This window comes from Sphingomonas carotinifaciens (genome assembly GCF_009789535.1).
GTDB lineage: Bacteria > Pseudomonadota > Alphaproteobacteria > Sphingomonadales > Sphingomonadaceae > Sphingomonas > Sphingomonas carotinifaciens.
This window is the reverse complement of sequence record NZ_WSUT01000005.1, coordinates 2,735,519-2,793,189: the sequence shown is the minus strand read 5'-3', so window position 1 is coordinate 2,793,189 and position 57,671 is coordinate 2,735,519. Positions and strand designations below refer to the sequence as shown.

Here is a 57,671-nt window from a genome sequence, read left to right as displayed (position 1 = left end):
TCGGGCTGGGGGCGCCGCTCTGGTGGCTGGTGGGGCAGGCCCTGGCGCTGTTGCTGGCGCTGGCGCATCTGGTGGCGGGGTGGCCCGGCGCAGTGGCGGCGGTGCCCGTGATGCCCGACGGCGCCTTTGCGTTGATCGTCGGCGGCGGCCTGTGGCTGGCCCTGTGGCGGACGCGGGTGCGACGGGGCGGGCTGGTGCCGATCGCGATCGGGTTGGGCTGGGCGCTGTTGACGCCGGCGCCGGACGTGATCGTGACCGGGGACGGGCGGCATGTCGCGGTGCGGACGGCGGCGGGGCTAGCGCTGCTGCGCGACCGGACGGGGGATTATGTCAGCGACGTGATGGCCGGGGCGGGCGGGGTCGACGGCGTGCCGCTGATGCTGTCCGAACAGCCCGATGCGCGGTGCAGTCGCGACCTGTGCCTGGTCGATGTGGCGGGACGGCGGGTGCTGGCGACGCGCAGCGCCTACCGCGTGCCCTGGGCCGAATTGGTCGCGGCGTGCAGGGCGGCGGATATCGTGGTGAGCGAGCGCGCCCTGCCGCGAGGATGCCGGCCGCGCTGGTTGCGGCTGGATCGGGCAACGCTGCGCGAAACGGGCGGGGTGGCGGTGGCGCTGGGCGACGGGTCGCTTCGCACCGTCCGCCGACCGGGCGACCGGCATCCGTGGAGGATGGCCGGCCGCTAAAGGCGTGTCAGGCGTCGACGCGTTCGCGGTGATTGGGTTCGAAACCGTCGGTCGCCAGCGCGACGATGCGGGCGGCGACGGTTTCCGGCGGCTTGACGGACGCAGGGTCCTCACCCGGATAGGCGCGGGCGCGCATCTTGGTACGGGTGGCGCCAGGGTCGACGATGGCGACACGAACCTGGCTGATCTCCGCCATTTCGTCACCATAGGCGCCGAGCAGCGTGTCGAACGCCGCCTTCGATGCGCCGTAAGCGCCCCAATAGGCGCGCGGGTTGCGGCCCACCGACGAAGTGACGCCGATGACGCGCGCGGCCTTGGACCGGCGCAGCATCGGATCGAAGGCGGCGATCATCGCGGCCTGCGCGCTGACGTTGAGGGTCAGCACCTGCGCCAGTTCGCGCGGATCGATGGCGGGCACCGCGGCGAGCGATCCCAGCGTGCCGGCGTTCAGCACCAGCGTGTCGAGCGCCTGCCAGCGGTCACCGATCGCCCCGGCAAGCCGGGCGATGGCGTCCGTTTCGGTCATGTCGAGCGGAGCGATGGTGGCGGAGCCGCCGGCGTTGAAGATCGTTTCCTCGACCTCCTCCAGCCCCTTGGCGGTGCGGGCGGTGAGCACGACATGCGCGCCTTGCGCCCCCAGGGCGATCGCGGTGGCGGCACCGATGCCGCGGCTGGCGCCGGTGACCAGCGCCAGCGTGCCGGAAAGCGGACCCGGCATCAGACGACGCGCTCCGCAAGCATCTGGAACTGATCGACGGTGGCGCTTTCGTCATAATCGGTCAGCGTCGTCGGATAGGCGCCGGTGAAGCAGGCATCGCAATATTTCGGGCGGATATCGGCGCGGCGCGCCTCGCCCAATGCCTTGTAGAGACCGTCGATCGACACAAAGGCCAGGCTGTCGGCATGGATGAAGTCGGTCATGCCGCCAAGATCGTGCTGTGCCGCCAGCAGCTTGGCGCGCTCCGGCGTGTCGACGCCGTAGAAGCAGCTATGCCGGGTCGGCGGGCTGGCGATGCGCATGTGCACCTCCGCCGCGCCCGCTTCGCGCATCATCTGCACGATCTTCAGGCTGGTGGTGCCGCGCACGATCGAGTCGTCGATCAGCACGATGCGCTTGCCCTGGATCAGCGCGCGATTGGCATTGTGCTTCAGCTTGACGCCGAGGTGGCGCACCTTGTCGCCCGGCTGGATGAAGGTGCGACCCACATAATGCGAGCGGATGATGCCGAGTTCGAACGGGATGCCGGACTGCTGCGCATAGCCGATCGCGGCGGGCACGCCCGAATCGGGGACCGGGATGACCAGATCAGCCTCCACCGGCGCTTCGATCGCGAGTTGCGCGCCGATGCCCTTGCGCACCGAATAGATCGAATGATCGTCGACGATGGAATCGGGGCGCGAGAAATAGACCCATTCGAAGATGCAAGGGCGCGGCGCCACCGCCTGGAACGGGCGGATCGAGCGGATCTCTGTGCCCTGGACGATGACCAGCTCGCCCGGATCGACTGCGCGCTCGAAGGTCGCGCCGCACACGTCGAGCGCGACCGTCTCGGAGGCGAAGATCACCGCATCGTCCAGCCGGCCCATGACGAGCGGGCGGATGCCGAGCGGATCGCGGCAGGCGATCATCCCCTCGGGCGTGGTGACGATCAGCGAGTAAGCACCCTCCACCTGCTTCAGCGCGTCGATGAAGCGATCGAGCAGCGTGCGGTAGTTGGAGGTGGCGACGAGGTGGATGATCGTCTCGGTATCGCTGGTCGACTGAAAGATCGAACCGCGGCGGACGAGTTCGCGACGCAGCTTCATCGCGTTGGAGATATTGCCGTTATGCGCGACCGCGAAACCGCCGGTCGACAGATCGGCATAAAGCGGCTGGACATTGCGCAGCGCGGTCTCGCCCGTGGTCGAATAGCGGACATGGCCGACCGCCACGTCACCGGGCAGCGCGCGGATCACGTCGTCGCGGTCAAAATTGCCGGCGACATGGCCCATCGCGCGGTGCGTATGGAACAGATGGCCGTCGAAGCTGGTGATGCCGGCGGCCTCCTGGCCGCGGTGCTGGAGCGCGTGCAGGCCGAGCGCGACCAGCGCGGCGGCGCCGGAACTGCCGGACACGCCGAAGATGCCGCACTCCTCGCGGAGTTTGTCGTCGTCGAAGGGATGGGTGGTCAGCATGGAAGGGGAGGCTCACACGTTGCTGGCGGGGCTGGCGGGCATATAGGAGCGGCGATCGGGTTTGTCGCCTGTTTGTCATGTCGGGGCTGGAGCATTTTACCGCTTCGGGCGTTTCGGGCGCCTGACGGGAGGGTCAAAGGCATGGCGCGCGATCACGGCAAGCAGATCAAGGACGACACGCTTTACGAGGACCTGCGCAAGGGCGGGGCGTCCAAGGAGAAGGCGGCGCGGATCGCCAATGCCAAGGCCAAGGGCTCGCTGGAGCATCGCGGCACGCAGCTCGAGGACCGAAGCAAGGCCGACCTGCTGGCGGAGGCACGCAAGATCGGGATCGAGGGGCGATCCAAGATGGACAAGGCCGGGCTGGTGAAGGCGATCCGCGACCACGGCTGACCGGCGGCGTTTTCGCGAACGCCGTGACCTGCTAGACGGCGCGCCATGGCTGATCCACGCGACACCGGGCTGACGCTCGACCCCAAATATGACGCCAACGGATTGTTGACCGCGGTGGTGACCGATGCCGCCTCGGGCGGGTTGCTGATGGTGGCCCATATGAACGCCGAAGCCTTTGCCGCGACGCAGGCGACGGGTGAGGCGCATTTCTGGTCGCGCAGTCGCGGGCGGCTGTGGAAGAAGGGCGAAACGTCGGGGCACGTGCTGCGCGTGACCGAGATGCGGATCGATTGCGATCAGGACGCGCTGTGGCTGATCTGCGAGCCGGCGGGACCGGTATGCCATACGGGGGCGACGAGTTGCTTCTACCGCCGCGTCGAGGGAGACCGGCTGGCGCCCGCCGCATGAGGTGGATCGCCGGTGCGGCGCTGTTGCTGGCAAGTTGCGGATCGCCGGGTGCCGGGAACAAGGGCGGCGACGACGACCCTGCGGGCGCGCGGCTGGAAAAGGCGGCGATCGCGGCGGGGCTGGTGATCGATCCGGAAAGCACCTCGCTTCAGGGAAGCTGGGCGCGCGACGACGACCGGATGTGCATCGTGCCGGGCGAGGAGGCCGAGGCGGATCGGATCGGCATCCTGCTGGATTATGGACCGGGCAACGGGTGCAGCGCGGCCGGCACCGTGCGCCGGCGACGAAGCGGCGATCTGGCGGTGACGCTCGGGACTTGCCGGTTCGATGCGCAGTTCGATGGCGAGCGGATCGTCTTTCCCGCCGAACTGCCCGAGCCTTGCGCCGCCTTGTGCACCGGACGGGCGACATTGGCGGCGATGTCGGTGGAGCGGCTGAGCGCGTCGGTGGCGGAGGCGCGGACGCTGCGCGCCGCCGATCAGGCGCCACTCTGCGGTGCTGATGGTTGACGTTGACGTAAAGGGCAGGTAGCGTCGCCGGCATGTCCAGTGCCGCCTATGCCCTGATCCCGTCGCCCAGCGACCGGGAGCATCACACCATATCCGACCTGTCGGACGAGTTCGGGGTGACCGCGCGGGCGCTGCGTTTCTACGAGGACGAAGGACTGATCGCGCCGGAGCGACGCGGCACCCAGCGCATCTATTCGCACCGGGATCGCGCGCGGCTGGCGTGGATCCTGCGCGGCAAGCGGGTCGGGTTCAGCCTGGCGGAAATCCGCGAGATGATCGACCTGTACGATCTGGGCGACGGGCGGCGGGTGCAGCGGCAGGTGTCGATCGAGCGGTGCCTGGGGCGGATCGACCTGCTGGAAGCGCAGAAGCGCGACATCGACGCGGCGATCGCGGAGTTGAGAGACTTTGTCGCGGTGGTCGAGGCAGCTCAGGTCCACGACAGCAACGACAACGAAAAACAAGCCTGAAGGAGCAAGAGGATGCCCCAGTACACGCCACCCGTGCGCGATACGCGCTTCGTGCTCGACCATGTGATCGGGCTGCAACAACATGCCAATCTGCCGGGGTTCGAGACGGCGTCGCCCGATGTGGTGGAGGCGGTGCTGGAGGAAGGCGGCCGCTTCGTGGCGGAGGTGCTTTTCCCGCTGAACCAGGTCGGCGACCGGCAGGGCTGCACGCGTCATGACGACGGATCGGTGACGACGCCGGAAGGCTTCAAGGACGCGTATCGCCAATATGTCGAGAGCGGCTGGGCGACGCTGGGCAATCAGCCCGAACATGGCGGGCAGGGGATGCCGCACAGCATTTCCGTGGCGTTCCAAGAATATCTGATCTCCGCCAACATGGCGTTCGCCATGTATCCGGGGCTGACCCACGGGGCGATCGCGGCGCTGGTCGCCAAGGGAAGCCCCGAGCAGCAGGCGATGTACGTGCCCAAGATGGTGTCGGGCGAATGGTCCGGCACGATGAACCTGACCGAGCCGCAATGCGGCACCGACCTGGGGCTGATCCGCACGCGCGCCGAGCCGAATGCGGATGGCTCCTATGCGATCACCGGCACCAAGATCTTCATCTCGGCGGGCGAGCATGACCTGACCGACAACATCATCCATCTGGTGCTGGCCAAGACGCCGGGCGCGCCGGACAGCTCCAAGGGCATCTCGCTGTTCGTGGTGCCCAAGGTGCTGGTGAACGACGACGGATCGCTGGGCGCCCGCAACGCCGTCACCTGCGGCTCGATCGAGCACAAGATGGGCATCCACGGCAATTCGACCTGCGTGATGAACTATGACGGGGCGACGGGCTGGCTGGTCGGCGAGGAGAATAAGGGGCTGGCCGCGATGTTCATCATGATGAATGCGGCACGGCTGGGCGTGGGGTTGCAGGGGCTGGGCGTGGCCGAGGTCGCGTATCAGAACGCGGTGCATTATGCGCGCGACCGGCGGCAGGGGCGCGCGTTGACCGGCGCGGCCGAGCCGGACGAAAAGGCCGATACGCTGTTCGTCCATCCCGACGTGCGCCGCATGCTGATGGAGGGCAAGGCATGGACCGAGGGGCTGCGCGCGCTGTGCCTGTGGGCCGCGCTGCAAGCCGATCTGGAGCATGCCGCGCCCGACGAGGCGGACCGCGAGCGCGCGGCGGACCTGATCGGGCTGCTCACTCCGGTGATCAAGGGGGTGGGCACCGACAAGGGCTATGAGGTCGCGACCAACGCGCAGCAGGTCTACGGCGGACATGGCTACATCGCCGAATGGGGGATGGAGCAATATGTGCGCGATGCCCGGATCGCGATGATCTACGAGGGCACCAACGGCGTACAGGCGATGGACTTGGTCGGTCGCAAGCTGGCGCAGAAGAATGGCCGCGCGGTGCAGGCGTTCTTCCAGATGGTGGCAACCGAGGTCGCGGAGGCCAAAGGCGACGCGGCGGCGGCGGATCTGGCCGGGCGGCTGGAGAAGGCGCTGGGCGAGTTGCAGGCGGCGACGATGTGGTTCGTCGGACACGGCCTGAAGAACCCCAATCATGTCGGGGCGGGCGCGGTCGCCTATATGCACCTGATGGGGCTGGTCGCGGTCGGCCTGATGTGGCTGCGCATGGCGCGCGCCGCCGCGCGGTTGAAGGCGGCGGGCGAAGGGGACGCAGGCTTTCTGGAGGCCAAGCTGGTGACGGCGCGGTTCTTTGGCGAGCGGATGCTGCCCGATGCGGGCGCGCTGCGCCGCAAGATCGAGGGCGGGGCGGACAGCCTGATGGCGTTGCCCGAGGACGCGTTCCTGGCGGCGTAGATCAGGGCTGGCGGGGCGGTTCGGCCGGGGGGGCGGTGACGCTGCGCCGGCGGACGCCGTCCAGTTCGGCGACCGGCGACGGGGTGGGCGAGGCGACCGGTTCCGCGCGCAAGGTCTGGCGCTTCATGCAGTCGGACGGTTTCCAGCGGGGGAAGACCGCGCAGTTCCAGAGCTGGCGCTCGATGCCGCTGTCGGGATCGCGCAGATAGCTGAACGCCATGGCGGCGACCTGAGCCATGTCGAGCGGCAGGGTGCGGGGGGTGGCGGCCGCGTCGCTCCAGGCCATGACCTTGCAGGCCTTGCGATCGCCGCAGGTGCGCTGCGCAAGAGCCGGCAGGGCGTCGGAGGTCACACCCTTTGGCAAGGTGAGCAGGAAGCTGTTGGGCTCGCCGGGGACGGGGGCGATGGCGGCGGGGACGGCGCCATCGGTCGCGACGCCGGCTTCGACCATGGCGGCGTCGGCGGCGACCAGCGCTTCACCCATGCGGTGCGCGTCGGAGCGGTCGGCGAGCTTGGCGATCACCGGCTCGCCACCGGTCCAGTGGCGGTTGAAGGCGGGCGGCGTGCCCCACCAGCCCGACCAGCGGAAGAACAGGTGGCTGCCGACGCCTGCCACCTTGTCGAGGCTGGACTGCCAATAGGGGACGACCCAGTCGGTATGATAATGGGTCGCATGGCCGACCGGGCGATAGACCGCGCCGTTCAGCGCCAGTTCCGCCACCTGCCGCGCCCGGCGCCAGGCGATGTCGGAGGGGTGCCAGCGATCCAGCGCACCGTCGCAGGTGAAGGTGAACTGGCAACCGGTGGTGCGTTCCTGCCCCTCGAACACGACGCCGCAGACGGTCTTGGGGAAAGCGGGGTGGCGCAGGCGGTTGAGGATGACTTGTGCCACGGCGCGTTCGCCAACCGAGTCGTCGCCCGCCTCGTAAACCACCGCGGTCGCCAGACAGTCCAGCGCCCGCGCGCGGTCTTCGGCCGAGCCAACGATACGGAAGGGCCGGGCGGCGGGATTGGGGGCGGTGGAGAAGGGGATGCCGGCATTATAGGCGCGCGCCTCGTCGGGGGCGAGGTCGACAAAGGCGACGGGTTCGACCGGCGGTACCTCCGCCTTGGGGACGACGCGCTGTGGCGGTGCCTTGACGTGCGCGCGGGGCCGCACCGGCGTGGCCGGCGCGTGGGTGACGACCAGGGTCGGCGCGATCACCGCCGTGGCAGCGATCGCGCAAAGGATAGCGCGCAAGGGTCCTCTTACGCGCTGTTCAGGGATGGGCGTCACTGTTCGGGCAGGAAGTCCGGCACGGAGAGGTAGCGTTCGCCTGTGTCGTAGTTGAAGCCGAGGACGCGGACGCCGTCGGGGAGGTCGGGGAGCTTCTGGAGGATGGCAGCGAGGGTGGCGCCCGACGAGATGCCGACCAGGATGCCCTCTTCGGTGGCGGAGCGGCGGGCCATGTCCTTGGCGACGGAGGCGTCGACCTCGATGACGCCGTCGATGGCGGCGGTGTGGAGGTTGGCGGGGATGAAGCCGGCGCCGATGCCCTGTATCGGGTGCGGTCCGGGCTGGCCGCCGGCGATGACCGGCGAGGCCGCGGGTTCGACCGCGAAGACCTTGAGCTCCGGCCATTCCTTCTTCAGCGTTTCGGCGACGCCGGTGATGTGGCCGCCGGTGCCGACGCCGGTGATGAGCACGTCGATCGGCGCGTCCCGGAAGTCGTTCAGGATCTCCAGCGCAGTCGTGCGGACGTGCACGTCGATATTGGCCGGGTTCTCGAACTGTTGCGGCATCCACGCGCCCGGCGTTTCGCGGACCAGCTCCAGCGCCCGTTCGATCGCGCCCTTCATGCCCTTCTCGCGCGGCGTGAGGTCAAAGGTCGCACCATAAGCGAGCATCAGGCGGCGACGCTCGATCGACATCGACTCTGGCATCACGAGGATCAGCTTGTAGCCCTTCACCGCCGCGACCATGGCGAGGCCGACACCGGTATTGCCGCTGGTCGGCTCGACGATGGTGCCGCCGGGTTGCAGGCTGCCGTCCGCTTCCGCCGCCTCGATCATGGCGAGGGCGATGCGGTCCTTGATCGATCCGCCGGGATTGGACCGTTCGGATTTGATCCACACCTCGGATTGCGGGAACAGGCGCTGGATCTTGATGTGCGGCGTGTTGCCGATCGTATCCAGGATCGTGTTGGCCTTCATGGCTTCGCTTCTCCGTGCTGAGGTTCAACCTGTAACATATCGGGGGGATCGAAGGTCCGTGCGCGCTTCAACTCAGGGAAGAGGCGCGCCCAGGCGAGCGTGACGACGATCGCGGCGCAACCCCCCGCCACCACCGCGCCGACGGGGCCGAGCAGCGAGGCGAGCAGGCCGCTTTCCGCCTCGCCCAGTTCGTTGGAGGCGGAGATGGTGAGCTGCGACACGGCCGAGACCCGCCCGCGCATCTCGTCGGGCGTGTGCAACTGGATCAGCGACTGGCGGACATAGACCGAGACCATGTCGGCGCCGCCCGCGACGATCAGCGCGGCGACGCTGAGCGGGAAGGAGGTGGAGATGCCGAAGGTCAGGATGGCGACCGCAAAGACGATCACGGCGATCAGCATCTTCACGCCGACATTGCTCTTCATCGGGCGGAAGGAGAACCAGATCGCGGTGGTCGCCGCACCGATGCCCATGCCCGCGGCCAGCAGCCCCAGTCCTTGCGCGCCGACATGCAGGATGTCGCGCGCATAGATGGGCAGCAGCGCGGTCGCGCCGGCGAGCAGCACGACGAACAGATCGAGCGTGATCGCCGCCAGCACCAGCCGGTTGCGGCGGACATAAGAAAAGCCCTCCAGGATGCGGACGAGCGGCCGCCGGTCCTTTTGCGCGGGCGGCTGCGGCACCGGGCCGATGGTGAGCATGGTCAGGAGGGCGACCACGAACAGGCCGGTGACGGTCGCATAGGCGACATCGGGGTGGATGGCATAAAGCAGCCCGCCGACGCTGGGCCCGGCGATCGAGCCGACCTGCCATGCGATCGAGGATATCGCGATGGCGGTGGGCAGGCTTTCGCGCGGCACGAGATTGGGGGCGAGCGCCGAATAGGCCGGGCCGGTAAAGGCACGCGCGATACCGATCAGCACCGCCGCGCAGAACAGCGCCGGCAGGGTCAATGCCTCGGCCCAGGTGAGGAAGCCGAGCCCGGCGGACACCAGCATGATGAGCGCGGTCGTGGCGCGTACGATCCAGCGCCGGTCGACACTGTCGGCGACGAGTCCGGTGATCGGGGTCAGCAGGAACAGCGGCACGAACTGCGCCGCGCCGATCATGCCGAGCAGAAAGGCGGCGTCGCGCACGTCCATGGTCTGCCGCGCCAGGCCATAGACCTGCCAGCCGATGACGATGGCCAGCGCGGTCTGTGCGATGGTGCCCGACAACCGCGACAGCCAATAGGCGCGGAAGTTGGCGATGCGGAACGGATGCAGGGGTTTGTCCATGATATTGGTGGGTCTTTAAGCGGGCCTGCGGCAAACTGGCAACCATGGCAACGCTTCTGCCATGCGAAGCTGAGGTCGTGCTGCACTGCACCATCGAAGGGGTTTGAGTTTCGCGCGAAATCGCGCTTATAGGCGGGCATCCTCCCCTACGGAAACAAAGGTGTTCCCGACTGTGGCCAAAGCCCCAAGCCGTTCGACCGAACCGCCCGTCCCTAACCGGGAGCGCCCCGCCGAACCGCAGCCATACCAGGCGACGCGCGAGGAGTTGCTCGACTTCTACAAGCACATGCTGCTCATCCGCCGCTTCGAGGAGAAGGCCGGTCAGCTCTACGGCCTGGGCCTGATCGGTGGTTTCTGCCACCTGTATATCGGCCAGGAAGCGGTGGCCGTCGGCCTGCAATCCGCGCTGGACGGCGACAAGGATTCGGTGATCACCGGATACCGCGACCATGGCCACATGCTGGCCTATGGCATCGATCCCAAGGTCATCATGGCCGAGCTCACCGGGCGTGCCGCCGGCATCTCCAAGGGCAAGGGCGGGTCGATGCACATGTTCTCGACCGAGCATAAATTCTATGGCGGCCACGGCATCGTCGGCGCGCAGGTGTCGCTGGGCACCGGCCTCGCCTTCGGTCACAAGTACAGCAACGACGGTGGCGTGTGCCTTGCCTATTTCGGCGACGGCGCGGCCAACCAGGGCCAGGTGTACGAGAGCTTCAACATGGCCGAGCTGTGGAAGCTGCCGATCATCTTCGTGATCGAGAACAACCAGTACGCCATGGGCACCAGCGTCAATCGCGCCTCGTCCGAGGACCAGCTCTACAAGCGGGGCGAAAGCTTCCGCATTCCGGGCATCCAGGTGGACGGCATGGACGTGCTGGCCTGTCGCGGGGCCGCCGAGGAGGCGCTGGCCTGGGTCCGTGCGGGCAAGGGCCCGGTGATCCTGGAAATGAAGACGTACCGCTATCGCGGCCACTCCATGTCCGACCCGGCCAAGTATCGCAGCCGCGAGGAAGTGCAGGGCGTGCGCGACAAGTCCGACCCGATCGACCACGTCAAGCGGCTGCTGGAAGAGCAGGGCGTGAAGGAGGACGAGCTGAAGACGATCGAGCAGCAGATCCGCAAGGAAGTGAACGCCGCCGCCGACTTCGCGGAACAGACCCCCGAGCCGGATCCGGCCGAACTTTACACTGAAGTGCTGGTGGAGCGTTACTGAGATGGCGATCGAGATCAAGATGCCGGCCCTGTCGCCCACGATGGAAGAGGGCACGCTGGCCAAGTGGCTGGTGAAGGAAGGCGACACGGTCAAGTCCGGCGACATCATGGCCGAGATCGAGACCGACAAGGCGACGATGGAATTCGAAGCGGTCGATGAGGGCGTGATCGCCAAGATCATCGTCGCCGAGGGCACCGACAACGTAAAGGTCGGCACCGCTATCGCGCTGATCGCCGAAGAGGGCGAGGACGTCTCGGCCGCGGCGGCAGGTGCAGGCAGCGCCACCAAGGACGACAGCCCCGAGGGCCAGGCCAAGGCCGACGAGAACAAGCCGGCTGACACGGTCGAGGATTCGGCCCACCCGGCACAGGAAAAGGTCGAGACCGGCACGCGCCAGATGTTCGAGGCGGCCGCGCATGAGGGCGAGGTCGCCGATCCGGAGATCCCGGCGGGCACCGAGATGGTCAAGACCACGGTGCGCGAAGCGCTGCGCGACGCGATGGCCGAGGAAATGCGGGCCGACGACCGCGTGTTCGTGATGGGCGAGGAAGTCGCGCAGTATCAGGGCGCGTACAAGGTGACGCAGGGGCTGCTCGACGAGTTCGGCGACCGTCGCGTGATCGACACGCCGATCACCGAATATGGCTTTGCCGGCGTCGGCACCGGTGCCGCGATGGGCGGCCTGCGCCCGGTGATCGAGTTCATGACGTTCAACTTCGCCATGCAGGCGATCGACCACATCATCAACTCGGCCGCCAAGACCAACTACATGTCCGGTGGCCAGATGCGCTGCCCGATCGTGTTCCGCGGCCCCAACGGCGCGGCGAGCCGCGTCGGTGCGCAGCACTCGCAGAATTATGGCCCGTGGTATGCCAGCGTCCCCGGCTTGATCGTGATCGCGCCCTATGACGCGGCCGATGCCAAGGGCCTGTTGAAGGCGGCGATCCGTTCGGAAGATCCGGTCGTGTTCCTGGAAAACGAGCTGATGTACGGCCGCTCGTTCGACGTGCCCAAGCTCGACGACTTCGTGCTGCCGATCGGCAAGGCGCGGATCATGCGGCCGGGCAAGGACGTGACGATCGTGTCCTATTCGATCGGCGTCGGCGTCTCGCTGGAAGCCGCCGACAAGCTGGCCGAAGAGGGCATCGATGCGGAGGTCATCGACCTGCGCACGCTGCGTCCGCTCGACACCAAGACCGTGCTGAAATCGCTCGCCAAGACCAACCGCCTAGTGGTGGTGGAAGAGGGCTGGCCGACCTGCTCGATCGCCTCGGAAATCGCTGCGGTGGTGATGGAGCAGGGCTTTGACGATCTGGACGCGCCGGTGCTGCGCGTGACCAACGAGGACGTGCCGCTTCCCTATGCCGCCAACCTGGAAAAGCTGGCGCTGGTCGATGCGGCCCGCGTGGTGAAGGCGGTGAAGAAGGTGACGTACAAGTAGGATGCGCTCGGGGGGAGCGGCCGCGGTCGGCCGTTCCCCCGTCAGCAGGTGGAGACGGGTGCCGCCTGCACGTTGTTGATGCCCGACAGGTCGCGCCGCTCGCGCACCGCCATCGAGGCGATCTCGGTGATCTCCGTCGCCGGCGCCAGCCGCGCGCTGACGAGCGGCGGATAGACATAATAGACCTCCACGAACATCGTCGCGCTGTTGGGGAGCGCGGTTGCCTGCCGGCCTGCGGGGCCGATGCCGGTCATGTTGTTCGTGCCCGCGGTGCCATAGCTGGAGGCGCGCGCGACCTTTTGTCCGTAGCAGCGCTGCCAGACGATGCGGAAGCGGCCGGCATTGGCCGGGTCCTGCTCCAGATCGGACAGGATCGCACGGCCGTTCGTGCGCAGGTCCAGCCCGCCCGATTGCAGGTTAGCGCCGACGAACAGGTCGTTGATGTCGGTTTCGGTGATGATCTTGGCCGCGAGCGGCGAGCCGGCCCCCATGCGCGCGGCATTGTCCGCCAGTTGCAGCGCGAGCTGGCTGACCCGCATCTTGGTGATGATGAAGTTGGTGATCTCCGCGCCCGTCAGGCACAGGGTGAGCAGGATCGGGAAGATCAGGGCGAATTCCACCAGCGCGATCCCGCGGCGGTCACGGCGCAGGCGGAGCCACTGCATCACGCGCAACGCCCCGTTGCCGTCGAACTGGTGGTGGTCTGGTCCGCATAGGGCTGGTTCTGGAGGACGGTGGTGGCGGACACGGTGGTCGTCGCGCTGCCGCCGATGAACTTGTGGATCGGCAGCATGCGGGGATAGCTGAGCGTGACGGTGTAGACGACGCGGTCCTTGGCACCACCGACGCCGGCCGATCCGCCGTCCGCGTCCCAGGTGCCGTTGCCGTTGCTGTCGACATAGACCTCCTGCGCGTCGCAGCGGCCGTTGCCGTTGGTGTCGACCCAGACCTCCGGGACCTTGGCGGCGGCCTGCGCATAGGTGGTGAAATAGCGGCGCGAGAAGCTGGGGGTGATGCCGTTGTAAAGCTCGCGGACCTGCGCGGTGATCGCGGCGTCGATCTCGGCCTGGCGGGTGGCGGTGGTCGAGCTTTCCAGCGTCGAATCCCGGCCGGTCTTCTGGACGATGCCCTGCAGGACCGAGCGCATGTAGAGGGTATGGGCGACGTCGAATGCGCCGGCCAGGAACAGGCACAGAATCGGCGCGACCAGAGCGAATTCGACGATGGTCGCGCCGCGTGTGTCGCGCAGAAGGGGTGGCCGGCGAGTCACTTGGTCAGCCGGAGTTGCGAAATCTGGGTCGCGATGCTGTTGAACGCGGTCTGGAGTGCCGCGGAGTCCGCCGCCTTGAAATAATAGGTGCCCGACGAGGCGCAGCGTTGCAGGCGGCTTTCGGTATCGGCGTTGCTGCCGTTGCCGAACGAAATCACCCATAAGGTGATGTTCTTGTTCTTGACCGCGGTGCACAGCGCCTCGAACCGGGCATTCACCTCGTCGTTGAAGCTGGCGGTAGGCGATGATGGATTGGCCACATTGCGGCGGTCGAACCACGCCACGCCATAGGCGGTATAGTCGGACGCGCGGGTAACCGTGTCGCCATCGGTCATGAAGATCATGTGGCGTTCGATGTCGCCCCCCGACGGCGTCTTGGCATTGTCGGCCGCGAAGATACCCGTCGGCGACATCAGCCGGGCGCCCCACAGGATGCCGATGTCGTGATAGGTATTTCCCTCCGGCGTCAAGCTGTCGACATAGCTGCCGAACGTCGAAGGATTGTCCCATGTCTGCAGGCGGCGGGCCGCTTGAGGGCAGGCGAAATAGGAGCCGTTGCCGTAGTTCTCGGTGGTGCTGACGGCGTCCCGGTTCCAGTTGCTCGTGTTGTTCTCCACCGCCCGGCGTGTGAAGATCAGGTCGGGAAGCGCGGGACCCCATTGCGTGCCTAGATCAGCGGGGTTCGGTACGGCATCGATGTTGAGATCGGTCGCGCCAGCCGGAATGGGGCTGAAGCTGGTGCCGGATACCGTGGGGCGGCGTTCCTCGATACAACCGCGCCATTCGATTGTGGCCGGGCTGCCGCCCGGACCGATCGGCAGGGTGAAGCTGGTGTTCCAGGTCGACCCGTTCTTCAGGCCGCTGACGTTTTGCGAGATTTCGCCGTAATTCCACGTGACCGTCTGCACCGCGTCGCTGACGTAATAGGTGCAGGTCGTGTTGATGAGGAAGATCAGGAAGTAGTTCGGCGTCCGCTGCACTGTGAACCGACGCGTGGGTGTCGAGGCCGGCGGTGCCGGACAGGGATCATTGTAGTTCACCGTCACCGACTGGCCGTACTGGACCGGGTTGGTCCATGTGGTTCCGGATGCTCCGATCTCGCGCGACTGATAGGTCCAGCGGTTGGCGATCGCGCTGGTCGGCAGCAGGTAGCCGACGTTCACGTTGGTCGCATAGGGAACGAATCCGAAGCGGATCTGTACGCCCGAGGTGCCGCCGGTCGGCTTGCTGCTGGTGCAGAAACCATCGGTCGGCAGCTTTGCCAGGATTTCATAAAAGCATTTTACCGCGTTACGCAGGCCCTGGATCTTGGTCTGGCTATCGGTGGACACCGCCCGGTCCGCCATCGAGCCCGTCGTATCGAGCACGAACATCACGTCGGTATTGGGCAGGCGCATGTCGGCGTCGCAGGCGACCGTCACCGGCTTGTCGCCCGCGCCCAGCACGCGCATCAGCGTCATCGGCAGGGTGGCGGTGACGGCGCCGGAAACCTTGCCGCCGCTTTCGGTAAAGCTGGTGGTCAACGCGGTGCTGCCATAGGCGCCGGGGGGATAGTTGGCGTTGAAGAACTGGTTTGCGGCGGCGAGCGAGGCGGCGTTCCAGGTGCCGCCGCCCATCGTCCGGCGCCCGGCCAGGACCGCCGCGTCGCAGGCATGCTGCATCCGCGTCTTGGTGAGATACAGACGGCTGACGTCGAGCGCGCCGCCCATCATGCCGATCAGCGGGATCATCGCCGCCGCGCCGATCGCCAGCGTGTTGCCGCCGATATCGCGCAGCAGCCAGCCAAGGAACGCGGCAAGGCGCCCGCGTCGCGACGCCGACTTGCCCCCGATCCGCTTCGCCGTCATGACCCGCGCTACGCTCCGCATTTCCAGCCAATTCAACGTCTTGGCCTACGGGGGCGATGGATAAATTCATGGTAATGCAGGTGGTTAACAGCATGGTAGCACCCGAGTCGGCCCCCGATCCGCGCGCGGCGGAACGCACGCTGGTGCTGAGCTACGCGCCCGTTGACGCGCGTGGGGCGGTGGAGGCGCTGTTCGCGCTGGACGACACGCTGGCCGCCATCCTGCGCACGACGACCGAACCGATGATCGGGCAGATGCGGCTGACATGGTGGCATGAGGCGCTGAGCGCGCTGGGGAACGCGTCGCCGCCCGCGCATCCGCTGTTGCGGGCGCTGGCCGGGACGGACGTGCCGGGGGCGGAATTGGCCGGGATGATCGATGGGTGGGATGTATTGCTGGAGGAGCCTTTGGACGGGGACGCCATGTTGCGCCATGCGCAGGCGCGCGGCGGCGGGCTGTTCCGGCTGGTGGCGGATCTGTCGGGCTTTGCCGATGCGCGGGTCGCGCAATGGGGGGAGGGTTGGGCGCTCGCCGATCTGTCCCGGCATCTGAGCGACGCGCAACAGGCGGAACGGGCGAGGAAAGAAGCCGGGGCACGGCTGGACGACCGCTTTGCCCCGTCGGTGGCGGCGCAGGGGCGGGTGCTGGGCGCGCTGGTCACGGCGGCGCGGATGGATCTGGGGGGACGCGCGGCCGGATCGCCGGGGCGGGTGGCGCGGCTTGCCTGGCATCGGCTGACAGGGCGGTAAGCGGGGCTTGCCGCCGGGGGTCGGGACCGCCTAGCCTGATGGCGGCGGGTTCGTTGGGAGGCGGCGATGTGGCGATATCTGGTGGGGGGCGTGGGCGCATTGGCGCTGGTGGGTGGCGGCGTGCTGATCCTTGGGGGGCGGACGCCGGCCGGCACGGTGCTGGCCCAGGCGCCAAAGGCGGTTCCCGCGACGCCCGAGCCCCTGCCCGAACGAGCGCCCGAGGCGACGGTCAAGACGCGGGAGGAAAAGCGCTTCGGCCGCTACGACAAGGATCGTGACGGGCGGATCACGCGTGACGAATATCTGGCGTCGCGGCGCAAGGCCTATGCGAAGCTGGACAGCGACGGCGACGGGCGGCTGTCGTTCGAGGAATGGTCGGCAAAGACGGCGGCGAAATTCACCGGCGCCGACCGTGACCGGTCGGGCGCGATGGACGCCGCCGAATTTGCCACCACCGCGGTCAAGCGGAAGCCGGCTCGCGCGAAATGTCCGCCGGGAGCGCCCCGACAGGAGCCGCCGGAAGAGAGCTGAGCCAGGGGGACAGGGCGGCGCGGGCGCGGTCGGTATACATGCGCTTGCGATCCGCCTTTTTCGTACGGCCCTCGATCGGCGGGAACAGGCCGAAATTGACGTTCATCGGCTGATAGGTCTCCGCCTCCGCCGCGCCGGTGATGTGGCCGAGCAGCGCGCCGAGCGCGGTTTCGACCGGGGGCGGGGCAAGTTCATGGCCGAGCAGCTCGGCCGCGGCGAAACGGCCGGCGATGAGGCCGATCGCGGCGCTTTCGATATAGCCCTCGCATCCGGTGATCTGGCCGGCGAAGCGGATATTGGGCCGCGACTTCAGCCGCAGCGTCGGATCGAGCAACTCGGGCGAGCGGATGAAGGTGTTGCGATGCAGGCCGCCCAGCCGCGCAAATTCGGCATTTTGCAGGCCGGGGATGGTGCGGAACAGGCGGACCTGCTCGGCATGTTTCAGCTTGGTCTGAAAGCCGACGATATTCCACAGCGTGCCGGCGGCATTGTCCTGACGCAACTGCACCACGGCATAGGGCCAGCGTCCGGTGCGCGGATCGTCGAGGCCGACGGGCTTCATCGGGCCGAAGCGCAGCGTGTCGACGCCGCGTTCCGCCATCACCTCGATCGGCATGCAGCCCTCGAAATAGGGCGTATCGCGCTCCCAGTCGCGGAACGGCGTCTTCTCGCCATCGACGAGGCCCTGATGGAAGGCGAGATACTGCTCCTTGTCGAGGGGGCAGTTGATATAGTCTTTGCCAGCATCCGGTGAAGACAGCCCCCGGCTGTCTTCAGTCTGTCCGGGGGACAGACGGCCGGATGCTCCCTTGTTCCAGCGGCTCTGGAACCAGGCAGTGTCCATGTCGATGGAGTCGCGGTGGACGATGGGGGCGATGGCGTCGAAGAAGGCGAGCGCGTCGCTGCCGGTCGCGGCGCCGATCTGGTCGGCGAGGCCGGTGGCGGTCAGCGGTCCGGTGGCGATGATCGCAGGGCCGTCAGGCAATGTGTCGATGCGCTCGCGCACCACCGTGATGTTGGGATGCCCCTCCAGCATGGCGGTGACGCCGGCGGAAAAGCCGTCGCGATCCACCGCAAGTGCGGAGCCGGCGGGGACGCGATGCCGGTCGCCCTCAGCCATGATGAGCGAGCCGAGCGTGCGCATCTCCTGATGCAGCAGGCCCACCGCGTTGCTGTCGGCATCGTCCGAGCGGAAGGAATTCGAGCAGACGAGTTCGGCGAGGCTGTCGGTGTGATGGGCAGGCGTGGCATCGCCGCCGCCGCGCATTTCGGAGAGGCGGACGCGGATGCCGGCCTGCGCCAATTGCCATGCGGCCTCCGAGCCGGCGAGGCCGCCGCCGACGATATGGATCTGATGGGTCATGTCCTGCCCCCTAATCCATTGCGGCGGGTTCGTCCAAGCGGGGGTTCAGGCGGCGATGACGGTGACGAAGGCTTGTGCACGCTCCCGAAGCATGGCGACGGTGGCGGACAGCGTATCGGAGAGGGCGAGCAGCGCGTTCGCATCCTGGCCCACCTGGCCGGCGGCATCGTCCGCCAGCCGGGCCTGCGCATCGATGCTGGCGGCGGCATCGACCGATTGTTCGACATTGGCGGCCATGGCGGTGAGTGCGAGCCGCTGTTCGTCCACCGCGGAGGCGATGGTCGCAGCGCTGCCGGCGATGGAGGCGATCGTCTCGCCGATCCGATCATGTTCGGCGACGAGGTCTTGGACGGCGCCGTGCACCGACTGGACGCTGGCCGCCGCATCCTGCGCCGCGCCGCCGGTCTGCATCGCAAGCGTCTTCACCTCCTGCGCGACGACGCCGAAACCCTGTCCGGCGGGGCCGGCACGCGCGGCCTCGATCCCGGCGTTCAGGGCGAGGAGGTTGGTCTGGCGGGCGACGGTGTGGATCAGCACCAGCATGCGGTCGATTGCGGCGGCATTGTCGGCCAGCGCCCGGGACTGTGCGCCGGCGTCGCCGACCCGCGCGTCGATCTGGCTGCGCAGGCGCTGCGACGCCGCGAGTTCGGCGGCGATGGTGACAAAGGCATCGGCCAGGCCGCGGCTGCGCGCGGCGATCTCGCCCAGCGCGGTGCCCGTCTGGCCGGCGGCGGTGGCGACGATCGCGGCGCTGCGCCGTGCCTCGCCGACATGGTCGGACAGCGTTCGCGCCGTGGTGGCGCCCTGTTCGGCGGCGCGGGTCAGCCCGTCGGCGAGCGCGGCGATGTCGGCCAGGAAGCCCCGCGTCGCAGCCTCGACCGCATCGGCGCGCGCGAGACGGGTGCGTGTCTGCTCCAGTTGCAGGTCCGCCGACTGACGCAGCAGGGTGCGGGCATCGACCAGCGTGTCGAAGCGACCGGCGCGGGTCAGGATCAACCCCTCGGGCGCGCCGGCGGCGGCATGGACCGCGAGCCTTTCCGCCAACGGCCGGTCGCCCTCGCATACCGGGCAGGGCTGAACGAGGTCGATGAGGCGCGAGCAGAAATCGGGGTTCTGGAGGAGCGCATGACCATAGGGGCTGAACAGCAGGTCGCGCAGATCGGCCTCGTAGATGGCGCCGAGCGGCCGCCGGGCGTCGTCCAGAACGGGAAGAACGCGCAGGTCGGGATGGGCGCGGAACAGGCCAATGGCTTGGGCAACGGGGGCGTCGGCGGCGATCGAGGGGGTCGGTGCGGTCATCGGCAGCGTGAGCGACGGATCGGCGAACATGTCCCTCATCTAGCGCACGTTAGTAAACGGCAGATGCCGGTTTCATGACGGTGATGTGACAGCGATGCGATCGGAACGGCGGCGGCCGTCGATCAGCATCCGGTGATGAAAGGTCGGCAGGCCCGTGGGCGGCGCGGCATCGGCAAGCGCGAGCCAGGCCAGCGCCTCGGCGACGCGGGTCGCGGGTTCGCGAGCGATACGAGCAAGGTCCGCGTCGAGGCCTATAAAGGCGACGGGTTCGCCCAGCCATTCGGCCATGCGCGCGGCCATGACGTCGGGCGCGACATGGCGGTCGTGAAGGGCGAGGTCCGCCAATGCCCGCGCCGTGCGGAAGAGCAGCCAGTGCACATGGCCGAGTTCGACGCGAGGGTCCGCCCCCAGCCAGCCGCCGTTCCAGGCAAGTCCTTCCGCATAGGTGGCCCAGCCTTCGGCGAAGCCGGGGGCGTAGCGCAGGCGCAAGGGGTGGGGGTCGGCGGCGACCTCCAGGGGGAGCTGGATCATGTGGCCGGGCAGGAGTTCGTGGGCGACGACCGAGGGGAGCGACCAGGCGGGGCGGCGGCGGATGGCGCGCAGGTCGACGACATAGGCGCCGGGAAGGCCGGGGCGGGGGAGCGTCCGGTAGCCGCCCTTGCCGCCCGCCTCCTCGGCGGCGGTCATGCGGGCGGGGTGGACGTTCAGGCACCATGGCGGAACGGGGCCGATGATGGGGGCGAGATGGGCGCGGCAGCGATCCAGCGTCGCACGCATGTCCGCAATCGCCCTGTTTCGGCCGGCTTCGCTGTCGGGGTAGAGGAAGCGTTCGTCCGTCCAGAGCCTGTGATACCGCTCGCCGACGGAGCCGCTCCTGTCGCCCAAAGTGTCGAACAGGTGGTCGGCGCGGGCGAGCAGGCGGGTATGTTCGTGGGTCAGGCGGTCGCGGGCGGTGGCGGGCGTGACCGTGTCGCCGATGATGCGGCGGAGTTGCCAGAGATAGGACGGGGTGGCGGCCAGCCTGATCTCTGCGGCAAGACCAGCGCGCGCGGTGTCGAGATCGAGACGGTCGCGCGGCGTGGTCGCTTCGAAGGGGGCGAGCAGCGCCAGTGCGTCCGCCGGGGGCAGGGTGGCGGCCCGATCGAGCGCGACGCGGATGCCTTGCCCGCGGCTGGCCTGCGCGCGGATGGGGGACGCCGCCAGCGCGATGGCACCGCCCAGCACCGTGCGGCGGCTCCAGCACGTCATTGCGGCAGCGGCACGCGGTTGTTGAGCCGGGTCACCTCGGCTGCGTCGCCAGCAAGCGCAACCTCGACCGTCGCGGCGCCGGGGCGGCGGGGCAGTCGCAGCCTTGTGGTGCGCGGGCGCAGGTCCGTGGGAGCCGCCATGGCCGGGATCACGGCGGTGGCGAGCACGCGGCCGTCCGCGGCGAGCAGGCGGGCCTCGCCACCCGGTACGGGGCGCGCGCCCAGGCTGTGCACGGTGAGCGCGATGCCGCGGCCGTTTGCGACCACATCGTCGGTGCCGATGCCGAGATCGGCGCGATCCTCCACCGGCGTGCCGGGTTCGGCGAGCGCGAAATCGTAGACGGTGGTGGTGCGGGGCGCGAAGACGACCTGCGTCCCCAGGCTGCGTTCGAGCGGCACGGTGGCGGCGGGGCCGTCGGGGACCAGCGTGCGTGCATCGTCCGGACTGGTGGCGCGCTGCACGGTCCAGCGGCCGGCATCGATCGACCAGCCGGTCATCGTCGCGACCTGCGGCCGATCGGTGGTGTTGTAGGCGATCACGCGGAACCGGGTACGGGTGGCACCCGGCATCAGGATGGCGACGCGCTCTGCCGCGCCGTCCTCGGCGAAGCGCCAGCTGACGGTGTTGCCGGGCCAGCTCTGGTTCCGTTTCAGCGCGACGCCGCCGAGACGTTCGCGTTGCAGAAGGTCGGTGGGCATGTCGACCCGGTCGCTCCACCAGTGACCCACGGTCAGCATGTCCATGCGCTGCATCTTTTCGGTCGCCGCCTCGGCATGGAGGGTGGCAAGCGGGGTGGTGTCGCCCGACATCTGCCAGCGGGCATAGCGGCCGATATCGCTGCTGCCCGTGCCGGTGCCGGCCTTTGCCAGCAATTCGGCGCCGCCGGGGATCAGGGCGGGCGCCTCATTGAACTCGGCGAGCGCGGACGCGCCCGCCTTGGCCAGCCGTGCCTCGACCGGGCGCAGGTAGCGCGCGTCGCCGGTGAAGCGCCATGCCGCCCAGGCGCCCTGCAACGGCACGGTGGCGCCGCCGCCATCGCCCGTCCGGGTGGCATCGGTGCGCCAGTTGATCTCGTTGGGATAGGACCAGAGGCCATCGGCCCCTTGGCGACCATGCGCCAGCCAGCCGTTGATCACCCCGGTGACGAGGCCGCGGGCGGCGGCGTTGCCGTTGAACAGGCCGACCAGCATCGGCCCGTGAAGGACGGTGAAGCTGTACGGCTTCTGCCACTCCCACGGCCCTTCGCGGTAGATGCGGTTGCCGCCATACCAGTTGGAGGCGAAGTGGTGATGGCCAGCCGCATTGGGCAGGATGACACCGCTCAAGCCGCGGGTGTTTTCCATCAAACGTTCGACCGCGATCGGCTCGCCCCAGTTGAGATACAGGCGCGCAGCGTTGGAGTTCAGCCCTTCCTCATAGGCGTGCAGTTCGTCGGTGGTGATCGCACCCAGCCCGTTCACGATCATGCCGTTGCGATAGACCGCATCGGACAGCGCGCGCAGCGAGGCATTGATCCGGTCGGGCGCGACGCCCATCAGCGCCAGCGCCGGCCATTGCTGCACAAGGTCGGTATCGTCGGACAGGCCGCCGCCGAAATCCCCATAGGGCACCTGGCGCTCGGCGATCCACCATTCCACGAAGCGGTGCGACAGCGACAGGTCCTGCAACTGGCGAAAGGCCCAGGCGGGGGTGTCGGCCGCCACCGGGGGCAGCGTGACGGGCGGCAGGTTCTCCGGCCGGTAATTGATGTCCGCCCAATAGGCGCGGGCGCCGGCATGGTCGGGGGCGACACGCAACAGATCGCTGATGTCGGCATAAAGACGGCGATAAAGGCCGGCGCGCTGCGAGGCGGTATGCTCCTCGACCAGAAACGCCCAATTGTCCTTCACCTGGTTGAAGCGGTCGGCGACGTGTTCGGGCAGCGCCTGGTCGCGTGGCTTGAAAACCAGGCGGATGCGGGCGCCGTCGATGCTGGCCGGGCCGAACGCGGGATCGGCGGCGGCAAGGGTCAGGGCCAGGCTTTGCGCGGGCAGGATGCGGTCGCGCAGGTCAAGCCACAGCGTGCGGGCCTCGCCCGGCGGGACGGAGACGGACAGGTCGATCAGTTCGCGACCGGGCCAGAGCGGATCATGGACCTTGATGTTGAGGGGGACGGGGGCGTCGCCCTTGAGGGCGGGCAGGTCGATCGCGATGCCGTCCAGCCCGTCGTGCAGATTGTGCCAGCCATAATCCCATGCGCGGGCAAGGGGCTGATCGGCGGGGGCGTCGCCGAAGCTGGAGGGGATGAGGATGTGGACGATCGGGGCCGCGGCGGCCGATGCCGCGGCGCGGGCGGTGGGGGCGCCGCTGCCGGCGCCGACCGCGGCCTTGATGCCGGTGCTGGGAAGCGCGACGACGGTTGTGCGTTCCTCAGGCGCGAAGCGGCCCGCGATCCAGGCGTTCAGGTCGCCAAGGGCGGCAAGCGTCGGGGCGGCGGCGGCGTTGACGGTGTAGCTGAGCTGGAAGCTGCCGGCGGGCACGGTGCCGGGCGTGACGTCATAGGCCCAGAGTTCCTGGATCGGCTGTTCGGCCATGCGGTTGGTGAAGCGCAGCCGGCCACCCTGGCGCGGGGCGATGGCGGTGACGCTGCGCAACACGCCGCGGGGCCGATCGGCGAGCGGGGTATAGCGTTGCCCGTCGGCGGAAAAGGCCAGCGTACCATAGGCGGCGCCGCGCAGTTCGATACGGTTGATCCGCTCGTTCGGCGGGATGGCGAGGTCGTAGGTGCGGCCACCCTCCACATAGGTGTTCCAGTCGGGCAGCTCGAAATAATCGTGGCGGCCGGGCAGGGCGGAGCGGTTGTAGACGCCGGGCCATGTCGTCTCGGCGATGCCGTCGACGCCCTTCCACATCCATTGCTTCAGGTCGCGGGCGTCGGCGAACTCGACCTTGCGGACGCGGGTGACGGGATCGGTGAGCAGCGGCGGCCTGGCGGTGTCCCAGCCATAGCGGTGGAGCCATGCCGTTCGGTCGCCCGTCGTGGGGGCCGGGGGCGGCGCGGGATCGCCCTTGGCGGCGAGCGCGGCGATGCCGGCAGCATCCAGCGCGGCGTCATAGATGCGCAGTTCGTCAAAGTCCGAGCCGCGCATGAAATTGTAGCGGCTCTGCACCTGATGCGGGGCGATGACGCGGCCGGCAAAGCCGAACTGGTCCAGCCCGGCATCGAGATCGGCGGGGGTTTCGGCACGCGCGACCTCGCGACCCTCCACATACAGGCGGATGCCCCGGGTTTCGTCCCAGGTGAAGGCGAGATGCTGCCATGCGGCGGCATCGGGGCGCCGGGGGATGGTCCAGGACACGCGGATGCGCGACAGATTGGCATCGGTGACGAAGGCGTCGAAGCCGTGGCCGTTCCAGTCGATGCGCAGGAACGCCATGTCCCAGCTGCTGTGATCGGCATAGCCGGTGCGGAAGATCACGAACGGCGCCTCGCCCAGCGGCTCGCGCGCGCGCCAGAAGAAGGACAGCGTGCCGCGCGCCGCGTTGATGTTGCCGGGCGCGCGCCAGGCGACATAGCCGTCATCCTGCCAGCGCGCGGCGCCGCCGATCGCGCCGTCGCCGACGACGCTGACCCCGCTGCGGAAATTGGGAACGGGATCGCCGGCCGCCTGCTCCGCCGTCAGGCTCTGGTCGGCGGAAAGGCGGAAGGTGAGCGTCTGGGCGGCGGCAGGGGAGGCCAGGGCCGCGCCCAGGGCGAGAAGGGAACAGGTGGTGCGCGTCAACGGATAGCCTCCCCGCCCGATCAGGCCTGCACGCGCGCGAGGCGGGGGCTGAGCAGGTGAATGACGATGATCGCGATCAGATAGGTCGATCCCGCCACCGCGAAGATCGGCGCATAGCTGCCCGTCGTCTCCAGAATATAGCCGGTGAACTTGGCCATCATCATGCCGCCGATCGCGCCCAGCGTGCCGCCGATGCCGACCACCGAGCCGACCGCGGCACGCGGAAACATGTCGGAGGGCAGGGTGTAGAGATTGGCGGAAAATGCCTGATGCGCGGCGGTTGCCAGCCCGACGATGCCGACCGCGACCCACAGGTTGCTGGTATATTGGGCAAAGACGATCGGCATGACCAGGAAGGCGCAGGCGAGCATGGTAAGCTTTCGCGCGGCGTTCGCTGACAGCCCGCGCTTCATCAGGCGCGAGGACGACCAGCCGCCGGCGACGCTGCCCAGGTCGGAGATCAGGTAGATGGCGACCAGCGGCGGGCCGAAGCTGAGCAGGTCGAGATTATAGGTCTTGGCGAGGAAGTCCGGCGTCCAGAACAGGAACAGCCACCAGATGGGGTCGATCAGGAACTTGCCGAGCGCAAAGGCCCAGGTCTCGCGATAACGGAGCAGGCGGCCCCAGGAGATCGGGGTGACCGGGTCGGCGGGGTCGGATTCGATCAGGGCGAGTTCCGCCGCGCCCAGCCGGAGATGCTCGCGCGGGCGGCGATACAGGGCCAGCCATGCGACCAGCCAGAGCAGGCTGACCACGCCGGTGACGATGAACGCCATCCGCCATCCATAGGCCACGGTGATGATCGGCACGACCAGCGGCGTGATGATCGCGCCGACATTGGCGCCCGCGTTGAACACGCCGGTGGCAAAGGCCCGCTCGCGCGCCGGAAACCATTCCGACACCGCCTTGATCCCGGCCGGGAAGTTGCCGCTTTCGCCCACCCCCAGGATGAAGCGCGCGACCGAGAACTGGAAGGCGTTGCCGACGAAGCCGCACAGCGTGTGGCCCAGCGTCCAGATGATGAAGGCGATGGTGTAGCCGATGCGCGCGCCGACGAGATCGACGATCCGCCCGAAGCTGAGATACCCGATCGCATAGGCGGCCTGGAACCAGAAGATCACATCGGCATAGGTCGTCTCCGACCAGCCGAGTTCGGCGGAGATGGTTGGCTTCAGCACGCCGATCATCTGACGGTCGACATAGTTGATCGCGGTGGCCGCGAACAGCAATGCGCAGATGCCCCAGCGATATCGGCCCACCCGGCCGGCCGCGGCGGCGACCTCCGGCGTCACGTCGATGGCCATGCCCTTCCTCTCCCCTTGTCCGTCCCGCGATTGGTCCGCGTCAGCCTTGCGCCTTGATGGTGCATGCCAGACGGTAGCTGCCGTCGAAGCGTGCCTCCACCCGGTCGCCGACCGCAACAGGATGCACACCGGTCACCGCACCTGTCGAGACCCATTGTCCTACAACTAGCGGTTTGCCGCGGGCGGCGAGATGCCCGGCCAGAAAGGCGACGGCGCCGAACGGGCCGTCCAGCATGTCGGCCGCGATGGCCGCGCCGATGCGCGCATCGTTGATCCACAGCTCGACCGGCCAGCACAACAGGTCCGTGTCGCGCCAGTCCGGCACCTCGGCGCCGATGACGAGGCCGTTGTTGTTGCCGAAGTCGGAAATGGTGACCAGCGCGCCATCGGCGTTGATGTGCGGGTAGGGCGAGCTGGCGATCTCGATGCCGACATGGACCGCATCGACCAGCGCACGCGCGTCGTCGCGGGTGAAATGGCGCTGCGCCGGATCGGGCGCGGTGCCGATCCGCATCAGGAACTCGGCCTCCGCCGCGGCGAAGCCGCCGGCATAGACGGGCATGGCGGGCGGGGGGGCGCTTGCAACCACCTGATCCGCGAAGATCGGGCCGGCGAGGCGGTCGGCCGTGCCGATCGGCGGGTTGATGCGACCCACCTTCCAGCCGGCCACCGTGCCGCCATGCCGTTCAAGCGCGGCGTCCTGCACCGCATAGGCATCGCCCAGCACGGTCGGGCGCTCGCCGGGATAGTCGGGCAGTGCGTGCCCGGCGTGGCGGGCGGCGACGAAGCTGTCGGCGATGCGCGCACGGTTGCTGATCGCGCTGGTGTCGATATCCGGCTGCACGGGCCGTCCCCTCCCTTGTTACTGTTCGACCGCCATCGTGACGCGGTAGGAAACCGGTGTCAACAGGGTGGCGCCGATCATGGCGCGGGGCTGGCCTTTACCGAAAACCGGTGTCAGGATCGGGCTTGCCTGTGCCGCTGCGGGTCGCCGGGCCGGAAGACCGGCACTGGCCGCGGGGCCGAGGGGAAGGTAGAGCACCGCCATGCAGAAGACCGGTCAGCCGACGATCAACGACGTGGCGCGCGAGGCCGGCGTGTCCAAGAAGACGGTCAGCCGGGTCATCAATCGCTCGCCCTTGCTGGGTGACGACACCCGCCGGCGGGTGGAGGCGGTGATCGAGCAACTGGGCTATATCCCCAATCCTCAGGCACGCGCGCTGGCCTTGCGCCGCAACTTCCTGATCGGGCTGGTCCACGACAACCCCAATGCGCAAACGGTGATGAACGTCCAGCAGGGCATGCTGGAAGGCCTGTACGGCACCGAGTTCGAGATGGTGGTCCGGCCGCTGGACCGTGGATCGCCGAGGATGCTGGACGATCTGCGCCACTTTCTTGAGCGGCAGCGCCTGTTCGGCGTGCTGCTGCTGCCCCCGGTCAGCGAGAACGACACGGTGGCCGAGCTGTGCCGGGATATCGGCTGTCGCTATGTGCGGATGGGTTCGGCGTCGCTGGATGCGCCGGAGCAGATGGTGGCGTCCAACGACCGCGAGGCGGTGCGCGCCGCGACCGACTATCTGATCGCGCAGGGGCACCGGCGCATCGGCCTGATTTGCGGTCCCCATGGCTTTCGCTCAGGGGTGGAGCGTCGCCGGGGCTTCGAGGAGGCCTTGGCGGCGGCGGGGATCGCGCTGCCCCGCTCGCTGATCGCGGACGGCAACTACACGTTCGAGTCCGGGCTGGTGGCGGCGGACCGGCTGCTCGATCTGGTGCCGCGGCCGACCGCGATCTTTTCGTCCAACGACGAGATGGCGGCGGGCGTGATCCATGCGGCGCGGCAGCGCGGGCTGGAGATACCGCGCGACCTGTCGATCATCGGGTTCGACGATACGCCGATCGCGGCGCATGTCTGGCCGCCCCTGACCACGGTGCGCTGGCCGATCGCGTCCATGGCGCGATCGGCCGCGCTGAAGCTGATCGCGGGATATGAGGAAGGGGAGCCGGTGGAGGAGCCGTCGCTGTTCCTGTCCACCCTGATCCGGCGCGGATCGGTATCGACCGCGCCGGCCTGACCTTGCCATGGTGTCTGACACCGGTTACCAATTGTCACACAGCCGCGGGGAAGCGGCGGAGAGGAAGATGATGACCCGGCCGTTGACCCTGCACCCCGACCGGCTGTTTCCGGCAGACCCGACGACCCGCGCCATCGCGCGGACACTATATGCACAGGTCGCCGATCTGCCGATCGTCAGCCCGCACGGGCATGTCGATCCCTCCTGGTTCTCCAGCGATGCGCCGTGGACGGATGCGACGAGCCTGTTGCTCGCGCCCGACCATTATCTGTTCCGCATGCTCTACAGCCAGGGGCTGGACCTCGACCGGCTGGGGATAGCGCGGCGCGGCGGCGTGGTGCCGGATACCGATCCGCGCGCGGCATGGCGGCTGTTCGCCGAGCATTACCCTCTGTTCCGCGGCACGCCGTCGCGCCTGTGGCTGGACCACGTCTTTGCCGAGGTGTTCGGGATCGACGTGGCACTGGAGGCGGCGACGGCGGATTTATACTATGACTTGATCGGCGAGGCGCTTGCCACCGAGGCGTTCCGCCCGCGCGCCCTGTTCGAGCGGTTCCGCATCGATTTTCTGGCGACGACGGAGGGCGCGCAGGACGATCTGGCGCACCATGCCTCGATCCGCGCCTCGGACTGGCAGGGGCGCATCGTCACCACCTATCGCCCGGACGGGGTGATCGATGTCGAGCATGAGCAGTTCGCCGGAGCGATGGAGCGCTTTGCCGAGCTTACCGGTGAGGATGTCCATGAATGGCGCGGCTATCTGGCGGCGCATGCCAAGCGGCGCGCGGCGTTTCGCGCCATGGGTGCGACCGCGACCGATCACGGCCATCCCACCGCCCAGACCGCCAATCTGTCGACCGCCGAATGCGAGTCGCTGTTCGCCCGGATCGTCGGCGGCACCTGGTCGGCGGCGGATGCCGAGCTGTTCCGCGCGCAGATGCTGACCGAGATGGCCAGGATGAGCGTGGAGGACGGCATGGTGATGCAGATCCATCCCGGCTCCTTCCGCAACCACAATGCCGGCCTGTTCGCCAGCCATGGTCGCGACAAGGGCGCCGACATCCCGATGCGCACCGATTACGTGTCCGCGCTGAAGCCGATGCTGGACGTGGTGGGTACCGAGCGCGACCTGACGATCATCCTCTTCACGCTCGACGAGAGCAGCTATGCACGCGAGCTGGCGCCGCTGGCGGGCCATTATCCCTGCCTGAAGCTGGGTCCGGCCTGGTGGTTCCACGACAGTCCGGAGGGGATGCGCCGGTTCCGCGAGATGACGACGGAGACGGCCGGATTCTACAACACGGTCGGGTTCAACGACGATACCCGCGCATTCCTGTCCATCCCGGCGCGACATGACGTCGCACGGCGCGTGGACTGCGCGTTTCTGGCGCGCCTCGTCGCCGAACACCGGCTGGAGGATTGGGAGGCGGCCGATCTGGCGGTCGAGCTGACCAGTGGATTGGTACGCCGCGCCTATCGCATTGCATAAACATATGTGGGAAGCGTTCTCACCATGTGCAACATTCCCTGCAATCTGATGACGGAGCCTGTTTGATGTTCGACCGCACCTATTACGCCACGCACCCTGACATGATGGAATGCGTATCCAATGACGAACTGCGCGACCGCTACCTGATCCAGGGGCTGTTCCGGGCCGGCGAATGCGTGCTGAACTACACCCATGCCGACCGGTTCGTGATCGGCGGCGTCGCGGTCGAGACCGGATCGGTGAAGCTGCCCGACCAGACCGAGCCGGCATCGGCGGCGGGTCATCCCTTCCTGGAGCGGCGCGAACTCGCGATCGTCAATGTCGGCGCGGTCGAGGGCACGGTGACGGTAGACGGCGAGGTCTTCACGCTGGCGGGCAAGGATTGCCTGTACGTGACGATGGGTGCAACCGACGTGCAGTTCGCCGGCGACGGTGCCCGCTTCTATCTGGCGTCCTGCCCGGCGCACAAGGCGTTCCAGACGCGCAAGCTGGGCATCGCCGACGCCAACGCGCTGGATCGTGGCAGCCTGGAGGAATCGAACGAGCGGACCATCTTCCAGCTCGTCATCCCCGGCGTGTGCGACAGCGCGCAGCTGGTGATGGGCCTGACCGTGCTGAAGCCGGGCAGCGTGTGGAACACCATGCCCCCGCACGTTCATGAGCGCCGCAGCGAGATCTATTTCTACTTCGAACTGGACGGCCCGAACGACCGGGTAATGCACTTCATGGGCGAGGGCGAGGCGATGCGCCACATCGTCATGGCGAACGAGGAAGCGGTGATCAGCCCGCCCTGGTCGATCCACATGGGTGCCGGCACCAAGGCCTATGCCTTTATCTGGGCGATGGCGGGCGAGAACCAGGATTATACCGACATGAACGTCCTCGACATCTGTCAGCTGGCGTAAGCGCGATGGGCAATCCTTTCGATCTGTCGGGCAAGGTCGCGGTCGTCACCGGTGCCAACACCGGGATCGGCCAGGCGATCGCGCTGGCGCTGGCCGAGGCCGGTGCCGACATCGCCTGTGTCGGGCGCACTCCGGCGGAGGATACGGTGGCACAGGCACGCGCGCTGGGCCGGCGCGCGGAGATCGTGTCCGCCGACCTGTCCACCATCCAGCCCGTGCAGCGGGTGGTGGACGAGACGCTGGAGAAGCTGGGCGGGCTGGATATCCTGGTCAACAATGCCGGCATCATCCGCCGCGCAGACGCGGTCGACTTCACCGAGGAAGACTGGGACGCAGTGGTCGACACCAACCTGAAATCGGTGTTCTTCCTGGCCCAGGCGGCCGGGCGGCACATGATCGCGCAAGGTGGCGGCAAGATCATCAACATCGCATCGATGCTGACCTTCCAGGGTGGTATCCGCGTGCCGAGCTACACCGCGTCTAAGGCGGGCATCGGCGGGCTGACCAAGCTGCTGGCGAATGAATGGGCCAAACACGGCGTACAGGTGAATGCCATTGCGCCGGGCTATATCGCCACCAACAATACCGCAGCACTTCAGGCGGATACGGCGCGCAACAATGCGATCCTCGACCGTATTCCGGCGGCGCGCTGGGGTGACCCGGCCGATCTGGGCGGCGCGGCGGTGTTTCTGGCGAGCCGCGCGTCCGATTATGTGCAGGGCCATATCCTGGCGGTCGATGGCGGCTGGCTGGCCAGATAAGGGGTAAAGGACATGGGTCGGTTCCTGGCTTTCGGCGAGGTGATGCTGCGCCTGTCCCCGCCCGGGCGCGAGCTGTTGATGCAGTCGCCGCGGCTGGACGTGTGGGTGGCGGGGGCGGAGGCCAATGTTGCGACGCAGCTGGCGCGGCTGGGGCATGATGTCGGGCTGGCGACGCGGGTGCCGGACAATGATCTGGGGCGCGCGGCGATTACCACGCTGCGCGGCCACGGCGTCGATGTGTCGCAGGTGCAGACGGGCGGCGAGCGGATGGGGTTGTACTTCGTCACCGCAGGCGCCGGCCTGCGCGCGACGGAGGTGATCTACGACCGCGCCCATTCCGCCTTTGCCGAGGCGCCCGTCTCCGCCTGGGACTGGGACAGGATGCTGGCGGGGGTCGACCGGCTGCACCTGTCGGGTATCACGCCGGCGCTGGGCCCCGTGCCGGCGGAAAGTGCGATCACGGCGGCCGCGGCAGCGCGCGAGCGCGGCATCGCGGTGTCGTTCGACGGCAACTGGCGCGGCAAGCTGTGGGAGCGGTGGGACAGCGACCCGCGCGCGATCCTGCGCCGGATCGTGGAGCAGGCGGACCTGATGTTCGGCAACCACCGCGATATCGCGCTGCTGCTCGGGCGGGACGATTTCGGCGGCGAGGGCGAGGATCGGCGCCGCGCCGCGGCCGAGGCCGCGTTCGAGGCGTTCCCCAATCTGCAGACGATCGCGTCCACCGCGCGTCATGTCGAGCATGTCGACCTGCACCGGCTGTCGGCGCGCGTCGATGCGCGGGAGGGCCATGCGCAGACCGCGGAGGTGGAGGTGGCCGGCATCGTCGACCGCATCGGCGGCGGCGACGCCTTTGCCGCGGGCGTGCTGCACGGTCTGCGCCGCGGTGGCGATATCGGGCAGGCGGCGGCGACCGGATTGGCGCTGGCCGTGTTGAAGCATTCGTTGCCGGGCGATGCGGGTCTGTTCCGCCAGCCCGATCTCGACGCCTATCTTGCCGGCGGGCTGGATGTCCGCCGCTGACGGCTGGACGCGCCGCGCGGCCCTGGGTGGCGGCGCGGCGCTGCTGCTCGGCGGGACCGCGGCGGCGCGCCAGGCGCGTGCGGTGCGGTGCGCCGCGGGTGATTTCATCGGCACGCACGAGGGCGGGTTGCGGGTGTTTCGCGGCATCCGCTACGGCCGGGCGGCGCGGTTCCGCGCCCCCGTCGCGGTAGCATTGCCGGGCCGGCGGGTGGCGGCCGACGCCTTTGGCCCGGTCTGTCCCCAGACGGGGCCTTATGGCCCGCAGGACGAGGACTGCCTGTTCCTCAACATCTGGACGGCGGAGGCGGATGCCCGCGCACGCAAGCCTGTGATGCTCTACATCCATGGCGGCGCCTATTCGAACGGCAGCGTCACCGATCCGATGAACGACGGCCGTCACATCGCGGGGCGCGGCGATGCGGTGGTGGTGACGGTGAACCACCGGCTGAACGCGTTCGGCTATGCCTATCTCGCGCGGCTCGACCCGCGCTTTCCCGACAGCGGCAATGCCGGGCAACTGGACCTGATCCTGGCGCTGCGCTGGGTACGCGCGAACATCGCCGCGTTCGGGGGCGATCCGGGGCGGGTGATGGTGTTCGGCCAGTCGGGCGGCGGCGCCAAGATCGCCACGATGATGGGGATGGAAGCGGCGCAGGGCCTGTTCCACCGCGCCGCGACGATGAGCGGGCAGCAGGTGACGGCGTCCGGCCCGATGAACGCGACGGCGCGGGCGCGCGCGCTGCTCGCCCGGCTGGGGGTGGGCGAGCGCGACCTGTCCCCGCTGCTGACCATGCCGGCCGCGCGGATCGTCGAGGGGTTGGCGGCGACCGACCCGGTGCTGGGCGGCGGCCTGTATATGGGGCCGGTGCTCGACATGACATGGCTGACCCGCCATCCATTCTGGCCCGACGCGAACCCGCTGGGCGCGCGCGTGCCGATGATGCTGGGCAACACGCATGACGAGACGCGCGCCTTTATCGGCCCCGACTCGCCAAGGGTCAGAGGGCTGAACTGGGACAATCTGGCCGAGCGGATGGCGCCGGAGTTGAAGGTGGACATCCTGCCCGAATGGGTCGTCGCCCAGTTTCGCGCGCGCTACCCGGCCTATGGCCCGCTGGACGTGTTCTATGCCGCGACGACGGCGGGACGAAGCTGGCGCGGACAGGTAGAGGAAGCCGAGGCGCGGGCGCGGGCCGGGGTGCCCGGCTGGGTATATCAGGTCGATTTCGCCTCGCGCACCGATCCGGCGCGTGGCGCCTTTCACACCATGGATATCCCGCTGGTGTTCGCGACGCTGGATGCGCCGGGGTCGCAGACGGGAACGGGGGAGGATGCGCGGGCCGCATCCAGGGCGATGCAGGATGCGTTCTGCCGCTTTGCCGCAAGCGGCGAGGCCGCATGGCCGCGCTATACGCTGGAGACACGCGCGACGATGATCTTCGATGCCGCGTCGCGGGTGGAGAACGACCCGCGCCGCTGGGAGCGCGAGCTGTTCGCGCGGGTGCCCTATGTGCAGCCGGGAACGTGAGACGGCATCCCGACCAGCGCGGTTTCAGCGACCGGACCGAAACGCGAAATACCGGGGATAGCGTGACTTCAGGACGATGAGCGCCATGACGAAAGGCGCAAGGCCGACAGCAGAAGCGGTGGTGAAGCCCATTCGCGGCTGAAGAAGCGCGACGGCGCCATATTGGCAGAACTTGCCGAGGATGACGCCCAGCACGACGAACGCCAGCGTGTAGATCGTCCGTTTCAATGTCACCCCCGGTCGGTTCAAAGGACGCGGTTCACGGGCGTACCACCGGATAGGCGATGATCAAGGCCAGCGGCTCGCGACCGGTCTGGCGGATGCCGACCCGCTCGCCGGTGTAGAGATAGGCGGCCATGCCGGGGCCGACGGCGCGGCGCGCACCGCCCGATGTCACCTCGCCGCGGCCGGACAGCACGTAATAGACCTCGTCATGCGCGATCACATGCGCGCCGATCGCGGCGCCGGGGTGCAGGATACGCTTGCGGAACTCCATGGTGCGGTCGGGCACGCCGTCGCTGATCCGAAACGCGGTGCTGGTGCCGATCGCGCCGTGCGGCGGGCTTTCCTCGCGGCGGACGGTGCGTTCGTCGACGACGATCAGGGGGCGGGGCGCAGGGGTCTGCGTGGCGGGCAGGAGCATCAGCAACAGCGTGGCGACGGGCATCCGGGGCACCTTTCCAACGAGAGTATTGACAGGCGTTTATCGTGCTTTCATGATCCTGACACCGGTTACCTGTTCTATGCAAGGGGCAGGCGGGCGCACCAGAGCACTGGGCGTTCGGGAGAGGAAGGCGAGACCGCCCAAGGGCTGGCAACGCATCGTCTCCGACCAGATCATGGGAAACCGGTGGCAACCGGTGTCAGCGGCATCGTCCGCTTTGGGAGGGGATGAGCATGACCAAGGGTATCAACCTCATGCGCCGCAATCGGATCGGCCTGGGCGTATCGCTGGCGGCGCTGACCGCGGCGCTCGCCATGCCGACGAGCGTCGGCGCGCAGGCCGCCAATATCCCGTCGACGCAGACCCCGGGAACGCCGGCGCAGACCGATCCCGCCCCGGCGCAAACGGGCGTGGTCCCGCCCGGCACCACCGAGGAACCGGCCGATTCCAGCGCGATCGTGACGCCGCAAAGCGCCGATCCGGCCGCGGGCGGCGATGCGGACATCATCGTCACCGGCTTTCGCCGGTCGCTGGATGCCGCGCTGAACGTGAAGCGCGATTCGGTATCCGCGGTCGATGCGATCGTGGCGGAGGATATCGCCAAATTCCCCGACCAGAACCTAGCCGAGTCGCTGCAGCGCATTCCGGGCATTTCGATCCAGCGCGACGCCGGCGAGGGGCGGGCGATCACCGTGCGCGGTCTGGGCGCGCAATTCACCCGCGTGCGCGTCAACGGGTTGGAAACGGTGGCGACCTCAACCGACGGTGCCAGCGCGAACCGCGACCGCGCGTTCGACTTCAACGTCTTCGCATCCGAGCTGTTCAACTCGATCGTCGTCCACAAGACCGCCGAGGCGTCGCTGGACGAAGGATCGCTGGGCGCGGTGGTCGATCTGAACACCGGCAATCCACTGGGCGGCAAGACCGGGGTGACCTTCGTCGCGGCGGCGCAGGGGACGTATAACGACCTCTCGGAAAACCTGCGGCCGCGTGTCGCCGGGCTGTTGTCCTGGAAGTCGGCGGACGGCAATTTCGGCGCGTCGGTATCGGGCGCCTATACCAAGACCGACAATCTGGAACTGGGCAACAACACCGTGCGCTGGGCGCAGGCCCGCTTCGACTCGGTGAACGGCACGCCCTGCTATTTCACGAGCGCCACCAGCGCCACGCGGGCGTCGAATGCCGGTGGCGTGTACCGCCCGAGCGCGGCATGCGACCAGGCGGCGCTGGCCTTCCACCCGCGCATCCCGCGCTATGGCGAGGTGTTTCACGGACGCGAGCGGCTGGGCCTGACGGGCAGCGTGCAATGGTCGCCGTCGGACGCCACCAAGGTGTCGATCGACGCGCTCTATTCGCGTTTCACCGAGGATCGCGAGGAGAAATGGGGCGAGGTTCTTCTCCGCTCCAACGAGCGGTCGATCGACCTGCTGAACCCCGTCTATGACGGCAACAACAATCTGATCTCCGCGACGCTGAACGATGCCTGGGTGCGGACCGAGCATTATTATCGCCGGTCCAAGACGGAATTCTATCAGGTCGGCGGAAGCTGGGATCAGGATGTCAGCGACCGGTTCCGTTTCACCCTGATGGGCGGCATATCGCAGTCGGATGCGACGATCCCGGTCGAGACGACCTTCGTGTTCGACGATCGCGACGCGCAAGGGTACAGCTATGACTATACCAACTCGCGCAGCCCGCGGCTGACCTTCGGCACCAGCGTGACCGATCCGGCCAACTTCCAGCTGGCCGAGATCCGCGACCGGCCCTCGACCACGGTCAACAAGTTCCGCACCGGCCAGCTTCGGACCGAATGGGACGTGACCGACGGCTTCCAGGTGAAGACGGGCGCGATGTATCGCCGGTTCGAGTTCGATACCGAAGGGTTCACCCGCGACGCGGTGCTGTGCCCGACCAGCACGACCGCGCGTCCCGACGCGGTGCTGGGCGCGGTGACGTGCACGCCCTCCTTCGTCTTTGGCGCAAATGCGGTGTACGGCCTGCCGGCGGGCAATCTGGGCGAGATCTTCAAGCTGGGCAGGGCGGGGCAGCCGCAGGGTACGACGACCGGGTTCCTGATCCCCAACATCGCCGCATCCGCCGCCGCGACCGGGCTGTATAATCGTCCGCTGGTGGTCGACCCCGGCAACATCCGCAACGTCGTGGAGGAAGTGACCGGCGGCTATGCCCAGTTCGACGTGAAGGGCAATGTCTTCGGGCTGGACTATGCAGCCAATGCCGGCATGCGCTACGCCCATACCGCGCAGCGCTCCACGGGGTTGAACAACGGCGTCGCGGTGACGGTGGAGCGCAGCTATGACGACTGGCTGCCGGCCGCCAACCTGGCCTTCTTCCCGACCAGCGAGATCATCCTGCGTGCCGCGGTCGCCAAGGTCATCACGCGTCCGGCACTGGGCAACCTGACGCCGGGCGGGTCGGTCGACGGCTTCAACTACCGGATCAGCTTCGGCAATCCCAACCTGCTGCCGTTCCGTGCCACCGCGTTCGATCTGGCGGCGGAATGGTATTTCGCGCCGCAGTCGATCTTCTCGGTCGCGGCGTTCAAGAAGAATGTGGAAAGCTTCCCCGTGTCGGTGACGACGGCGGGTACCTATGCCTCCACCGGCCTGCCGCTGTCGATCATTCCGCCCTCCTCGCCCGCCGCCTCGGCGCCGGAGGGGCAGATCTGGACGATCAACTCGATCACCAACGGCACCGGCGCCAGCCTGAAGGGGGTGGAGATCGCGTTGCAGGCGACGTTCCGCTTCCTGCCCGGCTTCTTGAAGAATTTCGGCGCGATCGCCAACGCGACCTTTATCGATTCCGATGCGACCTATACGCAAAGCGGCCCTGCCGTGGTGCCGGGCGGCGCGCTGGTGAACGTGGTGCGCACCGAGACGCTCTATGGCCTGTCCAAGCGGCAGTATAACGGCACGCTCTATTACGAGGATGCCCGCTTCTCGGCGCGCGGTTCGATCAGCTACCGGGGGCCGTATATCGACGGCAGCTCGGGTACGGGCAACATCTTCGAGGGGTATAACTCGACGATCAACGTCGATGCCTCGCTGCGCTACAAGCTGACGCCCAATCTGGAGATATCGCTGGAGGGCACGAACCTGACCGACGAGTATCGGGACCGGTACACCGATCTCGATGCCAACCGGAATTACGAGAATAATCACTTCGGCCGCACCTTCCTGTTCGGTGCGCGCTTCAAGATGTAGGTCAGTCGACGAACAGCCCGTGGGGCGGGGTGGCGGGCGCGTCGATCGCGGGCCGCTCCCCCAGCACCACGACGATGCTGCCGCTGACGATCAGCACGCCGCCCGCGATCAGCGCCAGCCCCGCGGGGTCGCCGAACAGGGTAATGCCGACCAGCGCGCCGAACAGCGGTTCAATGTTGATGAAGACGCCCGCACTCGCGCTGTCGACGCGCGCCGCGCCATATTGCCACGCGGCGGTCGCAAAGAAGGTGGAGAGCAGCCCCTGGCCGATGATCCCCGACCACGCGACCGTCCCGATGGCGAGGGACGGGGGACCGTGCAGCACCAGTGCGACGGGCAGGATGGCGAGCAGCGCCACGACGAGCGTCACCGCCGGTACCGCCAGCGGCGAGCGGGTGGCGGGAGCGCGCTTCGCCAGGATCAGCCAGCCGAGGAACACGACCAGCGAGGCGAGCGACAGCGCGATGCCGATCGGCGTGCCGGCCCCGCCGGGCTTGCCCGCGATCAGCGCGGCGCCCAGTGTCGCGCCGGCGACGCCCATCCACGACGCGCGGCTGACCCGCTCGCCCATCGCCCAGGCGGCGACCGCGACCAGCGCGGGCATCGCGCCGACCAGCAGCGCGGCCAGCGTGACGGTGACGCCGGCCAGCCCCTCGAACTGGACGATGAAGGCAAGGCCGTAGAGCACGCCCGCCGCGACCACCGCCGGCGAGCGGAACAGCGCACGCGCCTCCGCACTGCCCAGCGCAAAGGGCAGCGAGGCGATGCTGGCGACCGCAAAGCGCAGCAGCACCATGTGCGCGGGCGCCACCTCGCGCAGGGCCAGCTTGCCGAGTGGGAAACCGAGGCCCCAGAACAGGCCGGCGAGGGTGAGGGCGATAAAGGCAGCGCGCATGGGCCGCCCCTGCAACGCCATGCCTTTTTTACGCAAGACAAATTGACGAACGCCCCCGCCCGCGCAATCATCCGTATTATAGCCGTAAGACGGCGCAACGATCGGGGGATTAAGAGGGTGCATCGACGCGATTTCCTGGCCGCGACCACCGCGGCGCTGGGCAGCGGTCTGCTGCCGGGCTATCTCGGCCGTGCGATCGCGGCGGAAGAGCTGCAATCGGCCATTCCGGGCGAGGTGAAGAAGCGGCTGGCCGATGTCGCGCTGAACGCCGCGCGCGGTGCCGGCGCGACCTATACCGATGTCCGCATCGGCCGCTATCTGCGCCAGTTCGTCATCACGCGCGAGGCGAACGTCCAGAATGTGGTGAACACCGAATCGCTGGGCGTCGGCATCCGCGTGATCGCCGACGGCGCCTGGGGCTTTGCCGCGACCAACGGGCTGACCGAGGACGCGGTGGCAGGCGCCGCGCGTCAGGCGGCGGCCATCGCCAAGGCCAATGCGAAAATCCAGTCCGAACCGGTGCGCCTTGCCCCGACGCCCGGCGTGGGCGCGGTGTCGTGGAAGACGCCGATCGTGAAGAACGCGATGGCGGTGCCGATCAAGGACAAGGTCGACCTGCTGCTGGGCGTCAATGCCGCGGCGCTGGGGGCGGGTGCCAACTTCGTCAACTCGATGCTGTTCGTCGTCAACGAGCAGAAATATTTCGCCTCCTCCGACGGATCGTACATCGATCAGGACGTGCATCGCATCTGGGCGCCGATGACGGTGACCGCGATCGACAAGGCGACCGGCAAGTTCCGCACGCGCGAGGGATTGTCCGCGCCGATGGGGCTGGGCTTCGAATATCTCGACGGCAAGGCGGCGGACAAGTTCACCTCGCCCAACGGCGTCGTGAACTACGGCATGTCCTACGACATGAAGGAGGATGCGATCGCCGCCGCGCGTCAGGCCAAGGCGAAGCTGACCGCGCCGTCGGTAAAGCCGGGCAAATACGACCTGGTACTCGACCCCTCGCACACCTGGCTGACCATCCACGAATCCGTCGGCCATCCGCTCGAACTCGACCGGGTGCTGGGCTATGAGGCGAATTACGCCGGCACCAGCTTCGTCACGCTCGACAAGGTCAAGGAGCGTTTCCAATATGGCAGCCCCGAAGTGTCGATCGTCGCCGACAAGCTGCAACCGGGCAGCCTGGGCGCGGTCGGGTACGACGACGAGGGCGTGAAGACCAAGAAGTGGGACCTGATCCGCGACGGCAAACTGGTCGACCTGCAGGCGATCCGCGATCAGGCGGCGATGCTGGGCAAGTCTGCGTCGGACGGTTGCTGCTACGCCGATAGCTGGTCCAGCGTGCAGTTCCAGCGCATGCCGAACGTCAGCATGGAGGCGGGCAAGAAGAAGCATTCGGTGGCCGACATGATCGCCGGCGTCGACAACGGCATCTACATCGTCGGCGACGGCAGCTTCTCGATCGACCAGCAACGCTACAATGCGCAGTTCGGCGGACAGCTGTTCTACGAGATCAAGAACGGCAAGATCACGCAGCAGATCGAGGACGTGGCCTACCAGATCCGCACGCCGGAATTCTGGAACGCCTGTGTCGGGGTATGCGACCAGAGCGATTATCGCCTGGGCGGCTCGTTCTTCGACGGCAAGGGCCAGCCCAGCCAGGTGTCGACGGTCAGCCATGGCTCGTCCACCGCCCGCTTCAACGGCATCAACGTCATCAACACCGCGCGCTCGCTCGGCTGAGACCGGTCTTCCAAGGAAATCCGCACATGACCATTTTCACCGAAGATCAGGCGCGCGCGATCCTGACCAAGGCCGTGTCGCTGTCCAAGGCGGACGAGTGCACCGCCCAGCTGTCCGGTTCGATCAACGGCAATATCCGCTTTGCGCGCAATGCGGTGTCGACCAGCGGCATCGTCGACGATGCCGATCTGGGCGTGACGGTCGCGTTCGGCAAGCGCGTCGGCACCGCCACGATCAACGCCTTCGACGACGCCTCGCTCGGCCGCGTGGTCGCGCGCGCCGAGGAACTGGCGCGGCTCGCCCCCGAAAACCCCGAATTCGTCCCCGCCATCGACAAGCAGGCCTATCGCGCCAGCCCGACATTCAGCGCGGCGACCGCGGACATCACCCCGGATTACCGCGCCAAGGTGGCCGGCGATTCGATCGCGGCCTGCAAGGGCGAGAAGCTGGTCGCAGCCGGCTTCCTTCAGGATGGGCAGAGCTTCACCGCCTTTGCCAATTCCAAGGGCAATTTCGGCTACCAGCGCGCCAGTGGCCTGGACTACACCTGCACGGTGCGCACCGAGAACGGCCAGGGATCGGGCTGGGTCGGCCGCAACCTTCAGGACTCGTCCGCCTTTTCCGCGGCGACGGAGGTTCGCACCGGCATGCGCAAGGCGGCCGCCTCGGTCGAGGCGCGGGCGCTGGAGCCGGGCAAATATACCGTGATCCTGGAGCCGGCGGCGGCGGCAGGGCTCATCAGCTTCATGATGAACTTCTTTGGCGCGCGCGAGGCCGATGAAGGGCGCAGCTTCCTGTCGAAAAAGGGTGGCGGCAACAAGCTGGGCGAGCAGGTCTACGACCCGCGCGTGACGATGATCGCCGATCCGTGGCATCCGGAGGCGGCGGTGATGCCGTGGGACGGCGACGGCCTGCCCCGCCAGCGTCAGGCGATCGTGCAGGACGGCAAGATCGCCTCGCTCGATTACAGCCGCTTCTGGGCGCAGAAGATGGGCAAGACCGCGGTCGGATCGCCGGGCAACCTCATCATGTCGGGCGGGACCAAGTCGACCGCCGACCTGATCCGCGGCACCGAGCGCGGCATCCTCGTCACCCGCACCTGGTACATCCGCATGGTCGATCCGCAGACGGTGCTGCTGACCGGCCTGACCCGCGACGGCACCTTCTATATCGAGAACGGGCAGATCAAATATCCGGTGAAGAATTTCCGCTTCAACGAAAGCCCGGTGATCATGCTCAACAATATCGACGAACTGGGCAAGCCGGTGCGCGTGGCGGGCGACGAATCCTCGCTGGTGATGATGATCCCGCCGATGAAGCTGCGGGACTTCACGTTCACGTCCCTGTCCGACGCAGTGTGATCGGGGAGGAAGAGTTTGTCCCTCTCCCCCATGGGGAGAGGGAAAGGGCCCGCTGCCGCAAGGCAGTGGGAAGGGTGAGGGGTAGCCAAGCAGTGCTCCGTTCATGGCAGCCCCTCATCCTCCCCACGGCTGCGCCGCGGGTCCCCTCCTTCTCCCCGGAGGGGAGAAGGCGATGCTAACCCGCCAACAATTTCTCCGCCGTTTTGTAGCGGCAGCTACCGCCGCCGTGCTCCCCCGCGCGGCGCAAGGCGCCGGCGCCTATGACTTCTGGTTCACCCGGCTGCGCTACGATTCCGGCGACTGGGACGTGGATCAGCGCATGCCGAGCAACCTGCTGACGGCGCTGGTCGACTATACCAACCTGCGCGTCGACCCGCGCGAGCGGGTGGTGGCACTCGCCGATCCCAAAATGCTGACTGCACCTTTCTGCTACATGGCGGGGCACAAGCTGGTCGACTTCTCACCCCCCGAACGGCGCAATTTCGAGCGTTATGTCCGCAATGGCGGGTTCGTGTTCGTGGATGATTGCAATCACGATATCGACGGGCTGTTCGCCACCTCGTTCGAACGACAGATGGCGGCGATCTTCGGTGCCTCCGCGATGAAGAAGCTGCCGAACAGCCACGCGCTCTATTCCAGCTTCTTCAAGTTTCCGGGGCCTCCCGCCACCGGGTTCGAGCTGAACGGATGGGGCGACGACCTCGTCCATGACTATCTGCGCGGCATCAGCATCGATGGCCGGCTGGGCGTCCTCTACAGCAACAAGGATTATGGGTGCGAATGGGACTACGATTGGCGCAACAAGCGTTTCCTGGCGGACGACAATACGAAGTTCGGTGTCAACATCGTGCTGTATGCGCTGAACAATTGAGCCTGGCATGACCGAAGGGGAGATCGAGGCGCAACTCGCCACGCTGACTACCTTACGCGCCGCGATCGGGCAGGCGATCGTCGGGCAGGCGGAGGTGGTCGAACAGCTGCTCATCGGCCTGATCGCGGGCGGGCACTGCCTGTTGGAGGGGGTGCCGGGTCTCGGCAAGACGCTGCTCGTCCGCTCATTGGGCGAGGCGCTGCATCTCGACTTCCGCCGCGTGCAGTTCACGCCGGATCTGATGCCCAGCGACATTCTCGGCACCGAATTGCTGGAAGAGGATCACGGCACCGGCAAGCGGCATTTCCGCTTCCAGCCCGGCCCCGTCTTCACCAACCTGTTGCTGGCCGACGAACTTAATCGCACGCCGCCCAAGACGCAGGCAGCGCTGCTGGAGGCGATGCAGGAACGCACCGTCAGCTATGGCGGCGTCACCCACCCGTTGCCGCAGCCCTTTTTCGTGCTGGCGACGCAGAACCCGCTGGAACAGGCGGGCACCTATCCGCTGCCCGAGGCGCAACTGGATCGGTTCCTGCTCCACATCCGCGTCGGCTATCCGAGCGAGGCGGAGGAGCGTGCGATCCTGGCGCAGACCACCGGCAGCGGCCTGCCCGCGGTGCCGCGCGTGATGGAGGGGGCGGCCGTCCTGTCGCTTCAGGCGCTAGTGCGGCAGGTGCATCTGTCGGACGGGCTGCTCGACTGGATCACGCGCATCGTGCGTGCCAGCCGGCCGGGAGACGGCGTGCCCGATGTCGTGACACGCTATGTGCGCTGGGGCGCCGGCCCGCGCGCCGGCCAGTCGCTGGTGCTGGCGGCCAAGGCGCGGGCGCTGATCCACGGCCGCCTGGCGGCGACGCGGGAGGATATCGCGGCGCTGGCCGGGCCCGTGCTGCGTCACCGGTTGCTGCTGTCCTTTGCGGCCGAGGCGGAGGGCATGGACGCCGATGCGGTCGTCGCGGGCCTGGTCGCGGGAGTGGGTGGCCCTGTCGGCTGACCTGATCCCCGCCGACGTTCGCTACCGTCTGAAGGCGCTCGGGCTCGCCACCCGGCGCGCGGTGGGCGATCGGGGGATCGGCGCGCATGCCAGCCGGTCGCGTGGCGCCGGTCTCGAATTCGCGCAATACCGCGCCTATGAGCGGGGCGACGAGCCGCGGCAGATCGACTGGAAGCTTTATGCACGCTCCGACCGGTTCTTCGTGCGCGAGGCGGAGCGGGAAAGCCCGGTGGCGCTGTGGATCATGCTCGACGCCAGCGCCTCGATGGCGGACCGCTTGCCCGCGGCGCGCGGGGTGGCGGCATGTCTGGCCGAACTGGCGCTGGCGAATGGCGACCGCTTCGGCCTGTTGGCGTTGCGGGGCGACGGCCTGCAAAGGGTGGCACCGGCATCGGGAACGCAGGCGCGGGACCGGTTGCAACGGATGCTCGCCACGTTGGAAGCCGGGGGCGGCTTGCCCGACGAAGCGATGCTGGCGCCGTTATGGGAACGGATTGGTGCGCGTGACCTGATCGTGATGCTGTCCGACTTCTTCGACGATGCCGCCGCCGCGCTCGCCACCCGATTGTCGGATGCGGGGCGGGAGGTGCTGGCGATCGAAATACTGACGCCGGCTGAGCGCGACTTCCCCTTTGTCGATGGCCATGTGTTTCGCGATCCGGAAACGGGCAGGGAGCTTGTGGGCGATGGTCCTGCGTTGCGCGACGCGTTTCTGATGCGGTTCGGGGAAGCCCGGGCGGCACTGCATGCACGCTTCACCGCTGCCGGGGTGGCCTGCGCGACGCTGTTCACCGACCAGCCGGTCGATACGCCGCTCCACGTCCTGTTCGGCCGACGGGCATGACGCCCGCGCTGCTCGCTCCGGCGGCGCTCGCCAGCCTTGCCGCGATCCTGATCCCGCTGGCCATTCACCTTGCCCGTCGGACCGAGCATCGCCTCCTCGACTTTCCCGCCCTTCGATGGCTCCACAAGACGCCGCGCCCCCGTCACCGCCCACGCTTCGACGAATGGCCGCTGCTGCTCCTGCGCTGCCTGTTGATCCTGCTGCTCGCACTGCTCCTCGCCCGCCCGGTCCTGTGGAACGCCGACGCTCCCCACCCCGTCCTCGCGGCCGTGCCGGGTGCGCGGGTCGATGGCGCGCGGGGGGTGTGGCTGGCACCCGGTTTCCCCTCGCTCGATACCGCCCCGCCGCCCCGTCAACCGGTAGCGAGCCTGTTGCGCCAGCTCGATGCCGAGTTGCCCAAGGGGGCGTCGTTGACCGTGCTGGTGCCACCGGTGATCGACGGCATGGATGCCATGCTGCCGGCGCTCTCCCGGCCGGTAACCTGGCGGATCGTTGCCGGTGTCGAACCCCCGCCGCCTCCGCCCGCCGCTGCCCCGCGGCTGGTCGTTCAGGGGGCGGGGGTGGGCACGAACGTTCTGCACGCCGTTGCGGCTGCATGGGGTGGCGGGGCGAACGCGCCTCGGGTCATCGCCGCCGTGGCGCCCGGTGCGCTGTCCTCGGCGGTACGGGACCATGTGGCGGCGGGGGGAGTCGCGCTGATCGGCCCGCGCACCGCCGTTGCGGCGACATGGGCCGATGCCGACGGCGCGATCCCCGCACAGGAGGCGCATCTGGGACGCGGCAGGCTGGTGCGCCTGACCCGCCCGCTCGATCCGGTCGCCATGCCGATGGTGCTCGACCCCGATTTCCCCATGCACCTGCGTACCCTGCTTCAACCCTTGCCCGCACCCTCCCGCGCGCCTGCCGCCGACCTCATCCCTCGCACCGGCGGCCCGACGCCCGGTCGCCCCCAGCGCGATCCGACGCCCCACCTCCTATGGACGACCGCCCTAATCTGGCTCACCGAACGTCTACTCGCGACCCGGTCGCGCCGGGCTCCATCGCCATGACGGAAGCAATGATTGAGCGGTTGGCGAGGCCGGCACGTCGTCGCGCGCGCCAGATCGTGGCGGCCCGTGCTATCCTACCGGCAGCAGTGCTGACGCTTCTTGGCTGGCGAGCCGGCGGCATGTGGCTGGCGTTGGGCTTGCTGGTTTTCACTGGCGTGATGATCGTGGCGGCTGCACTTCGCGAAGCGCGGCGCCTTGACGAGGATTGGCTCGTGGCGACGTTGGATCGCACCCATCCCGAGCTGGAGGATTCGACGGATCTGGTGTTCGCCGATGCTGAAGGCTTTAGCCCGCTTCAGCGCGTGCAGGCGGGCAGGATCGCGGTGCGTGTCGAGGCCATTCCGCCTCGCAAACTGGTCGAAGCCTGGCCTGCGCGCAAGTTGGCGACTGGCGGGATCATCGCAGTGGCACTTGCGACGATCGTTCTGGCTTGGCCTGACAGCAAGGTGCCGATGCTGGCGCCAGCGGATGAAGGGCTCGCCGCGTCACCAGGCGTGCCGCGGCTGGTCGGGCAAGCTCTGATAGTTCAGCCGCCAGCTTATACCGGTGCACCGACGCAGACGCTCGGCACGTTGGATGCGCGCGTGCCCGAGGGTAGCCGACTGGTGTGGACGTTGCGGTTTGCGCCGCAGCCTGCGGGGGCGGGGCTGGGGTTGCTGGAGGGTGGGCGGATCGGGCTGGAGCCGGGGGCGGGGGTGTGGCGTGCGTCACGGCGGGTGACGCGGTCGTTGCTGTACCGGGTGCGGCCGGAAGGGGGCAGGGGAGTACCGCCGCTGCACCGGATCGAGGTGATCGCGGACAGGCCGCCCGAGGTGCGCGCGCTGGTGCCGGGCGCGACGTTGACGATGGCGGCGGGGGGGCAGCGTGCGTGGCGGGTGATGTTCGAGGCGGTGGACGATTACGGGGTGATGCCCGGGGCGACGCTGAGGCTGGTCCTGGCGCAGGGTGAGGGGGAGAATGTCACCTTCCGCGAACGCAGCCTGACGGTGCGGGGGACCGGCGGCGGGCGGCGGATGCGGTTCGGGACGAATATCGATCTGGGGGCGGTCGGCTTCTCCGAGCCGGGCGATCTGGTGGCGCAACTGACGGTCCGGGATGCGAAGGGACAACGCGTGCAGGGGCCGAGCGTGATCCTGCGGCGTCCGCCGCCGCGCCCGGCGGACAGCGGTCTGGAGGCGATGACGCGACAGGCGCTGCCCGCCTATTTCCGCAGCCAGCGTCAGGTGATCATCGACGCCGAGGCCCTGCTCGCATCGCGGCCGCGGCTGGCCGCGGATCGCTTCGGCGCCCGGTCGAACGCGATCGGCGACGATCAGCGGTTGCTGCGGATGCGGTATGGGCAGTTTATGGGGGAGGATAGTGGCGGGGGAGCGTCCGCGGCGATGCCCACCAACGATGCCGAGGAAGGCACGCATGGGGATGAGGCGGAACATGGGCACCGGGAGGCGGCGCCGTCCGTCTTCGGCACGCTGGGCGACATCACGGCAGAGGTCGGGCACACGCATGACGAGCCGGAAGCGGCGACCCTGCTGGACCCCGATACGCGCGCGATCCTGCGGCAGGCGCTGGATGCCATGTGGCAATCCGAAGCCGCCCTGCGCCTGGGCGAGCCGAAGCGGGCGCTGCCCCATGCGTACCGCGCCTTGCGCTTCATCAAGCAGGTCCAGCAGGCGACCCGCATCTTTCTGGCGCGCACCGGGCCGCAATTGCCGCCGGTGGACGAAAGCCGGCGGCTGACGGGCAAGCGGGAGGGGATTGGGGGGCGCGGCCTGCCTGATCTGGCGGCGCGTGCGGCGGATCCGGTGCCGGGCGCGGCGTGGCGCAGATTGGAGGACGGGCGCGCGGTCGATCTGCCGGCCCTGCAGCGGTGGGTGGCGGCGAATGCGGCGCGGATCGGCGATCCGCTGGCGCTGGCGGCGGCGATCGACGGGGTGCGGGTGGAGCCGGGCTGCGCGGCGTGTCGGGCGCGGTTGCGGGCGGAGTTGTGGAAGGTGATGGCGCGACCGGCGGCGGGGGTGGTGCGGCGGGCGCGGGGCGACGCGATGGGGCGGCGGTATCTGGAGGCGCTGCGATGAGCGTCGCGCTGGCGGCCGTGCTGGCGGTCGGGGTGGTCGTGGCCTGGGTGCGGTTGTGGACCTGGCAGCGGGCCGGGGCGGCCAAGGCATCGAAGACGCGGCTGGCCATCCTGATTGCCGCGCAGCCGGTGCTGGCGATCCTGTTATACCTCGGCTTGCAGCCGCCGGTCGGGGGCGGCGGGGCGCGGCAGGTCGTGGTGGCGACGCGGGGCGCGGTGGCGGGCGCAGGCGTGGTGGCGCTGCCGGAGGCGGGAGCGGCCGAGGGAGCGAAGCGGGCGCCCGATCTGGCGACGGCGCTGCGGCGGGCAGGGGACGTGCGCAGCGTGCGGATCATCGGCAGTGGGCTGGAGCCGCGCGACCGGGAGGCGTTGGACGGGGTGGCGGTACAGTTCGATCCGCCGCGGTTGGCGCGGGGGATCGTGAGGGTGGGGGCGCCGGCGTGGGTGACGGCGGGGGACCGGTTCGAGATCGCGGTGCGGGCCGAGGCGCCGGCGGGGGTGGAGGTTCGGCTGATCGATCCGGCGGGGCGGGTGGTGGACCGGCAGACGCCGGACGCGCGTGGCGAGGCGGTGCTGTCGGGTACGGCGCGGACGGCCGGGGCGGTGCTGTTCACCGTCAAACTGGGCACCATCGACACGGTGACGGTGCCGCTGTGGACGCGTGCGCCGGCCGTGGTACGGCTGTTGATCCTGAGCGGCGCACCTGGGCCTGAAATCAAGGCATTGCGGCGCTGGGCGACGGATGCCGGGCTGGCGGTGGAGGTGCGGGCGGCGGTTGGCGGCGGCGCTACGCTCGGCGGTGCGGTGCGGGTCGAGCCGGGCGCGCTGGCCCGGACCGATATCCTCGTGCTGGACGACCGCGTCTGGACCATGCTGGGCAGCGATGGACGCCGCGTGGTGCGCGCGGCGCTGCGTGGCGGCATGGGACTGGTGCTGCGCGCGACCGGGCCGTTGCCGCCGGCAGTGCGACAGGATTGGCGGACGTTCGGGTTCGGATTGCAAGGCGACGGCGCGGACCATGTCGTTTCCCTGCCGCCGGCGGCGCCCGACGATGCCGCGCTGGCGGCGCGGCGGGGACCGGGAAGCGCCGACGTGCCGCTGGCCTTTGCCGGTGATCGCGCGGCGGTACCCGAACTGACGCGCACGGGATACGGCGTGACGGGTGCGGCGATCATGCGCGACAAGGGTGGCGCGATGCTGTCCGCATGGCGACCGGCCGGACAGGGACGGGTCGCGCTGACCCTGGTGCAGGACAGTTTCGCGCTGACGACCAGCGGGCATGGCGATCGTTATGCCGAGTGGTGGAGTGCGCTGCTGTCGGCGGTGGCACGGCCGGGCGACGGGGCGCCGCCGAGCATATCGGACCGGCCACGCGCAGGGGTGCGGGCCGTGGCATGCGGGGTGAAGGCAGGCGACCGTTTGATTACGCCAAGGGCACGGGCCCTGAAATTGCAACCGGAACGGGGCTGTGCCGCCTTCTGGCCGCGGGTGGCGGGCTGGTACCGGCTGGGCGAACGGCCGGTGCATGTCGGTGCCGCCGATGCCGATCCGGCGATGCAGGCGCGCGAGCGGCGGGACGCGACACTGCGGCTCGTTCGCGGCGACTCCGCGCTTTCGCAAGCAACGCCGTCGCATATCTGGCAAAGCCGATGGTTCTGGCTGGCGGCGTGGATGATCGCAGCGGCCGGCACATGGTGGTTCGAACGCCGCCGCAAGCAACACTGAGCAGCGTCCAAATAACCACCACAACGTGTTGTTTCAAAACGGTTTTGATAGTCGAAATTCGTCCCCTTTTAACGCAGCGTTAACTATTGAGGCGGCGTTCTGGGTGCCTGACGCGGGTGAAAGTGCCCGCGTTTCGAAGGGGATGAGGATGACGCGATCCGCGACATGTCCGGCGTTTTCGCATCGGCGCCACCGCGCCGTGTGACGATGCCGGGCGCGTATCGCCCACCACCTTTCGGGGGGAGCCGAAGAGGAGGATTTCCATGAGCATCCAGGCCAAGATCACGCCCGCCAACACGCCCGTTTCCACCGGGGCGGAGCAGACCGTCACCGGATCCGTCACCGTTCAGCCGGGCGACAATGTCGCGCTGGCGGTGAATGCGCAGGATGTCGCCAGCCTGACGCGCGATGGCGCCGACCTGGTGCTGACGCTGAAGGACGGGCAGACGGTGCGCGTCGTCAACTTCTACGCCGCAGCGGACAAGCCGAGCCACCTGTATCTGCTGGACGGAGAGCAGGAGCTGGTGCTGGCCGAACTGTCCCCCGCGGCGGCGGACGGCACGGTGGCGGCGGCCTATGTCCCGCAGGGCGTGGCCGCGGATTTTGCCAGCCTGGGTGCGGCGGGCGCAGCGGCGACCGGGGGCGGCGGTGGCCTGGGGATCGCGGGCATATTGGGTGGATTGGCGCTGGCCGGCGGCGGCATCGCCGCGCTGAGCAGCGGCGGGGATGACGACGATCGTGGCGGCAGCACGCCGCCCCCGCCGGTCGCCGACACGACGCCGCCGACCGCCGCGACGGGGTTGAGCTTCAACGCGGCCGGTACGCAGTTGACCGGGCAGGCCGAGGCGGGCGCGACGGTGCTGATCGACGTCAATGCCGATGGCACGGCGGATTTCACCGTGACGGCGGGGGCCGATGGCCGCTTTACCGCCACCCTGTCGCCGGCGGTGGCCGACGGGCGGACGGTCAGCGTGACGGTGCGCGACACGGCGGGCAATGTCGGTCCGGCGGCAACGGTCGCCTCGCCCGATACGACGCCGCCCGCCTCTGCCCAGGGGGTGACGCTGTCGCCGGACGGCACGACGGTGACCGGGACCACGGAGCCGGGCGCGACGGTGCAGATCGACATCGATGGCGACGGCATTCCCGACATCACTGGGGTCGCGGGGGCCGATGGCCGCTTCATCATCGACCTGCCGACGCCGCTGACCAATGGCGAGATGGTGATGGTCACGGTGCAGGATCCGGCCGGCAATATCGCGCCGCCGGTGATGGTCGCCGCGCCCGACGTGACCGCTCCCGAGCCGGCGACCGGGCTGGTGATCGCGGACGGCGGAAGGAGCGTGTCGGGCCAGGCGGAGCCGGATGCCATCGTGTCGGTCGACACCAATGGTGACGGCGTTGCGGACGCGACCGGCACGGCCGGACCGGACGGCACGTTCGTGATCCCGCTGGTGCCGGCGCTGACCAATGGCGAGACGGTCACGGTGACGGTGACCGATGCCGCTGGCAATGTCGGCGCGCCGGCCACGGTGGTGGCGGTCGACACGACCGCGCCGGCGGCGGTGACCGGGCTGGTGATCGCCGAGGGGGGTGCCAGCATCTCCGGCTCTGCCGAGGCGGGCGCCGCGGTGTCGGTCGATACCAATGGCGACGGGGTTGCGGATGCGACGGGTACGGCCGGTGCGGACGGGACGTTCGTGATCGCACTGGTGCCGGCGTTGACCAATGGTGAGACGGTGACGGTGACGGTAACCGATGCCGCCGGCAATGTAGGCGCCCCGGCCACGGTGGTCGCGTCCGATACGACCGCACCGGCGGCGGTGACCGGGCTGGTGATCGCCGAGGGTGGTGCCAGCATCTCCGGCTCTGCCGAGGCGGGCGCCGCGGTGTCGGTCGACACCAATGGCGACGGGGTTGCGGATGCGACGGGCACGGTCGGTGCGGATGGGACCTTCGTGATCGCACTGGTGCCGGCGTTGACCAATGGTGAGACGGTGACGGTGACGGTGACCGATGCCGCGGGCAATGTCGGCGCGCCGGCCACGGTGGTCGCGGCCGACACGACCGCGCCGGCGGCGGCGACCGGGCTGGTGATCGCCGAGGGTGGTGCCAGCATCTCCGGCTCTGCCGAGGCGGGCGCCGCGGTGTCGGTCGACACCAATGGCGACGGGGTCGCGGATGCGACGGGCACGGTCGGTGCGGACGGGACGTTCGTGATCGCACTGGTGCCGGCGCTGACCAATGGCGAGACGGTGACGGTGACGGTGACCGATGCCGCGGGCAATCTCGGCGCGCCGGCCACGGTGGTCGCGGCCGACACGACTGCCCCGGCGGCGGCGTCCGGACTGGTGATCGCGGCGGACGGGGCGAGCCTTTCGGGCGTGGCCGAGGCGGGTGCGACCGTCGGGATCGACATCGATGGCGACGGCGTCACCGATCGGACCGCCGTTGCGGCGGATGACGGCAGCTTCACCGTGCCGCTGTCGCCGGCGCTGCTCGATGCGCAGGTGGTGAGCGTGGTGGTGACCGACGCGGCGGGCAACAGCAGCGTGCCGGCAACCGTCACCGCGCCCGATACCATCGCGATCCCGCCGGCACCGACGATCGATCCGACCAACGGCACGGTGGTGACGGGCACGTCGCAGCCGGGCTATGCGATCCTGATCCTGGTGGACGAGACGGGCGCGACGATCGGCACCGCGCCGGTGCGCGCCGACGGCACGTGGAGCCTGACGCCGACAACGCCGCTGGCGGATGGCACGGTGGTACGCGCCTATGCCACCAACGGGCAGGGCGAGCGCGGGCCGGCGGCGGCGGTGGTCGTCGACGCGGTGGCGCCCGATGTGCCGACGGTGGCGGTGAGCGACGGCACGGCCTTTACGGGCACGGCCGAGGCGGGGGCGACGATCACGCTGAGCGATGCCGCCGGCACGGTGATCGGCACGACGACGGCCGGCGCGGATGGCGCCTGGGCGCTGACCCCGGCGGCGCCGGTCGGCGACGGCGTGGCGGTCAGCGTGGTGGCGCGCGATGCCTCTGGCAATGTCAGCGCGCCGGCCGGCGTGACGGTGGATGCGGCGGCGCCGGCGGTACCGGTGATCGCGCCCAGCAACGGCACGGTGCTGACCGGCACGGCCGAGATCGGCAGCACGGTGGTGGCGACCGGGCCGGACGGCACGGTGATCGGCAGCGACGTGGTCGGGGCGGACGGGCAATGGTCGGTGGTGCCGGCGGCCCCGCTGGCCGATGGGACAACGGTGCGGGTCGAGGCCCGCGACGCGGCGGGCAATGTCAGCGACGCCGGCACGGGGACGGTGGATGCGGTCGCGCCGGGTGCACCGGTGACGGTGCCGAGCAACGGCACCGTCGTGTCCGGTACCGCCGAGCCGGGAGCCACGGTGACGCTGACTACGCGTGACGGGACGGTGATCGGAACGGGAACGGCGGGTGCGGATGGCGGCTTTGCCGTCACGCCGACCGTGCCGCTGGCCGATGGGACGATCGTGCTGGTCGCGGCCAGCGATGCGGCCGGCAATGCCGGGCCGGCAAGCGCGGTGCGCGTCGATGCGGCGGCCCCGGTCGCGCCGGTGCTCGACCCGACGAACGGCACGGCGATCACCGGCACCGCGGAGGCGGGTGCCACGGTCAGCGTGACCGATGGCACGGGCGCTTCGCTGGGCCAGGTGGTGGCGGGCGCCGATGGCAGCTTCGCGATCACGCCGGCCGCGCCGATCGGCGACGGCGCGGTGCTGACGGTCGTGGCGACCGATGCCGCGGGCAATGCCGGGCCGGCCGCGGTGGTGACGGTGGATGCGGTGCCGCCGGCGGTGCCGGTACTGGAGCCGAGCAACGGCGCCGTGCTGAGCGGTACCGCCGAGCCGGGCAGCAGCGTGACGCTGAGCGCCGGCGGGGTGGCGCTGGGCCAAGTCACAACCGATGACGATGGCAATTTCCAGCTGGTGGTGACGCCCCCGGTCGCGGACGACGCGGTGGTGACCGTGGTCGCCACCGATGCGGCGGGCAATGCCAGCCAGCCGGCCACGCTGGTGATCGACGCCAGCCTGCCCTCCACGCCGGTGATCGCGCCGACGAACGGCACGGTGATCGCCGGTACGGCGGATGCGGGCACCACGGTGACGGTGACCGATGCGGCGGGCGCGACGATCGGCAGCGCGGTGGTGGATGCCAGCGGCACGTGGAGCGTGACGCCGGCGGCACCGCTGGGCGACGGCACGGGCCTCAGCGCGGTGGCGACGAACGGCGTGGGCAGCGTCAGCGGCATCGGCCGGGCGACGGTGGACGCGGTGGCGCCGGGTGCGCCGGTGCTGGCGCCGAGCGACGGCACGGCGGTGGCCGGGCTGGCCGAGGCGGGCGCGGCGATCAGCGTGCGTGACGCGGCCGGTGTCGAGATCGGCACCGGCGTGGCGGATGGCACGGGAGCCTTCAGCGTGACGCTGGCGGCGCCGCTGGCGGATGGCGCGGCCGTTGTCGTGGTGGCGACGGATGCTGCGGGCAATGCCAGTGCGCCGGGCAGCGTGACGGTGGATGCCGTGGCGCCGGGCGTGCCGGTGATCGATGCCGGCAACGGTGTGGTCGTGACCGGCAGTGCCGAGGCGGGTGCGCGGGTGACGCTGACCGATGCGGCCGGCACGGTGCTGGGCAGCGCGGTGGTGCAGGCCGATGGCCGGTGGCAGATCGCGCCGGGGGTGCCGCTGGGTGACGGCGCGGTGGTGAATGCGGTGGCGACCGATGCGTCCGGCAATGCGAGCGCGCCGGCGACGGCGGTGATCGATGCGGTGGCACCGGGCGCGGCGGTGATCGCCCAGAGCAATGCAGCGGGAGTCGCGGGAACGGCCGAGGCGGGCGCCACGGTGGTGGTGAGCGCGGGTGGCGCGGTGATCGGGCAGACGGTGGCGGCGGCCGATGGGTCGTGGTCGGTGGCAGCGACGCTGGGCGATGGCACGGTGGTGCGCGCGGTGGCGATCGATGCGGCGGGCAATCGCAGCACGCCGGCGGCCGCGACGGTCGACGCGGTGGCGCCGGGCGTGACGATCGCGCCGAGTGCGGGCGTGACCTTTGCCGGGGTGACCGAGGCGGGGGCCAGCGTGACGGTGACCGCGGCGGGCGGCGCGGTGCTGGGCACGGTGACTGCGGGTGCGGATGGTCGCTGGGTGTTGAGCGCGGGCGCGGCGGTGGCGGACGGCACGGCGGTGAGCGCGGTGGCGATCGATGCGGCGGGCAATGCGAGCGCGCCAGCGTCGACGGTGGTGGACGCGGTGGCGCCGGGTGCCCCGGTGATCGCGCCGAGCACGGGTGCGGTGCTGACCGGCACCGCCGAGCCGGGATCGCTGGTCACGGTGCTGAGTGCGGCGGGTGCCACGATCGGCACGGTGCAGGCCGGCGCCGATGGCCGCTGGCGGATCGTGCCGGGTACGCCGGTGGCGGACGGCACGGTGCTGAGTGCGACCGCCACCGATGCCGCGGGCAATGTCAGCGCGGCCGGGCAGGGCATCGTCGATGCGACCGTGCCGGTCACGCCGGTGATCGACCCGAGCGCGGGTGCGATCGTCACCGGCACTGCGGAGGCCGGCACCACGCTGGTGCTGACCGACGGCGCCACCGGTGCGGTGATCGGCAGTGTCGTGGTGGGCGCCGATGGCCGGTGGAGCATCACGCCGGGCACGACGCTGGCCAACGGTACGCCGCTGGCGGCGGTGTCGACCGATGCGGCGGGCAATCCCAGCGTCGCAGGCGTGACCATCGTCGACTCGGTGGCGCCCGATGCGCCGGTGGTCGCCCCCAGCAACGGCAGCGTGCTGGCAGGCACGGCCGAGGCGGGCGCGACGATCACGATCAGCGACGCGAACGGCGTCATCGCGACCACGGTCGCCGATGCCGGCGGCGCCTGGGCGGTGACGCCGGGGGTGGTCCCGGGCGACGGCACCGCGCTGTCGGTCACGGCGCGCGACGCGGCGGGCAATGTCAGCACACCGACCACCATCGTCATCGACGCGGTCGCGCCGGCCGCGCCGGTGATCGATCCCTCCAACGGACAGACGATCGCCGGCAGCGCCGAGGTCGGCGCGACGGTCGCGGTGACCGATGCCGCGGGTAACCCGATCGGCAGCGCTGTGGTGGGCGCCGACGGGCGCTGGGTGGTGACGCCGGGCGCGCCGCTACCCGATGGCACGGGCATCGTGGCGACCGTCAGCGACGCGGCGGGCAACACCAGCGGCCCGGCGGGCGTGACGGTGGATGCCATCGCCCCTGCGGTGCCGGCGGTGAACCCGAGCAACGGCGCGATCCTGACGGGCACCGCCGAGCCGCTGTCGAGCGTCGTCCTGACCGATGGCGCGGGCGGCGCGATCGGAACAGCGACCGTCGATGCCGACGGCAACTGGCAGTTCGGCCCGATCCCGGCGCTGGCGGACGGCACCCAGGTGCGCGCGGTCGCGGTCGACGCGGCCGGCAATAGCAGCGGGGCGGCGACGGTGACGGTCGACGCGGTCGCACCGAACGTGCCCACGGTGGTGGCGGGCAACGGCACGCTGCTGACCGGTACGGGCGAACTGGGCGCGACGATCACGCTGAGCGAGCAGGGCGGGGCCCCGATCGGAACCACGGTCGTGGGGGCGGACGGAAGCTGGTCGTTCCGGCCCACCACGCCGCTGGTCGATGGCACGGTGGTCAATGCCGTCGCCAGCGATGCGGCGGGCAATGCCAGCGGGCCGGCGCGTTCGGTGGTGGATGCGGTGGCGCCGCCGCTACCCGATATCGATCCGAGCCGCGGCGTGGCGATCACCGGCACGGCAGAGGCCGGCGCGACGGTGGAATTGCGCGACGCGAACGGTGCGCTGATCGACCGGGTGACGGTGGACGGCAACGGCAACTGGACGTCGACGCCGGCAACGCCGCTTCCCGACGGGCAGGTGGTGCGCGCGGTGGCGATCGATGCCGCTGGCAACACCAGCGACGTCGCCAGCGTGACGATCGACGCCGTGGCGCCGCCGGCACCGGTGATCGACCCGACGCGCGGCACGATCGTGACGGGACGTGGCGAGCCGGGTACGGTGGTCACCGTCGTGGACGGCAGCGGTACGCCGGTCGGCACCGCGACTGTGCAGGCGGACGGATCATGGGCCCTGGCGCCGGCCGCGACACTGGCCAATGGCACGACGCTGAGCGCGACGGCGCGGGATATCGCGGGCAATGTCAGTGATGCCGGCCTGGGCGTGGTCGATCAGATCGCACCCGACGCGCCGATCATTGCAGCGACCAACGGCGTCAGCGTGACCGGAACGGCAGAGGTGGGTGCGCTGGTGTCGCTGACCGATGCGCAAGGACAGCCGATCGGCACGCCGGTGACGGCGGGCATCGATGGCCGCTGGACGGTGACGCCAGCCCAGCCGCTGGCCGATGGCACGGTGGTGGTGGCCCGCGCGACCGATGCGGCGGGCAATGTCAGCGGGCCGGCGGGCGTGCTGGTCGATGCCCTGCCGCCGGCGACGCCGACCATCGATCCGAGCAACGCGACCACCATCCGTGGCAGCGGCGAGATCGGATCGATCGTGACCGTCACCGCCGGTGGCGTGCCGGTCGGTACGGCGACGGTGGGCGCGGATGGCCGCTGGACGCTGACCGCGACCACGTCGCTGGCCGACCTGACCACGATCGAAGCAAGCGCGCGTGACGCGGTCGGCAATGTCAGCGGTATCGCGACCGGCGTGATCGATGCCGCCGCGCCGTCAGCGCCGAGCGTCAATCCGAGCAACGGCACCGTGGTGTCCGGCATCGCGGAGGCGGGTGCCACCGTCACCATCACGCTGGGCGGTGTGCCGGTGGCGACGGCGGTCGCCGATGCCAATGGCGCCTACAGCGCGCGGCCGACGACGCCGATCGGCAACGGCCTGGCGGTCGCGGTGACCGCGACCGATGCGGCGGGCAATGTCAGCGGCCCCGGCAGCGTGACGATCGACGCATCGTTGCCGGCGACGCCGACGATCGCGCCGACCAATGGCGTGACCATCACCGGCACCGCCGACGCTGGCACGCTGGTGACGGTAAGCGCGAACGGGACCGTGCTGGGCACGGTGCAGACCGATGCTACGGGCGTGTGGACGCTGCCCAACGGCACGCCGCTGCCCGATGGCACCTCGCTGAGCGCGGTGGCCACTAATGCGGCCAACACGCCGAGCGGTACGGGCCTGGGCATCGTCGATGCACTGGCGCCGGCCGTGCCGGACATCGCCCCGAGCAATGGCACCATCCTGTCCGGCACGACCGAGGCGGGGGCGCTGGTGACGCTGACCGTGGGTGGTGTGCCGCTGGGCACCACGACCGCCGGAGCCGATGGTCGCTGGCAGTTCACGCCGGGTACGGCGCCGGCGAACGGTGCGGTGGTGTCCGTCACCGCGACCGATGCGGCCGGCAATACCGGCGCGGCGGCGAGCGTGACGATCGATGCCCTGCCGCCCGGCGTGCCGAC

At 69.2% G+C, this 57,671-nt stretch carries 44 protein-coding genes (2 of these 44 running past the window's edge); 26 read left to right on the top strand and 18 right to left on the bottom strand.

The features are described from left to right. Window positions 1-686 carry the end of a ComEC/Rec2 family competence protein gene (locus GQR91_RS14985; RefSeq protein ID WP_174236663.1) on the top strand. The gene continues 1,375 nt to the left of window position 1, outside the view, so only the last 686 of its 2,061 coding nucleotides appear in the window; its start codon lies beyond the left edge, outside the window; its stop codon occupies window positions 684-686. Between the two features lie 7 nt (window positions 687-693). Here GQR91_RS14985 and GQR91_RS14980 read toward each other — a convergent pair whose 3' ends face one another. Further along, window positions 694-1,404: an SDR family NAD(P)-dependent oxidoreductase gene (locus tag GQR91_RS14980; RefSeq protein WP_149683261.1), complete on the bottom strand. Its 711-nt coding sequence runs from the start codon at window positions 1,402-1,404 to the stop codon at window positions 694-696. Next, window positions 1,404-2,861, bottom strand: a complete 1,458-nt coding sequence (gene purF, locus GQR91_RS14975; protein ID WP_112382827.1) for an amidophosphoribosyltransferase — start codon at window positions 2,859-2,861, stop codon at window positions 1,404-1,406. Before purF ends, GQR91_RS14980 begins: the two co-directional genes overlap by 1 nt. A 141-nt stretch (window positions 2,862-3,002) precedes the next feature. Between purF and GQR91_RS14970 the strand changes: the two genes are divergently transcribed. From GQR91_RS14970 to GQR91_RS14950, 5 genes are read left to right on the top strand one after another with little or no spacing between them, the layout of a single operon-like run. Beyond that, window positions 3,003-3,254, top strand: a complete 252-nt coding sequence (locus GQR91_RS14970; protein WP_149683260.1) for a DUF7218 family protein — start codon at window positions 3,003-3,005, stop codon at window positions 3,252-3,254. Between the two features lie 45 nt (window positions 3,255-3,299). Further along, a complete protein-coding gene (gene hisI / locus GQR91_RS14965) occupies window positions 3,300-3,662 on the top strand; it encodes a phosphoribosyl-AMP cyclohydrolase (protein WP_149683259.1) in 363 nt (120 codons plus the stop codon). Beyond that, window positions 3,659-4,171 (top strand): hypothetical protein, encoded by a 513-nt coding sequence (locus tag GQR91_RS14960; protein ID WP_149683258.1) that lies wholly within the window; start codon window positions 3,659-3,661, stop codon window positions 4,169-4,171. The genes hisI and GQR91_RS14960 overlap by 4 nt, the downstream gene beginning before the upstream one ends. A 32-nt stretch (window positions 4,172-4,203) precedes the next feature. Continuing rightward, window positions 4,204-4,641, top strand: coding sequence for a MerR family transcriptional regulator (locus GQR91_RS14955; RefSeq protein WP_112382831.1), 438 nt, complete (start codon window positions 4,204-4,206; stop codon window positions 4,639-4,641). 12 nt (window positions 4,642-4,653) lie between these two features. Continuing rightward, window positions 4,654-6,456, top strand: coding sequence for an acyl-CoA dehydrogenase C-terminal domain-containing protein (locus GQR91_RS14950; RefSeq protein WP_149683257.1), 1,803 nt, complete (start codon window positions 4,654-4,656; stop codon window positions 6,454-6,456). 1 nt (window position 6,457) lies between these two features. Here the strand turns inward: GQR91_RS14950 and GQR91_RS14945 are convergent, their stop codons facing one another. The 3 genes from GQR91_RS14945 to GQR91_RS14935 are packed head-to-tail and all read right to left on the bottom strand — an operon-like array spanning window position 6,458 to window position 9,926. Continuing rightward, on the bottom strand, window positions 6,458-7,687 hold the full coding sequence (locus GQR91_RS14945) for a cell wall hydrolase (RefSeq protein WP_149683314.1): 1,230 nt from the start codon (window positions 7,685-7,687) through the stop codon (window positions 6,458-6,460). A 41-nt stretch (window positions 7,688-7,728) separates the two neighbouring features. Beyond that, the gene (gene cysK, locus GQR91_RS14940) at window positions 7,729-8,649 is read right to left on the bottom strand and encodes a cysteine synthase A (RefSeq protein WP_149683256.1); all 921 of its coding nucleotides are present in this window, start codon (window positions 8,647-8,649) and stop codon (window positions 7,729-7,731) included. Beyond that, the gene (locus GQR91_RS14935; RefSeq protein WP_162844002.1) at window positions 8,646-9,926 is read right to left on the bottom strand and encodes an MFS transporter; all 1,281 of its coding nucleotides are present in this window, start codon (window positions 9,924-9,926) and stop codon (window positions 8,646-8,648) included. The genes cysK and GQR91_RS14935 overlap by 4 nt, the downstream gene beginning before the upstream one ends. A 172-nt stretch (window positions 9,927-10,098) precedes the next feature. Here GQR91_RS14935 and pdhA point away from each other — a divergent pair, with 172 nt between their 5' ends. Both pdhA and GQR91_RS14925 read left to right on the top strand, forming a co-directional pair. Then, window positions 10,099-11,142: a pyruvate dehydrogenase (acetyl-transferring) E1 component subunit alpha gene (gene pdhA / locus GQR91_RS14930; RefSeq protein WP_112382835.1), complete on the top strand. Its 1,044-nt coding sequence runs from the start codon at window positions 10,099-10,101 to the stop codon at window positions 11,140-11,142. A 1-nt stretch (window position 11,143) separates the two neighbouring features. After that, entirely contained in the window at window positions 11,144-12,583 is a 1,440-nt protein-coding gene (locus tag GQR91_RS14925; protein ID WP_112382836.1) for a pyruvate dehydrogenase complex E1 component subunit beta, read from the top strand. A gap of 41 nt (window positions 12,584-12,624) precedes the next feature. Here the strand turns inward: GQR91_RS14925 and GQR91_RS14920 are convergent, their stop codons facing one another. Genes GQR91_RS14920 through GQR91_RS14910 form a run of 3 tightly spaced genes read right to left on the bottom strand, consistent with a single transcriptional unit; the run spans window position 12,625 to window position 15,700 of the window. Next, a complete protein-coding gene (locus GQR91_RS14920) occupies window positions 12,625-13,248 on the bottom strand; it encodes a TadE/TadG family type IV pilus assembly protein (RefSeq protein WP_235904149.1) in 624 nt (207 codons plus the stop codon). Beyond that, the gene (locus tag GQR91_RS14915; protein WP_170295644.1) at window positions 13,248-13,853 is read right to left on the bottom strand and encodes a TadE/TadG family type IV pilus assembly protein; all 606 of its coding nucleotides are present in this window, start codon (window positions 13,851-13,853) and stop codon (window positions 13,248-13,250) included. The genes GQR91_RS14920 and GQR91_RS14915 overlap by 1 nt, the downstream gene beginning before the upstream one ends. Further along, the gene (locus tag GQR91_RS14910; RefSeq protein ID WP_149683254.1) at window positions 13,850-15,700 is read right to left on the bottom strand and encodes a TadE/TadG family type IV pilus assembly protein; all 1,851 of its coding nucleotides are present in this window, start codon (window positions 15,698-15,700) and stop codon (window positions 13,850-13,852) included. Before GQR91_RS14910 ends, GQR91_RS14915 begins: the two co-directional genes overlap by 4 nt. A 92-nt stretch (window positions 15,701-15,792) precedes the next feature. On the opposite strand from GQR91_RS14910, the gene GQR91_RS14905 reads away from it, so the two are divergent. Both GQR91_RS14905 and GQR91_RS14900 read left to right on the top strand, forming a co-directional pair. Continuing rightward, the gene (locus tag GQR91_RS14905) at window positions 15,793-16,449 is read left to right on the top strand and encodes a squalene/phytoene synthase family protein (protein ID WP_149683313.1); all 657 of its coding nucleotides are present in this window, start codon (window positions 15,793-15,795) and stop codon (window positions 16,447-16,449) included. A 66-nt stretch (window positions 16,450-16,515) separates the two neighbouring features. Beyond that, the gene (locus tag GQR91_RS14900) at window positions 16,516-16,980 is read left to right on the top strand and encodes an EF-hand domain-containing protein (RefSeq protein ID WP_149683253.1); all 465 of its coding nucleotides are present in this window, start codon (window positions 16,516-16,518) and stop codon (window positions 16,978-16,980) included. Here the strand turns inward: GQR91_RS14900 and trmFO are convergent. The 7 genes from trmFO to GQR91_RS14865 are packed head-to-tail and all read right to left on the bottom strand — an operon-like array spanning window position 16,910 to window position 27,003. Next, the gene (trmFO, locus tag GQR91_RS14895) at window positions 16,910-18,343 is read right to left on the bottom strand and encodes a methylenetetrahydrofolate--tRNA-(uracil(54)-C(5))-methyltransferase (FADH(2)-oxidizing) TrmFO (RefSeq protein WP_149683252.1); all 1,434 of its coding nucleotides are present in this window, start codon (window positions 18,341-18,343) and stop codon (window positions 16,910-16,912) included. The two genes, GQR91_RS14900 and trmFO, sit on opposite strands and share 71 nt — an antisense overlap. Window positions 18,344-18,388: 45 nt before the next feature. Further along, the gene (locus GQR91_RS14890; RefSeq protein ID WP_149683251.1) at window positions 18,389-19,681 is read right to left on the bottom strand and encodes a methyl-accepting chemotaxis protein; all 1,293 of its coding nucleotides are present in this window, start codon (window positions 19,679-19,681) and stop codon (window positions 18,389-18,391) included. A gap of 33 nt (window positions 19,682-19,714) precedes the next feature. Continuing rightward, a complete protein-coding gene (locus GQR91_RS14885) occupies window positions 19,715-20,890 on the bottom strand; it encodes a DUF885 family protein (RefSeq protein ID WP_149683250.1) in 1,176 nt (391 codons plus the stop codon). After that, window positions 20,887-24,651: a LamG-like jellyroll fold domain-containing protein gene (locus GQR91_RS14880; protein ID WP_149683249.1), complete on the bottom strand. Its 3,765-nt coding sequence runs from the start codon at window positions 24,649-24,651 to the stop codon at window positions 20,887-20,889. Before GQR91_RS14880 ends, GQR91_RS14885 begins: the two co-directional genes overlap by 4 nt. A 20-nt stretch (window positions 24,652-24,671) precedes the next feature. After that, window positions 24,672-25,955, bottom strand: coding sequence for an MFS transporter (locus GQR91_RS14875; RefSeq protein ID WP_149683248.1), 1,284 nt, complete (start codon window positions 25,953-25,955; stop codon window positions 24,672-24,674). 40 nt (window positions 25,956-25,995) lie between these two features. Next, complete coding sequence (locus GQR91_RS14870) at window positions 25,996-26,799, bottom strand: 2-keto-4-pentenoate hydratase (RefSeq protein WP_235904140.1); 804 nt, start codon at window positions 26,797-26,799, stop codon at window positions 25,996-25,998. Between the two features lie 18 nt (window positions 26,800-26,817). Next, complete coding sequence (locus GQR91_RS14865; protein WP_149683247.1) at window positions 26,818-27,003, bottom strand: hypothetical protein; 186 nt, start codon at window positions 27,001-27,003, stop codon at window positions 26,818-26,820. On the opposite strand from GQR91_RS14865, the gene GQR91_RS14860 reads away from it, so the two are divergent. The 6 genes from GQR91_RS14860 to GQR91_RS14835 all read left to right on the top strand — a co-directional run bounded on the left by GQR91_RS14860 (window position 27,002) and on the right by GQR91_RS14835 (window position 33,733). Further along, complete coding sequence (locus GQR91_RS14860; RefSeq protein WP_112382847.1) at window positions 27,002-28,027, top strand: LacI family DNA-binding transcriptional regulator; 1,026 nt, start codon at window positions 27,002-27,004, stop codon at window positions 28,025-28,027. The two genes, GQR91_RS14865 and GQR91_RS14860, sit on opposite strands and share 2 nt — an antisense overlap. A 70-nt stretch (window positions 28,028-28,097) precedes the next feature. Further along, window positions 28,098-29,516 carry a glucuronate isomerase gene (gene uxaC / locus GQR91_RS14855; protein ID WP_149683311.1) on the top strand — a complete coding sequence of 473 codons (1,419 nt, stop codon included), beginning with the start codon at window positions 28,098-28,100 and terminating at the stop codon, window positions 29,514-29,516. A gap of 65 nt (window positions 29,517-29,581) precedes the next feature. Next, entirely contained in the window at window positions 29,582-30,421 is an 840-nt protein-coding gene (kduI, locus tag GQR91_RS14850) for a 5-dehydro-4-deoxy-D-glucuronate isomerase (RefSeq protein WP_112382848.1), read from the top strand. 5 nt (window positions 30,422-30,426) lie between these two features. Further along, a complete protein-coding gene (kduD, locus tag GQR91_RS14845; RefSeq protein ID WP_149683246.1) occupies window positions 30,427-31,182 on the top strand; it encodes a 2-dehydro-3-deoxy-D-gluconate 5-dehydrogenase KduD in 756 nt (251 codons plus the stop codon). A 12-nt stretch (window positions 31,183-31,194) separates the two neighbouring features. Then, the gene (locus tag GQR91_RS14840; protein WP_149683245.1) at window positions 31,195-32,205 is read left to right on the top strand and encodes a sugar kinase; all 1,011 of its coding nucleotides are present in this window, start codon (window positions 31,195-31,197) and stop codon (window positions 32,203-32,205) included. Further along, the gene (locus GQR91_RS14835) at window positions 32,192-33,733 is read left to right on the top strand and encodes a carboxylesterase/lipase family protein (protein WP_149683244.1); all 1,542 of its coding nucleotides are present in this window, start codon (window positions 32,192-32,194) and stop codon (window positions 33,731-33,733) included. The genes GQR91_RS14840 and GQR91_RS14835 overlap by 14 nt, the downstream gene beginning before the upstream one ends. Window positions 33,734-33,757: 24 nt before the next feature. Here the strand turns inward: GQR91_RS14835 and GQR91_RS14830 are convergent, their stop codons facing one another. Both GQR91_RS14830 and GQR91_RS14825 read right to left on the bottom strand, forming a co-directional pair. Then, window positions 33,758-33,961, bottom strand: a complete 204-nt coding sequence (locus GQR91_RS14830; RefSeq protein WP_149683243.1) for a hypothetical protein — start codon at window positions 33,959-33,961, stop codon at window positions 33,758-33,760. Between the two features lie 31 nt (window positions 33,962-33,992). Next, window positions 33,993-34,400, bottom strand: coding sequence for a cupin domain-containing protein (locus GQR91_RS14825; protein ID WP_149683242.1), 408 nt, complete (start codon window positions 34,398-34,400; stop codon window positions 33,993-33,995). Window positions 34,401-34,630: 230 nt separating this feature from the next. On the opposite strand from GQR91_RS14825, the gene GQR91_RS14820 reads away from it, so the two are divergent. Beyond that, window positions 34,631-37,618 (top strand): TonB-dependent receptor, encoded by a 2,988-nt coding sequence (locus tag GQR91_RS14820; RefSeq protein WP_149683241.1) that lies wholly within the window; start codon window positions 34,631-34,633, stop codon window positions 37,616-37,618. A 1-nt stretch (window position 37,619) separates the two neighbouring features. Here GQR91_RS14820 and GQR91_RS14815 read toward each other — a convergent pair whose 3' ends face one another. Continuing rightward, entirely contained in the window at window positions 37,620-38,513 is an 894-nt protein-coding gene (locus GQR91_RS14815; protein WP_149683240.1) for a DMT family transporter, read from the bottom strand. Between the two features lie 117 nt (window positions 38,514-38,630). On the opposite strand from GQR91_RS14815, the gene GQR91_RS14810 reads away from it, so the two are divergent. The 9 genes from GQR91_RS14810 to GQR91_RS14770 form a co-directional block, all read left to right on the top strand. Then, window positions 38,631-40,265, top strand: a complete 1,635-nt coding sequence (locus tag GQR91_RS14810; RefSeq protein ID WP_162527082.1) for a TldD/PmbA family protein — start codon at window positions 38,631-38,633, stop codon at window positions 40,263-40,265. A 26-nt stretch (window positions 40,266-40,291) separates the two neighbouring features. Next, window positions 40,292-41,626 carry a TldD/PmbA family protein gene (locus GQR91_RS14805; protein WP_149683239.1) on the top strand — a complete coding sequence of 445 codons (1,335 nt, stop codon included), beginning with the start codon at window positions 40,292-40,294 and terminating at the stop codon, window positions 41,624-41,626. Between the two features lie 172 nt (window positions 41,627-41,798). After that, entirely contained in the window at window positions 41,799-42,497 is a 699-nt protein-coding gene (locus GQR91_RS14800; RefSeq protein WP_149683238.1) for a DUF4159 domain-containing protein, read from the top strand. A 7-nt stretch (window positions 42,498-42,504) separates the two neighbouring features. Continuing rightward, window positions 42,505-43,491 (top strand): AAA family ATPase, encoded by a 987-nt coding sequence (locus GQR91_RS14795; RefSeq protein WP_149683237.1) that lies wholly within the window; start codon window positions 42,505-42,507, stop codon window positions 43,489-43,491. Then, on the top strand, window positions 43,475-44,335 hold the full coding sequence (locus GQR91_RS14790) for a DUF58 domain-containing protein (RefSeq protein ID WP_235904139.1): 861 nt from the start codon (window positions 43,475-43,477) through the stop codon (window positions 44,333-44,335). Before GQR91_RS14795 ends, GQR91_RS14790 begins: the two co-directional genes overlap by 17 nt. Continuing rightward, a complete protein-coding gene (locus GQR91_RS14785) occupies window positions 44,332-45,384 on the top strand; it encodes a BatA domain-containing protein (protein WP_149683235.1) in 1,053 nt (350 codons plus the stop codon). Before GQR91_RS14790 ends, GQR91_RS14785 begins: the two co-directional genes overlap by 4 nt. A gap of 137 nt (window positions 45,385-45,521) precedes the next feature. Next, on the top strand, window positions 45,522-47,459 hold the full coding sequence (locus GQR91_RS14780; RefSeq protein ID WP_149683234.1) for a DUF4175 family protein: 1,938 nt from the start codon (window positions 45,522-45,524) through the stop codon (window positions 47,457-47,459). After that, a complete protein-coding gene (locus tag GQR91_RS14775; protein WP_149683233.1) occupies window positions 47,456-49,183 on the top strand; it encodes a carboxypeptidase regulatory-like domain-containing protein in 1,728 nt (575 codons plus the stop codon). Before GQR91_RS14780 ends, GQR91_RS14775 begins: the two co-directional genes overlap by 4 nt. A gap of 263 nt (window positions 49,184-49,446) precedes the next feature. Next, on the top strand, window positions 49,447-57,671 hold the 5' portion of the coding sequence (locus GQR91_RS14770) for an Ig-like domain-containing protein (protein ID WP_164727761.1). The gene runs 1,933 nt beyond the window's last position; the window shows 8,225 of its 10,158 coding nt (coding positions 1-8,225); it begins with the start codon at window positions 49,447-49,449; its stop codon lies beyond the right edge, outside the window.

Excerpts from the sequence above, each read along its gene's own strand:
- GQR91_RS14980 (WP_149683261.1), bottom strand. The coding sequence starts at position 1,404 with ATGCCGGGTCCGCTTTCCGGCACGCTGGCGCTGGTCACCGGCGCCAGC.
- purF (WP_112382827.1), bottom strand. The coding sequence starts at position 2,861 with ATGCTGACCACCCATCCCTTCGACGACGACAAACTCCGCGAGGAGTGC.
- GQR91_RS14970 (WP_149683260.1), top strand. The coding sequence starts at position 3,003 with ATGGCGCGCGATCACGGCAAGCAGATCAAGGACGACACGCTTTACGAG.
- hisI (WP_149683259.1), top strand. The coding sequence starts at position 3,300 with ATGGCTGATCCACGCGACACCGGGCTGACGCTCGACCCCAAATATGAC.
- GQR91_RS14960 (WP_149683258.1), top strand. The coding sequence starts at position 3,659 with ATGAGGTGGATCGCCGGTGCGGCGCTGTTGCTGGCAAGTTGCGGATCG.
- GQR91_RS14955 (WP_112382831.1), top strand. The coding sequence starts at position 4,204 with ATGTCCAGTGCCGCCTATGCCCTGATCCCGTCGCCCAGCGACCGGGAG.
- GQR91_RS14950 (WP_149683257.1), top strand. The coding sequence starts at position 4,654 with ATGCCCCAGTACACGCCACCCGTGCGCGATACGCGCTTCGTGCTCGAC.
- cysK (WP_149683256.1), bottom strand. The coding sequence starts at position 8,649 with ATGAAGGCCAACACGATCCTGGATACGATCGGCAACACGCCGCACATC.
- GQR91_RS14935 (WP_162844002.1), bottom strand. The coding sequence starts at position 9,926 with ATGGACAAACCCCTGCATCCGTTCCGCATCGCCAACTTCCGCGCCTAT.
- GQR91_RS14925 (WP_112382836.1), top strand. The coding sequence starts at position 11,144 with ATGGCGATCGAGATCAAGATGCCGGCCCTGTCGCCCACGATGGAAGAG.
- GQR91_RS14920 (WP_235904149.1), bottom strand. The coding sequence starts at position 13,248 with ATGCAGTGGCTCCGCCTGCGCCGTGACCGCCGCGGGATCGCGCTGGTG.
- GQR91_RS14910 (WP_149683254.1), bottom strand. The coding sequence starts at position 15,700 with ATGACGGCGAAGCGGATCGGGGGCAAGTCGGCGTCGCGACGCGGGCGC.
- GQR91_RS14905 (WP_149683313.1), top strand. The coding sequence starts at position 15,793 with ATGGTAGCACCCGAGTCGGCCCCCGATCCGCGCGCGGCGGAACGCACG.
- GQR91_RS14900 (WP_149683253.1), top strand. The coding sequence starts at position 16,516 with ATGTGGCGATATCTGGTGGGGGGCGTGGGCGCATTGGCGCTGGTGGGT.
- trmFO (WP_149683252.1), bottom strand. The coding sequence starts at position 18,343 with ATGACCCATCAGATCCATATCGTCGGCGGCGGCCTCGCCGGCTCGGAG.
- GQR91_RS14890 (WP_149683251.1), bottom strand. The coding sequence starts at position 19,681 with ATGAGGGACATGTTCGCCGATCCGTCGCTCACGCTGCCGATGACCGCA.
- GQR91_RS14885 (WP_149683250.1), bottom strand. The coding sequence starts at position 20,890 with ATGACGTGCTGGAGCCGCCGCACGGTGCTGGGCGGTGCCATCGCGCTG.
- GQR91_RS14875 (WP_149683248.1), bottom strand. The coding sequence starts at position 25,955 with ATGGCCATCGACGTGACGCCGGAGGTCGCCGCCGCGGCCGGCCGGGTG.
- GQR91_RS14860 (WP_112382847.1), top strand. The coding sequence starts at position 27,002 with ATGCAGAAGACCGGTCAGCCGACGATCAACGACGTGGCGCGCGAGGCC.
- GQR91_RS14865 (WP_149683247.1), bottom strand. The coding sequence starts at position 27,003 with ATGGCGGTGCTCTACCTTCCCCTCGGCCCCGCGGCCAGTGCCGGTCTT.
- uxaC (WP_149683311.1), top strand. The coding sequence starts at position 28,098 with ATGACCCGGCCGTTGACCCTGCACCCCGACCGGCTGTTTCCGGCAGAC.
- kduI (WP_112382848.1), top strand. The coding sequence starts at position 29,582 with ATGTTCGACCGCACCTATTACGCCACGCACCCTGACATGATGGAATGC.
- kduD (WP_149683246.1), top strand. The coding sequence starts at position 30,427 with ATGGGCAATCCTTTCGATCTGTCGGGCAAGGTCGCGGTCGTCACCGGT.
- GQR91_RS14840 (WP_149683245.1), top strand. The coding sequence starts at position 31,195 with ATGGGTCGGTTCCTGGCTTTCGGCGAGGTGATGCTGCGCCTGTCCCCG.
- GQR91_RS14835 (WP_149683244.1), top strand. The coding sequence starts at position 32,192 with ATGTCCGCCGCTGACGGCTGGACGCGCCGCGCGGCCCTGGGTGGCGGC.
- GQR91_RS14825 (WP_149683242.1), bottom strand. The coding sequence starts at position 34,400 with ATGCCCGTCGCCACGCTGTTGCTGATGCTCCTGCCCGCCACGCAGACC.
- GQR91_RS14820 (WP_149683241.1), top strand. The coding sequence starts at position 34,631 with ATGACCAAGGGTATCAACCTCATGCGCCGCAATCGGATCGGCCTGGGC.
- GQR91_RS14815 (WP_149683240.1), bottom strand. The coding sequence starts at position 38,513 with ATGCGCGCTGCCTTTATCGCCCTCACCCTCGCCGGCCTGTTCTGGGGC.
- GQR91_RS14805 (WP_149683239.1), top strand. The coding sequence starts at position 40,292 with ATGACCATTTTCACCGAAGATCAGGCGCGCGCGATCCTGACCAAGGCC.
- GQR91_RS14800 (WP_149683238.1), top strand. The coding sequence starts at position 41,799 with ATGCTAACCCGCCAACAATTTCTCCGCCGTTTTGTAGCGGCAGCTACC.
- GQR91_RS14795 (WP_149683237.1), top strand. The coding sequence starts at position 42,505 with ATGACCGAAGGGGAGATCGAGGCGCAACTCGCCACGCTGACTACCTTA.
- GQR91_RS14785 (WP_149683235.1), top strand. The coding sequence starts at position 44,332 with ATGACGCCCGCGCTGCTCGCTCCGGCGGCGCTCGCCAGCCTTGCCGCG.
- GQR91_RS14775 (WP_149683233.1), top strand. The coding sequence starts at position 47,456 with ATGAGCGTCGCGCTGGCGGCCGTGCTGGCGGTCGGGGTGGTCGTGGCC.